The 43226-nt window shown below is 30.0% G+C and carries 35 protein-coding genes and 1 other RNA gene; 10 read left to right on the top strand and 26 right to left on the bottom strand.

All coding sequences use genetic code 11. The annotated features are described in order from the left end of the window. Window positions 1-3456 (bottom strand): hypothetical protein (locus tag KGF42_RS12250; protein WP_227826421.1); only part of this gene is annotated, 3456 nt, incomplete at its 3' end. 347 nt (window positions 3457-3803) lie between these two features. Here KGF42_RS12250 and KGF42_RS12245 point away from each other — a divergent pair. The 5 genes from KGF42_RS12245 (at window position 3804) to KGF42_RS12225 (ending at window position 6506) form a co-directional block, all read left to right on the top strand. Next, window positions 3804-4208, top strand: a complete 405-nt coding sequence (locus KGF42_RS12245) for a class B sortase (protein ID WP_227826420.1) — start codon at window positions 3804-3806, stop codon at window positions 4206-4208. A 202-nt stretch (window positions 4209-4410) separates the two neighbouring features. Next, window positions 4411-4761: a hypothetical protein gene (locus tag KGF42_RS12240; protein ID WP_227822857.1), complete on the top strand. Its 351-nt coding sequence runs from the start codon at window positions 4411-4413 to the stop codon at window positions 4759-4761. Window positions 4762-4787: 26 nt separating this feature from the next. After that, entirely contained in the window at window positions 4788-5141 is a 354-nt protein-coding gene (locus KGF42_RS12235) for a transposase (protein WP_227826419.1), read from the top strand. Window positions 5142-5287: 146 nt separating this feature from the next. Beyond that, complete coding sequence (locus KGF42_RS12230; RefSeq protein ID WP_227826418.1) at window positions 5288-6040, top strand: Fic family protein; 753 nt, start codon at window positions 5288-5290, stop codon at window positions 6038-6040. Beyond that, on the top strand, window positions 6030-6506 hold the full coding sequence (locus KGF42_RS12225) for a tyrosine-type recombinase/integrase (RefSeq protein ID WP_227826417.1): 477 nt from the start codon (window positions 6030-6032) through the stop codon (window positions 6504-6506). Before KGF42_RS12230 ends, KGF42_RS12225 begins: the two co-directional genes overlap by 11 nt. 117 nt (window positions 6507-6623) lie before the next feature. Here KGF42_RS12225 and KGF42_RS12220 read toward each other — a convergent pair whose 3' ends face one another. The 5 genes from KGF42_RS12220 to smpB all read right to left on the bottom strand — a co-directional run bounded on the left by KGF42_RS12220 (window position 6624) and on the right by smpB (window position 8831). Then, window positions 6624-6854 (bottom strand): hypothetical protein, encoded by a 231-nt coding sequence (locus tag KGF42_RS12220; RefSeq protein WP_021362065.1) that lies wholly within the window; start codon window positions 6852-6854, stop codon window positions 6624-6626. 5 nt (window positions 6855-6859) lie between these two features. Then, a complete protein-coding gene (locus tag KGF42_RS12215) occupies window positions 6860-7339 on the bottom strand; it encodes a DUF3990 domain-containing protein (protein WP_095892698.1) in 480 nt (159 codons plus the stop codon). Continuing rightward, entirely contained in the window at window positions 7339-7554 is a 216-nt protein-coding gene (locus tag KGF42_RS12210; RefSeq protein WP_227826416.1) for a DUF3791 domain-containing protein, read from the bottom strand. The genes KGF42_RS12215 and KGF42_RS12210 overlap by 1 nt, the downstream gene beginning before the upstream one ends. Before the next feature lie 315 nt (window positions 7555-7869). Beyond that, window positions 7870-8219: a transfer-messenger RNA gene (gene ssrA, locus KGF42_RS12205) on the bottom strand. Window positions 8220-8375: 156 nt separating this feature from the next. After that, on the bottom strand, window positions 8376-8831 hold the full coding sequence (smpB, locus tag KGF42_RS12200) for an SsrA-binding protein SmpB (RefSeq protein WP_227822850.1): 456 nt from the start codon (window positions 8829-8831) through the stop codon (window positions 8376-8378). A 395-nt stretch (window positions 8832-9226) separates the two neighbouring features. Here smpB and KGF42_RS12195 point away from each other — a divergent pair, with 395 nt between their 5' ends. Continuing rightward, entirely contained in the window at window positions 9227-10054 is an 828-nt protein-coding gene (locus tag KGF42_RS12195) for an AIM24 family protein (protein WP_227822849.1), read from the top strand. A 799-nt stretch (window positions 10055-10853) separates the two neighbouring features. Here the strand turns inward: KGF42_RS12195 and KGF42_RS12190 are convergent. Together KGF42_RS12190 and rnr are read right to left on the bottom strand one after the other, a co-directional pair. Beyond that, on the bottom strand, window positions 10854-11345 hold the full coding sequence (locus KGF42_RS12190; protein ID WP_227822848.1) for a YfbM family protein: 492 nt from the start codon (window positions 11343-11345) through the stop codon (window positions 10854-10856). A 307-nt stretch (window positions 11346-11652) separates the two neighbouring features. Next, window positions 11653-13788: a ribonuclease R gene (gene rnr / locus KGF42_RS12185; RefSeq protein ID WP_227826415.1), complete on the bottom strand. Its 2136-nt coding sequence runs from the start codon at window positions 13786-13788 to the stop codon at window positions 11653-11655. Between the two features lie 582 nt (window positions 13789-14370). On the opposite strand from rnr, the gene KGF42_RS12180 reads away from it, so the two are divergent. The 4 genes from KGF42_RS12180 to KGF42_RS12165 all read left to right on the top strand — a co-directional run bounded on the left by KGF42_RS12180 (window position 14371) and on the right by KGF42_RS12165 (window position 17115). Further along, entirely contained in the window at window positions 14371-14985 is a 615-nt protein-coding gene (locus KGF42_RS12180) for a HEAT repeat domain-containing protein (protein ID WP_227822846.1), read from the top strand. 261 nt (window positions 14986-15246) lie between these two features. Beyond that, complete coding sequence (locus tag KGF42_RS12175) at window positions 15247-15744, top strand: YbhB/YbcL family Raf kinase inhibitor-like protein (protein ID WP_227826414.1); 498 nt, start codon at window positions 15247-15249, stop codon at window positions 15742-15744. A 102-nt stretch (window positions 15745-15846) separates the two neighbouring features. Next, window positions 15847-16152 (top strand): VOC family protein, encoded by a 306-nt coding sequence (locus KGF42_RS12170; protein WP_227826413.1) that lies wholly within the window; start codon window positions 15847-15849, stop codon window positions 16150-16152. Window positions 16153-16176: 24 nt separating this feature from the next. Beyond that, complete coding sequence (locus KGF42_RS12165) at window positions 16177-17115, top strand: AEC family transporter (RefSeq protein WP_227826412.1); 939 nt, start codon at window positions 16177-16179, stop codon at window positions 17113-17115. A 486-nt stretch (window positions 17116-17601) separates the two neighbouring features. On the opposite strand, the gene secG is transcribed toward KGF42_RS12165, so the two are convergent. The 18 genes from secG to KGF42_RS12075 all read right to left on the bottom strand — a co-directional run. After that, window positions 17602-17826, bottom strand: a complete 225-nt coding sequence (gene secG, locus KGF42_RS12160) for a preprotein translocase subunit SecG (RefSeq protein ID WP_003421948.1) — start codon at window positions 17824-17826, stop codon at window positions 17602-17604. Between the two features lie 574 nt (window positions 17827-18400). Further along, entirely contained in the window at window positions 18401-19693 is a 1293-nt protein-coding gene (gene eno, locus KGF42_RS12155) for a phosphopyruvate hydratase (protein WP_227826411.1), read from the bottom strand. A gap of 507 nt (window positions 19694-20200) precedes the next feature. Beyond that, the gene (gpmI, locus tag KGF42_RS12150) at window positions 20201-21730 is read right to left on the bottom strand and encodes a 2,3-bisphosphoglycerate-independent phosphoglycerate mutase (protein WP_413927018.1); all 1530 of its coding nucleotides are present in this window, start codon (window positions 21728-21730) and stop codon (window positions 20201-20203) included. Between the two features lie 11 nt (window positions 21731-21741). Beyond that, window positions 21742-22485 (bottom strand): triose-phosphate isomerase, encoded by a 744-nt coding sequence (gene tpiA, locus KGF42_RS12145; protein ID WP_003421957.1) that lies wholly within the window; start codon window positions 22483-22485, stop codon window positions 21742-21744. Window positions 22486-22510: 25 nt separating this feature from the next. Continuing rightward, on the bottom strand, window positions 22511-23713 hold the full coding sequence (locus KGF42_RS12140; RefSeq protein WP_227822957.1) for a phosphoglycerate kinase: 1203 nt from the start codon (window positions 23711-23713) through the stop codon (window positions 22511-22513). 221 nt (window positions 23714-23934) lie between these two features. Continuing rightward, window positions 23935-24942, bottom strand: coding sequence for a type I glyceraldehyde-3-phosphate dehydrogenase (gene gap / locus KGF42_RS12135; RefSeq protein WP_003421962.1), 1008 nt, complete (start codon window positions 24940-24942; stop codon window positions 23935-23937). 59 nt (window positions 24943-25001) lie between these two features. Further along, on the bottom strand, window positions 25002-26024 hold the full coding sequence (locus KGF42_RS12130) for a sugar-binding domain-containing protein (protein WP_227822956.1): 1023 nt from the start codon (window positions 26022-26024) through the stop codon (window positions 25002-25004). Between the two features lie 731 nt (window positions 26025-26755). Then, window positions 26756-28102 carry an RNA polymerase factor sigma-54 gene (gene rpoN / locus KGF42_RS12125; protein ID WP_227822955.1) on the bottom strand — a complete coding sequence of 449 codons (1347 nt, stop codon included), beginning with the start codon at window positions 28100-28102 and terminating at the stop codon, window positions 26756-26758. 151 nt (window positions 28103-28253) lie between these two features. Next, window positions 28254-30815 carry a selenium-dependent xanthine dehydrogenase gene (gene xdh, locus KGF42_RS12120; RefSeq protein ID WP_227826409.1) on the bottom strand — a complete coding sequence of 854 codons (2562 nt, stop codon included), beginning with the start codon at window positions 30813-30815 and terminating at the stop codon, window positions 28254-28256. Next, on the bottom strand, window positions 30809-32200 hold the full coding sequence (gene hydA, locus KGF42_RS12115) for a dihydropyrimidinase (protein WP_227826408.1): 1392 nt from the start codon (window positions 32198-32200) through the stop codon (window positions 30809-30811). The genes xdh and hydA overlap by 7 nt, the downstream gene beginning before the upstream one ends. A 279-nt stretch (window positions 32201-32479) precedes the next feature. Beyond that, the gene (locus KGF42_RS12110) at window positions 32480-33589 is read right to left on the bottom strand and encodes a 4Fe-4S binding protein (protein WP_227822952.1); all 1110 of its coding nucleotides are present in this window, start codon (window positions 33587-33589) and stop codon (window positions 32480-32482) included. Window positions 33590-33676: 87 nt separating this feature from the next. Next, window positions 33677-35029, bottom strand: coding sequence for a nucleobase:cation symporter-2 family protein (locus tag KGF42_RS12105; RefSeq protein ID WP_227826407.1), 1353 nt, complete (start codon window positions 35027-35029; stop codon window positions 33677-33679). Window positions 35030-35172: 143 nt separating this feature from the next. Then, entirely contained in the window at window positions 35173-36501 is a 1329-nt protein-coding gene (gene ssnA / locus KGF42_RS12100; RefSeq protein ID WP_227826406.1) for a putative aminohydrolase SsnA, read from the bottom strand. A 27-nt stretch (window positions 36502-36528) separates the two neighbouring features. Further along, window positions 36529-38112 carry a D-aminoacylase gene (locus tag KGF42_RS12095; protein ID WP_107595212.1) on the bottom strand — a complete coding sequence of 528 codons (1584 nt, stop codon included), beginning with the start codon at window positions 38110-38112 and terminating at the stop codon, window positions 36529-36531. A 15-nt stretch (window positions 38113-38127) separates the two neighbouring features. Next, window positions 38128-39315, bottom strand: coding sequence for a YgeY family selenium metabolism-linked hydrolase (locus KGF42_RS12090; protein ID WP_227822949.1), 1188 nt, complete (start codon window positions 39313-39315; stop codon window positions 38128-38130). Between the two features lie 237 nt (window positions 39316-39552). Next, window positions 39553-40767, bottom strand: a complete 1215-nt coding sequence (dpaL, locus tag KGF42_RS12085) for a diaminopropionate ammonia-lyase (protein ID WP_227822948.1) — start codon at window positions 40765-40767, stop codon at window positions 39553-39555. 523 nt (window positions 40768-41290) lie between these two features. Next, the gene (locus KGF42_RS12080) at window positions 41291-42997 is read right to left on the bottom strand and encodes a sigma 54-interacting transcriptional regulator (protein WP_413927019.1); all 1707 of its coding nucleotides are present in this window, start codon (window positions 42995-42997) and stop codon (window positions 41291-41293) included. Window positions 42998-43123: 126 nt separating this feature from the next. Continuing rightward, on the bottom strand, window positions 43124-43226 hold a 103-nt coding region (locus KGF42_RS12075; RefSeq protein WP_021364486.1), incomplete at its 5' end, for a zinc ribbon domain-containing protein.

Raw genomic sequence — 43226 nt, 5'->3', positions numbered from 1 at the left:
ATCTGGATCCGGTTTACTATTTCCTCCATTATCTGGATTTGGTTTGCTATTTCCTCCATTATCTGGATCCGGGTTATCTGGATCCGGGTTATCTGGATCTGGGTTATCTGGATCCGGGTTATCTGGATCTGGATTATCTGGATCCGGGTTATCTGGATCTGGATTATCTGGATCCGGGTTATCTGGATCTGGATTATCTGGATCCGGGTTATCTGGATCTGGATTATCTGGATCCGGGTTATCTGGATCTGGGTTATCTGGATCCGGATTATCTGGATTCGGGTTATCTGGATCCGGGTTATCTGGATCTGGGTTATCCGGATCTGGGTTATCTGGATCTGGGTTATCTGGATCCGGGTTATCTGGATCTGGGTTATCTGGATCCGGATTATCTGGATTCGGGTTATCTGGATCCGGGTTATCTGGATCTGGGTTATCTGGATCCGGGTTATCCGGATCTGGGTTATCTGGATCTGGGTTATCTGGATCCGGATTATCTGGATCCGGGTTATCTGGATCTGGATTATCTGGATCCGGGTTATCTGGATTCGGGTTATCTGGATCTGGATTATCTGGATCTGGGTTATCTGGATCTGGGTTATCCGGATCTGGGTTATCTGGATCCGGATTATCTGGATTCGGGTTATCTGGATCTGGATTATCTGGATCCGGGTTATCTGGATCCGGGTTATCTGGATTCGGGTTATCTGGATCTGGACTACCTGTATCATAACCTCCTGAGTCAGTATCTACATTTTTATTAGGCTTCCAATAATCATCTACTCCATCATTATCTGTATCTACTGCTGGACGATTATAATCTGTATCAGGGTTTCCATCTCCATTGGTATCTATATTTTTATCAGGTTTCCAAATACCATCTCCATTTCCACCTTCTGTACTAGGCTTCCATTCACCTGTATTATCAGTATCTATGTTAATATCTGGCTTCCAATCACCACTCGTATCTATATTGATATCTGGCCTTCCATCCCCATCAGTGTCTATATTTATATCCGGTTTTCCATCCCCATCTATATCTACATTTATCATATCTAACTTTAACTTCTTTTCATCCTCACTACCTTCAATGTAATTTATATCATCTCCAATATATTTTACAGTAATAGTTTGTTCAGTAGTAAAAATATGATTATTATTATCTAAAGGTCTCCATTCAATAGATGCAGTACTATAATTATGACTCCCACTACCCTTATTATGAGTTTTTAATTCTACTGGATCTTTATATTCCTTTCCATTAATATAGAATTGTACATAACCTCTTGGAGAGGCACAATCTGGTCCTTCTTTCTTATCAGGTGAAACAGTAGCATTTAATGTAAACGTATCTGTTGGTTTAAAAACATCAGTTTTAACTTTAGACTCTTCTACAACTAATGAAGTTTCTGCATCAGCAGGAATAATTTCTGCCTTATAAAATGCTCTATGCCCCCAATAAGCATCATTAAAAGGGTATTCACTAGAAAACTGTGTCGATGTAACGCTTAATTGATATTTTCCAGCATCAACTTGTTTTGTAAGGTCATCACTTCCTAAATTTACATCTGGTTGCATCGTTTCATCATCTAAACGTTGAGAACTAATAGTCATAAATTTTTTATCTGTAAGTTTTTCACCTTTAGGAGTAGTTATTGGAATACCACCATCTTTTAATAGCCAATCTAAAAATCCTTCTTCTACGTCTTTTTCAAATGGTAATCCATCATATCTTTTACTAATCAAATATGGTGGAGTCTTATCAATAGTAAATTCTTCATATTGCTTTAAAAATGAAGAACCTGAACCTATATCTTTAATATAAAAATCATCTGGTTTTAGAACTTCTCCAGTAATTTTATCTACAACAGTTAAATCAACAGATACTTCAGAACCAGTGAATTGGTCAGAGAACCATAAGTAAAGAATCCCTTGATCATCTGTATAACTAGGCGCTCCATAAGGATAAATTTTCCCATCAATTAGCATTTTAAAATCCTCAACTAGTGTAGTATCAACTTTATCTTCCCCTAAATATGTTAGAGATATTTTACTCATAAAAACGTGTGTTTTCTTTTCTAAATCACCGTATGCAACGGCTCCATTGAAACTTTTGAATGTTGTTGCTTTTAATGAACCACCTGTTACTATAACCTCTCCTGTTGTAGCACTTAGGTCAAAAATCCAACCTCCTGATCCTGTCATATAAGGTAAAATCGTTCCTCCAGTTACAAGTATACGATATCCTCTATTATTTGCTCCTGATTGAACACATCCATCTCCAAATGCACTACCATGTGCCCCTCCATATGAATAGGAAAGTCCACCATTAATTGTAATATTTCCACTATAACCAGAACCTGTGCTAGGATCTACTACTTCTGGACTTAATTGCTTCTTTGCTGAGTTATAGTACCCTCCACCTATTCCAGCTCCATGGTATGCGCCTTTAGCAGTTATAGTACCACCATTAATTGTGATATCTCCACCAGTACCGCTACCACCTCCACCTATTCCAGCTCCATATCCCCTATTACTACTCGATTCCTGACCTACAGCAGTTATAGCACCACCATTGATAATAATATTTCCTCCATTTTCAGTACCTCCACCACCAATACCTGCAGCATAATAATTTCCAACAACTTTTAAACTTCCTCTATTATTACTATCTAGTAGTGTAAGGCGATCTCCTTTTTTTAGCGTATTTCCATTTTCTAGAGTTACATCTCTAGGAATTTTTCCACCCTCAGGAACTATAAAGTCTCCTTCAATATCTCTATTTACAACAGAATCATCAATAATTAGAGTAGTACTTTTTCCTGCTCTCATACCTGGATAATATATATCACCTGACTCTAGTATGTTTTCACTACCATCTTGTAATATAATATGTGCATATGCACCACCATCTTTATCTGGTGTTAAAGTAAATGGGCTATTAGATGCGGTTTTAATATTTACTCCATCAAATATTAATTCAGCTTTTACATCTTTAGGTATAACAATCCTATGTTTTGTTGGAATATTATGATCATTATTTTGAATTGTCATTTGTTTTCCACTAAGAATAGTTAAAACACCACCTGCAAATGTAAAATCAACATTTATTTCTCCACCACTAATTTTAAAGTCTCCTACAGACATAGACTCTTCTGCAGTGGCATCTTCTTCTACAATTACTTCATTAGCATCTTCTTCTGCACTTCCTGCATTAGCATCTCCTTCTGCATTTCCTGCATTGGCATCTCCTTCTGCATTTCCTGCATTAGCATCTCCTTCTGCATTTCCTGCATTAGCATCTCCTTCTGCATTTCCTGCATTAGCATTTCCTTCTGTACTTTCTTCTATAGTATCTGCGAAAGTATTTGATGTATTAAATGATGCTACTGATCCAAGTCCCATTGAGATACTTAAAATCATTGATAGTACTTTCTTTTTACATTTTTGTTGCATAAATTCCCCCTCCCCTAAAGAATTTTTAATATACACTATATATATCCTAATATACACTATATACATCCTAACATACACTCTAATAACTTTAATATATACTTAAAACTCATATTTGTCAATGAATATACTGCTTTTTCAACCTTATATATTATAAGTATTTATTATTTACTAAATAACTATAATAAAAATTTTAACTATATAAAATTTATTTAATCTTTTATATAATAATACAGGAGATGATTAATTGAAAAAACTAGTAAAAATATTAATAAACATTATTTGCATTATTACACTAATTTTCTCTAGCCTTTCGATTTACATAAAATTATCTGAATATAGAAAAGCTGATGAAGTATATACTAAACTCAGAGAAAACACTGGCAACAATAATAGTCTATGGTCATTATATGAAAAATAGAACTATGTTTGGTCAGCTAGAAAACTATACTGATGAAGCATTTTTCAAAGAAAATAACTTAGTAGAAATAAAATATAAAGAACAAACTTATACTTATGAAATTTTTTCAGTATATACTGCTGACTTAATTAACAGAGATTATTTAAATATACACTTTAATAGTAATGATGAGTTTGAAGATTATTTGAATTATATAACTGAAAAATCAGTACACAAATCTGATATAAAGGTAGATATTTCAGATAAAATTATAACTTTATATACTTGTAACTATGAATTTAAAGATGCTCGTACTATAGTTCACGCTAAATTAATTTCAAAAAAAAGAGACTGATAAGTATGTTTGTGTAAATACAAACTTACCTACAGTCTTTTTTGAATGTAAAATTGGTAAGTTTGGAATAATATTCATATTAAACTTTTGGAGGTAAAGAAATGAAAGAACAAAGAGAAATAATTATTCCAGATTTAGATTACCAAGCTGAATTAAGAAAGTGTAAAACTATGGAGGATGTAGTTGGTGAAGATGGTATATAATGTCTCAATTTACAAATTATCTTGGTGATATTAATGAAATTTCAAAAGATACATTATTTATTGATGGAAGTAAAATTAAATCTGTTGCTAATAGATGTACATTTGTTTGGAGAAAAATTATTGAAAAAAATATGCCTAAAATGTTAAAGGAGCTACCTTACTTTATTTTAAAATGCGAACAAGATTTTGGCATTAAGGTAATTTATAAAGATAAAATAAGAATGTGTCACTTAAAAAAGTTACTTAAAAAACTTAAAAAGATAGCTAGAGAAGAGAGAGTTATTTTGTTCATGGCAAAGGTAAAAGAAAAACGTCTATTCAAAAATTATGTAATTATATCAATAGGTTAAAAAAGTATATTAAAGATCTTTATATAATGGGTGAACGAAACAGCTACTCTAAAACGGATAAAGATGCAACATTTATGAGGCTGAAAGAAGACTACATGAAGAATGTTCAACTTAAACCTACATATAATATTCAAATTGGTGTAGATTCTGAATATGTAGTATGGGCAAATTCAGGTTCTCAACCTACAGATACTACTACTTTAATATCATTTTTAAAGTCTATAGAAAAATATACTAATTTTAAATATCATAAAGTAATAGCTGACGCTGGTTATGAAAGTGAGGAAAATTATGTATTTCTTGAAAATAATAATCAACTTTCTTTTATTAAACCTTCCAATTATGAAGTTAGTAAAACAAGAAAATATAAAATGATATAGGTCTTGTAGACAACATAAAGTATAATTCAGAAGATGATTACTACATTTGCAAAAATAATAAAAAGCTATATGCTAGTAATAACTTATTAATTTTGATATAGTCATAATTAGATAAGAATTAAATAAGGAAGGAAGGAGCTACAATCATGAATAAATCATATATGCCAAAATACAAATATAAATTTCCTACTAATCTACCTCATGGAGATAAAAAATATACTTTAACATACATTAGAAGAATGATAAGTGAATTTGTATATGATATGGGTAACCTAGAAAACAATCCCTTCACATTCCCAGAAGTACAAACATTACTTGATGGTATAACAGTAGGTGGACATAAATTAAGTGACCAAAATCAAATACTAAATATAAAATCATCATGGGATTATGTAATAAAATTAAGTAACAAAGAAAACTTATCTTTAAATAAAGATACAATTTGCTCTATACATAAAATAGTTACAAAAGATGAAGCTCTAATCGTTGGAGATTTTAGAAATGGTAATATAGGAATAGCTGGTACTACCAAATATGAGTGCATAGAAGCCACTCTATTAAATGATTTATTTGTAAGTGACATAAGTATCATAGATAAAATAACTAACCCCTTAGAAAAGGCTATAATAATAAATTTATGGTTGTCCTATTGTCAATTCTTCTATGATGGCAACAAAAGAACTGCTAGACTTACCTCAAACCTAATACTTATAAGTAATGATATAGGAGTTCTATCAATACCAGCTAAACATAAACAAGAATACAACACATTAATGCTAAACTTCTATGAAACACTAGAAGCTGATGAAGTTATAAAATTCTTATTAGAGAAATGTATTACATTCTTTGATGAATATAACTATAAATCATATAAGGAGCTGTTTAAAAATGGCAACTAAAAGAGCTAATGGAGAAGGCTCTATCGGAAAATATAAAGATGGTTGGCGTTCCCGTATAATGATTGGCTATAATGAAGATGGTAAACCAATAAGAAAAGAATTTTATGGTAAGACTCAAAAGGAAGTTAAAGATAAACTTCAAAATGAAGATATATTAAAGACTGGAGAATTATATAGAAATAATAATTATGTATTTTGCAATGAATTAGGCATCCCTATAGATGATAAAAGACCTTTAAGGAATTTAAAGTCCATATTAAATAGCTTAAATATAGAGCCTATAAAGTTTCATGGTCTTAGGAAAACTTATGCTACTAGACTTTTTGAGAATGATGTTCCTCCTAAAACTGTACAAGTTTTAATGGGTCATTATGATATATCAATAACTTTAAATATATATACTCAAGTTATGGAAGATAAGAAGGTTGAAGCTGTAGAAAAGTTAGATAAAATATTTTCATTGTAAAAAGCAAATACATAAAAATGCTATGATTCCATATAAGTTAATTATAAAATCAAAATAAGGATACAAATTAATTTTATATTATCTTGTATCCCTAATTCATATCTCGTTTCTAACTATTTATCTTGGATAGCCTTTATGGTACATTAATCCATTTTCTAACATTAATTCTTGAGCCAAGTATATATGACCCTTACAGTGCATATCTGATACACCCTCACTTATAAGTTTATATGTTTCAGAAGTATATAAATAATCCATACTTTCTTCCAAGCTCTTACCTGTTTGCTTAGAAAATTCTAATATGATTTTTTTATATAGTATTTGTAATAATGTTTTATTTGCTTCCATAATCACTATACCTCCTCTTCATACCTAAACTTTAAATATTTATCTATTACATTTTGATTGGTTATACATATTTGTTCATTTGGTTTATAGTATTTTAATCTTTTTAAAGCTTCATCTTTTTCAATAAGATTATCTTGATACAGTTCTATTGTATTGTAAATCTTATCATCAGCAATACCACCTATTATAATGTCATATTTCATATATATATCACTCATATTTCTACATTCTATTATAAAATCAAGCCATTCTAAATTATAACTATTGAAGATTTTTACCTTGCAGTTTTCTTTTAATTTATCAATATCTAAAGAATAACTATTTAAATATGCTTTTTTACCTCTTTTTTTAAAACGCTCTGTCCAGTTAATTGCTTGTGTCTTTATACTGGTTACATAGAATCCTTTTCCAAAATCTAAAGAATCTCTTGAAAAGGTAATATTAGGCGTTTTTACTACACAATATGAACCATGATATACAATCATTATATCACACCCTTTTCTTTAAGTACTTGCATTAAATCTTCCACTATGTAATCTTTACTTTGAGAATGTAGTGCTTCATAGCAAGGTATTATATAGTTATCTAAAATATCAGTATCATGTTTAAGAAGTTTATAAACTCCTTCTGAATCTATATTCAATTTTTCTGCTAAAGCTTCAATGCAAAAAATAGAAAATTCTAGTTTTCTTTCATCCATTACAAACCTCAACTCCTATCAAGCTTATATAATATATATTTTTACTAATTAACAACTTAAACTGTCTTACATTTATAAAAATATTATATCATAAAGTAGATATTAAAATTCTATGTTATCTATTATCATAATAAACAAATAAAATAATAAACAAATAAAAACTTTTTATACAGCCTAAATGCACCCCAATATACCCCCAAAAAAAACTCATTTTCTGTGGTTGGGGTACAGTTGGTGGATTTCATCACCAAAATAAAAAATACTAGTCACTAAAGACTAGTATTTTCAAGTATTTCATCATTCTTTTTTCAAAATTGGTGGAGACGAGGGGAGTCGAACCCCTGTCCGCAAATCTTTTCCTTGCTGCATCTACATGCTTAGCCAACTTCACTAATATCTCGCCTCACATAACGCCAAGTGGCAGGCTCTATGCTTAGCCAGTCCCAATTAATCTACTTCAAGTCGAGACACCCATAAAGTAGTTCCCTGCATAATGACGTCCAGTCTTAGTCGGCAGGAGGACTAAGAGGGACGAGCAGCAACTAGGCTGCTATCGCGAAATTATCGTCTGCGTTTATTTTAAAGTTCCCCAGTTTTTACGTGACCCAGAGTAACACGACATGCAGCCTCAAGTTCCAAACCCACGTCGAAACCTTTACGCCCCCTTGATTAGTTATAGTCCAGTAGACTCTTCGCAAACTTTATCACCATTTTTATTAAATTTTTAATGTATATATAATATAATACTTTTAAGAATAAAAATCAATGTTATGTTCTAGATAATAAAGAATTTTATTCTAAAAAATACAGTTTTATCTAGTTTAATACTTCCCTGTCATTTCTCTTTCTATACGTCTTTGTGCGTCTTTCTTAGCCATATCTTGACGTTTATCATATAGTTTTTTACCTTTTGCTAAGGCAATCTCTACTTTAACTTTACCGTTTTTTAGATACAAACTAAGTGGTATAAGTGAATACCCCTTTATAGTAGTTGCTCCAATAAGTTTTCTTATTTCATGTTTATGAAGCAATAGTTTTCTAACTCTTAAAGGATCAACATTAAATATATTTCCTTGCTCATATGGACTTATATGAACTTGTTTTAAAAATACTTCACTATTATCTACAGATGCAAATCCATCACTTAGATTAACTTTACCTTGTCTTATTGATTTTACTTCTGTTCCTTTTAATTCAATTCCACATTCATAAGTTTCTTCTATAAAATATTCATGTTTTGCTCTTTTGTTTGTTGCTAATATTTTTTTACCAGCCATATAAATCTCACCTTCTTTGCTAGAAATTTCTTCAATAAATATTAGGAATTTGCTAAATATTTAATGTTGCCAAATTATTTGACTAACTTGTATGATAACATATTTAGGTCTTTTAGTCAATATTTCACTGATATATTAAGTTAGTTAGGCAATGTAGAATAAATAATATACCCATAAAATATAATACCCACAAATAATAAATAATACTCAAAATACCTATCGAAATAACTATACATCCTTAAACAATCTAACTCAAATCTAAACATTTCAAAAACTTCTTAAAAATAGGTAAAAATTTGATGATAAAGTAGCCATTTTTTTAAAAAAAATGTAATATATAGTTATATCTTATAATATTTTAGAGATAAATTTTAACATAGTAGGGAGAAATTTGTATGGATTTAAGCAAAAAAGTAAAAATTTTAGAAAATGCATCAGATGGTAAGAGTGAATTTGAAGTATTAGAATTTGAAAAACTTGAGGGAGCTTCTAGCCCATTAATGGCAATGGGATTATATTTTGCTAGAGAGGCTGGCTTGAAAGCTAGACAAATTAAGATAAAGTTAAATAATTCATCAATAAAGACAGAGGCTGGTGCATTGTACTATTATAAAGGAAATATATCTTCTGAAACTAAGATTGGTGGTGTTGGAGGTCTTTTCAAAAAAGGAATATCAGGAGCACTTACTAATGAATCAATGATGAAACCTGTATACAAAGGTATTGGTGAAGTTTACTTAGAACCTTCTTTTAAACATTATTTATTTATGAATCTTGATAATGATTCTATAATTGTTGATAAAGGATTATTCTATTGTTGCTCTGATACAATAGAAGTAAAAGCATTTACACAAAAGAACTTCTCATCTGCTTTACTTGGTGGTGAAGGCTTCTTCCAAATAGAATTAAGTGGTACTGGTGTAATCGTTCTAGAATGTGTTGTACCTCAAAGTGAAATCGTAGAATATGAATTGAAAAATGGCGAAGAATTAAAGGTAGATGGTAACTTTGCAATAGCAAGAACATCTGGAGTTAATTTTTCTGTTACAAAATCAGATAAATCTTTAATTGGTTCTGCTTTAAATGGTGAAGGTTTCTTAAATACATTTACTGGTAACGGTACAGTTTGGCTAGCTCCAACTCAAGTAATGTACGAAAAATTAAGCTTTGGAACAATGCCTACTAATGATAATATGAATAATAAAGTTTCTAAGCAAAAATAGTGGTTTTATAAATATTTATTAAATCATTATTGAGTTTATAAAGTCACTATAAGTTTTATTAGATTATTATTATAAAGTCAGAGTGTGGAAATATTTATGTGTATTTTTTAAATAAAAATTTCCACACTGTTTCAAATTATTATACTTGATATATATACAATTCAATTTAGGAACATAGTCTAATATTCATAAACATATTCAAGTAATGATTTCTCTTGGTAATTATTCTCATCCCTTATTCTTTGATTATATTTATCTTATTCCTAGCTTTTATGTCCTATTATATTTCTCATCTTATTATTTAAATTAGGCATTAGCTTATCTAAAATCTCGTATTTTCTTAATAATAAAGTTTACATCTATACTAAGTTCACAAAATAATCAAGGTAGTCAAGAGATTTAACTTTATTTGATTTTAAAAATTTAAGTGAACTTGCTCTCATACATAGCTTTTTGAAATTATATCTGTAAAAGATATTATTTAGAGCTATAATTAAATCAACTGATTAAACTTTAGAAAATTTATTAAAATTATATTAATTAAATTGGAATCTAAAAGATTATTAAATGCCTATTGTAGGCTCACATATTTTAGAGTCATATTATATAGTTTGCTCTAAGAGATATTTATTACATACTTATATTCTGATGACACTAATTTAGGATAAAGCATTTAGCCTTTTAAGATAAATTTAAACATATGTAGCTATACACCACAAGAACTCAGAAATAATTGATGTGTTTTAAAAGCATACTTATCCATGGGCTAAGATATGTAAGTACATTAATATTCTAATCATCACATTATACAAAATATTACTGCTTGTCCTTCATTAGTCGCTTCTTCTATAAACTTTTTAAGTTCAATTAAATTTGCCCATACATAATCAAAAAACTCTTCTTCATTCTCATCATCCATAACAGGATAAATATTATTTTCTAACATCTCACTAATATTAAATTTTTTTCTAAACGTTTGTTCTTCCAAATTGTTCATTGCTTCTGATAGTTTTTTTACATCATCATCAGTAATCAGCATTGCAGGTGGCTCTCCATCAATTTCCATAAATATATTTCCACTTAACACCAATTTGCTAAATATATTATCATCATCTCCTCCAAATGAACAGCCTGTTAAAGTAAAGTGAATAGCATGCCATGCTTTATCGATATTAATAGTACTATTTTCATGTACATCTTCAAAAACAAAATCTTGTAAATTGCCTTCTGCTTGTTGTAATTTCAAAACATCTTCTTCACTTATTCTAGTATAACATCCTATCATACCCATAATTCCATTCCTCCTAAGTAGCGTTTTTTATAATTTTAACACTAAATTTATACAAAGCAACACGTTATTATAAATTAGATAAAACAAAACTTTATATAAAATAAAAAAATAAGTGTATCTTAAATTTTAAATGATACACTTATTTTGTATTAAAAATCTATATTTTAGATATCTGTTTTTCATTAAATATTTTTCGATTATATATTTCCATTAAATATTTTTTAATTATCTATTTTCATTGAGTATTATATATTTAACCACACCATAAATACTATAACTTTTCATATCTAATTTTAGATGATTTTACTTATTCCTCTATCTTTTCAACTATTTCAAAATCTATTTCTTTAAAATCTACATTCACACTCTCAACCTTTATCTTAACAAGGTCACCTATCTTGTACGACTTCTTAGTTCTTTCTCCTAAAACACTATAAGAACTCTCATCATAAATATAGTAATCATCATTCATATTTGCAAGCCTTATCAATCCTTCTATAGTATTATCTAACTCAACAAATATTCCAAATGAAGTTACACTAGATACAACACCTTCAAATTCTTGACCGACTTTATCCTTCATATAAAGAGCCTTATAGAAATCATGTACATCCCTTTCAGCTAACTCTGCTTTTCTTTCTTTCTCAGATGATTGAACAGATGCATAATCCACTATAGTGGTAAGCTGTTCTTGTCTTTTTCCACTTATCTTATTGTTTAAGGATTCTTTTATTATTCTATGAATTTGAAGGTCAGGATATCTTCTTATTGGTGAAGTAAAGTGACAGTAGAATTTAGCTGCTAACCCAAAGTGTCCACTACATTCTGGTGAATACTTAGCTTGTTTTAAAGAACGAAGCATTATAGTACTGATAGCTCCCTCTTCTTTTTTGCCCTTTATCTTCTCTATTATACCTTGTAATGCTTTTGGGTGTACTTCCTCTTTATCACCTTTTATTGTATATCCAAATGTAGATATAAACTTACTTAATTCTTCCATTTTTTCCAAAGATGGTGTCTCATGTATTCTATACACAAATGGTATCCCCATCCAATAAAAATGTTCAGCAATTGTCTCATTACTTATAAGCATAAATTCTTCTATTATTTTATTAGATATTCTTCTTTCATATGGCTTTATATCTACAACTTCACCTTTTCCATTTAGAATTATCTTTGCTTCTGGGAAATTGAAATCTATAGCACCTCTTTTTCCTCTTCTTGACATAAGAATTTTAGCCAAAATTTCAGCATTTTTAAAATCTTCAGCAACATGTTCAAAAGTCTTTTTAAGTTTTTCGTCATCCTTCTCCAATATATCAGATACTTCTGTATAGGTCATTCTAGCTTTTGAATTTATTACAGATTCACATATTTCATGCTTAACTACATTTCCTTTATGGTCTATCTCCATAAATATAGAAAGAGTTAACTTGTCTTCAAGTGGATTTAAACTACATACTCCATTTGAAAGAGTCTTTGGCAACATTGGAATTACTTTATCTACTAAATAAACTGATGTAGCTCTTTTTAAAGCTTCTTTATCAAGTTTATTTTTTTCTCTTACATAATGGGTAACATCAGCTATGTGAACTCCTAATTTGAAGTTTCCATTAGATAATACTTCTATTGATATAGCATCATCTAAGTCTTTTGCGTCATCTCCATCTATAGTAAATATGTTTAAATCTCTTAAATCTCTTCTCCTTTTTATCTCTTCTTGAGTAATCTCAACAGCTACAGCTTCTGCTTCTTGCAATACTTTCTTTGGAAATTCTTCTGGGAGACCATGTTCTCTTATTATAGAGTCTATTTCTACGCCTCTTTCACCTTTTTGACCTAGTATCTCTATAATTTTACCTTCTGGTTTTCTATCTTCTTGTGGCCATACTGTAATTTCACATACTACCTTATCATTATCGACTGCTCCACTAAAATGTTTTTTAGGTATATATATATCTTTAGTAAATTTCTTATTATCTGGTGTTACAAATCCAAAAGTTTTACTTGATTGGAAAGTTCCTACTATTCTAGTTATTTCTCTCTTTATAACTTTTACTATTCTTCCTTCATCTCTCTTTTCTTCAGTTGCAGGTACTACTATTTCTGCCATAACTCTATCATTATGCATAGCACCATTTATATTGTCACTTGAGATAAATAAATCCTGTGTATATTCAACATCAGATTCCACAAATCCAAATCCCTTTTTATGTGATACAAATTTTCCAACAAAATATCCCATTTGATTTGGAGATATTATTTTTCCTTTCTTAGTAAAACATATATATCCATCTTCTTCTAATTCATTTAAAAAATTATAAAACATTGGCATTTCTGATGAATGTATATCAAATATTTCTGCTAATTCTTCTTTTTTTAGAGGATTATATGCGCTTTCATTTATTAATCCCAACAAACTTTCTTTAAATCCTGGTATCATTTTTCCCTCCTATTTTACTTTTCATTATAGTATCATTTATATTTCTTAAAACACAGCATTTTTTCTTACTTGTCACATGGCTTTCTATATTTTTTATTATTCTTACAAGCTAAAATTACTTATTTATATTTTTGATTTAATGTAAACTTTATTACACTAATTTCAAACAAATTATGATAACTTTTTTATCACAAATTGTCTGTATAAATGTTATTATGATTGTTTAAATTAATATTTATCATCTGCTTTATCACCTAATTATACACTATCAGATGGGATTGGTAAAATATTCATCTCATATAAGTATAACTATATAATAATTTATTCTATTAGTATACTCAAATCATGTAAAATTTATATAACTCAATTAATTTTTTAAACACAATTTTATAATATAAAACTCATAATAAAAGTAAATTTATATGTTAAATGATGTTGATTTTTTATTATTTTTTATTTATGCTAGTACTAAAGACTTGCAAACGCTTTTTGACAAGTCTTTATTTTATCTAAATTAAACAAATTTTTTTTACAAATAACCACACGAAATTTAAACTAATCTACTTATTGGAGGAGATAAAATTGGAAGAAGTAATAGCAAAAATTATTACTATAGAAAATGGCTTTAAAGAAATTGAAAATATTGCTAAAAAGATTGTAAAAAATAATGACTCAAAAAAATGTTATTATCTATCAATCTATTTATATAGATCAGAGTATTATCAAGTAAGAGAATTAGCAGTATTTATACTTGGTTTTATATCAGTAACTATTTCTGAAGCTTTGTTATTTTTAAAAGACAATGTGAGTAAAGATGAAAACTGGAGAGTACAAGAAATATTAGCTAAATCATTTGATTATTATTGCAATGAAATAGGATATGAAAAGGCACTTCCTGTAATAAAAGAATGGCTTAATTCTGATAGTCCAAACATAAAAAGAGCTGTGACAGAAGGTCTTAGAATTTGGACTAGTAGAGACTATTTTAAATCTAATCCTGATGTTGCTATATCACTACTTTCTAGTTTAAAAGAAGATGATAGCGAATATTTGAGAAAATCTATAGGCAATGCTCTTAGAGATATAAGTAAAAAATATCCAAATTTAATAAAAAAAGAATTAGATTCATGGGATATATCAAATAAAAAAGTTGAGTTTGTATATAAGCTTGCTTCAAAACGTATCTTGGCAAAGTAAACTGGAGGTGAACTTACTTGAAATTTCGTGGTGAGTATACTTACCCATTAGAACTAACACATGATATGATAAAAGGTAAAAAGGAAGCAAATGCTGGATACTTTGGATATAATGCAAGCTATAGGAATTAATTTTATGTTGGATAATGGTATAAAAGACATTCTTAAGAAAAAAAGTAAGTAATTTACCATTATTTCCAACTAGTATATAATTAAATTACAGATATATTCTATTAATTTATTATATAGCAGGTAAATTATTATGAAAGTAACTAGTACAGGTATAGTAAATGGTGTTATAGAAGATAAATATGTAAAAAGAGGAAACCAGTTCAATGAAGATGGTATGCCTACATATTCTCTACCTCTAAAATTTGAAGATGCTCCAAAGAATACAGCATCCTTTGCTGTATTTTTAGAAGACAAAGATTCTGTTCCTGTATGTGGATTTGCATGGATACATTGGCTAGCTGCAAATATAACAAGAAACGAGTTAAACGAAAATGAAAGTATAACAGCTACTGATTTTATTCAGGGAACTACTAGCTGGCATGGTAAGTTAGGAGGTCTTGGTAGATTAGAGGCCAGTGTATATGGTGGTATGGCTCCTCCAGACAGACCCCATGTCTATGAAATACATATATTTGCACTTGATACTATCCTTGACCTTGAAAAAGGATTCTATATGAATGAATTTTTCAAAGCTATGGACGGACATGTTTTAGATACATTTACATTAAAAGGAAGTTATTCTAACTAATTGGATTTGACTATAGCTAATCATTAATTAAATGCCTACATTTGATTAATGATTAACTTAATTGTCATTATATCAATCTATATTAAATCTTAAGGAGTTGTCATGATAAAAAAAATAGACTATGTAGTCATTACTACTAATAATATAGAAAATTGTATCAGTTTTTATAAAAAACTTGGTTTTAACTTTAAGGAAATAAATAAAAAATATGAGCTTCTACCACATAGGAAAAACGTACAGACAGGTAGTACTGATTTTTATTTTAGAATAAACAAGAATATTGATGAGACAAAAAAATACTTAGAACAAAATGAGATTCAAACTGATCAAGGAATTTTAGAATGTATAGAAGTCTTTGGCAAAATTAAATCTATTTATTTAAGATGCCCTGATGGGAATTTAATTTAATTATTGAGTTACGGAAAATAAAATTTGGAAAATTTAATTCTATCAGTAAATGTTGTTCTTCCTTTGTTTCTCACAATGTCACTTGGATATATTCTAAAAAAATTAGGTCTATTTGATGTCCATACTTTAAATAAAATGAATAATGTCTGTTTCAAATCTTTCTTGCCACTATTATTATTTTTTAACATATACAATACAGATTTAGATGGCTCTCTTAATTTTAAACTTATGTCTGTAGCTATTATAATCATTTTTTCAATCTTCTTAATCTTAGTTTTTATTATCCCTAAGATTGAAAAAGATATTAAAACAAGAGGTGCTTTAATACAAGGCATATTTCGTAGTAATTTCGTTATATTTGGTATTCCTGTGACAATTTCACTATTTGGTGATAATAGTATTGGAGTCACATCTTTATTAATAGCCGTTATTGTACCTATGTTTAATGTTTTATCTGTTGTAATACTTGAAACTTTTAAGGGTGGTAAAGTAAACATAAAACATATGGTTAAGGGCATTATAGCAAATCCACTTATAATAGCTTCTGTAATTGGTCTTATTATGTTAATTTTAGATATTAATATTCCTACATTTTTACATAAGACAATTGGTGATATATCTAAAATAGCAACGCCTTTATCTCTTATAATTCTAGGTGGCTCTTTTAGTTTTTCTTCTATAAAGGGACATGTAAGACCCATTATATTGGGAGTATGTGGAAAACTCATACTTATACCATCGATATTTTTACCAATTAGCATTTTTCTTGGATTTAGAAATGTAGAATTAGCATCACTTATGATAATGTTATCTGCCCCAACTGCAGTTTCTTCATTTACAATGGCACAACAGATGGATTCTGATAGTGAGCTAGCTGGGCAAATTGTAGTATTTACTTCTGCATTTTCTATAATTACAGTATTTTTAATAATATTTATTTTAAAACAGAATAATCTTATTTAGATATTCATATTTACTTATATGATATTTTATAACTGTACGCTTTTACTTATACATTCTATTTAGAATACTTGTCCAAATTATAATAAGCTAATTGTTTGTTTTAAAAAATATACACATGATTGTAAATAGACAAAATATATCCATAAATAAACTTCCTTTTTATATAATCAAGTAGTACACTAAAAAGCATTAAATATATTAAAAGTATTAATAAATAAAAAATTAAATATATTAAAAGCATCAATAAAATAGAAAATTAAATATATTGAAATAGGATATTTTTAAGATAATATTTATAAATACATAACTTAATAAATATCTAACTTAATCTTAAACATAAAAACTGGACCAACAATATAAAATTATCAGTCCAGTTTTTATGTTTTGTACTCTTTACTTTACGTACTTTTATTAAAAACTAAATTTAATTTTTAAATATATAGCAAATGCACTAATCAAATAATGGCCAGTTATTCAACAATATCATTACTTCTTAACTATAAGTAATGCCAATGCATTTATAAAAAATAATACTGCTGTTATCTTTGTAACTCTAGCAAGAAATGCTTGTTTTCCTTTTGGTTTAAAGTAAGCTTGACTTCCTTCTCCACCAAACTCTGAAGGTAAAGCATTCTTTGAATCTTGAGGCATTATGCTAATTACTAGTAAAATCCCTAGTACTACTTGCACACCCATTAAAATGTTGCTCATTCTTGCCCCTCCTATCTGTTTATTACTTAAATTTCATTACTCTTTAGTGTATCACAATAATATAGTCATTTCAAGACCATTATGTTATAAATCATACACAAAAAGAATATATAATTGCTTACTATATTCTTAATATAAAAACTAACAAAATTTAGAAAATGAAACTATTTAAATTAACACATAAATTGACACTTAAAATAATCTACTCTCATTGTATATATTATAAATAGCCAACAAAGTAAAACGATTATTTTAAGATATAGGTATAACTCTGAATTATCAACATAATTTAAAATAAATAATCTATATAATAACCTATCTCTAGCAATAATACTTTAATACAATTATGATTAAATCAAAGTATATTAGAACTTTTATTTATTTTTTTAATAAAATATCTTATGCCAATTAGATAAAGATGAAATTAAAACTTTTATTCGTATTTTATCTAAATCTGTGAATAAAATTATGGAATGAAATATGAAAAAGGATAAGTGACTTGAAAAATCAACTAACACTTATCCTTATATAAGACAAACTTAAACCTTTTATACTATCTCTTTAATCTTAATAACTATTTTTTTAAGTTGTAGAAAGATTTTAATCCACAGTATCTAGCTTGCTCTCCAACCATTTCTTCTATTCTTAATAATTGGTTGTACTTAGCAACTCTATCAGTTCTTGATGGAGCACCAGTTTTTATTTGACCAGCATTTACTGCAACAGCTAAATCTGCTATAGTAGAATCTTCAGTTTCTCCTGATCTATGAGATATAACAGCAGTATATCCTGCTCTCTTAGCCATTTCTATAGCATCTAAAGTTTCAGTTATTGTACCTATTTGGTTAACTTTAACTAATATAGAGTTAGCAACTCCATTTTCAATTCCTTTTTCTAATCTCTCTGTATTTGTAACAAATAAGTCGTCACCAACTAATTGTAATTTATTTCCTAATTTTTCAGTTAATAACTTCCATCCATCCCAATCTTCTTCGTCTAAACCATCTTCTATAGTTATTATTGGGAAGTTGTTTGACCAATCTTCATATAAAGCAACCATTTCAGCAGCAGTTAACTCTTTTCCTTCTCCTGCTAAAACGTATTTTTTAGTTTCTTTGTTGTACATTTCTGTAGCAGCAACGTCAAGACCTAACATAACGTCTTCACCTGGCTTATATCCAGCTTTTGTTATAGCTTCAACTATTAATTCTAAAGCTTCTCTGTTTGAACCTAAGTTTGGAGCGAATCCACCTTCGTCACCTACACCACAAGCTAATCCTTTTTCTCCTAAAACTTTCTTTAATGAATGGAATACTTCTGCTCCCATTCTTAAACCTTCTTTAAAGCAACAAGCTCCTACTGGTAATATCATGAATTCTTGAACATCAACGTTATTATCAGCATGCTCTCCACCATTTAATATGTTCATCATTGGAACAGGTAGTTGTTTAGCATTTACTCCACCTAAATATTGGAATAATGGAAGACCTATTTCATCAGCAGCTGCTCTAGCTACTGCCATTGAAACACCTAATATAGCATTAGCTCCTAATTTACCTTTGTTTGGAGTTCCATCTAATTCTATCATGATTGCATCTATAGCTGGTTGGTCAAATGCATCCATTCCTTCTATTTCTGGTGCTATTATTTCATTTACATTAGCAACAGCTGTTTTTACACCTTTTCCTAAGTATCTTCCCTTATCTCCATCTCTTAATTCAACAGCTTCAAAAGCTCCTGTAGATGCTCCTGATGGAACTATTGCTCTTCCCATTGCTCCATCTTCTAATACTACTTCAACTTCTACAGTTGGATTTCCTCTTGAGTCTAATACTTCTCTAGCATATACTAATTCAATAACTGACATTTGTATATCTCCCTTCGATTTTCTATTAGTTAAATTTTCATTTACTGTAAACATCCGTCTACTATTTTAATCTACTTTCTATATTATAGTACATAAAGTCGTTTTTGAAAATTAGGTACAAATTTATTTGATGGGTAAATTTGTAAAAGTTCCTATTTTTATTTTATTTTTATAATATTTTAATTTATATAATATAAAAAAACTTGTCTAAAATCCAAAACCAATCTTCAATACACGAATATTATAACTAGATTTAAAACATTAAACATAAAATGTACAACTAATGATTCTAAAATTTTTGCTTATATAATATATATTAATTATTATTATTTGCATCATTATCTATCTTATAATTTTTATATTTTATAAATTCTCTATCTTGTAAACTTTATAAAATATACTTGCATCTATACTTTACGATAGCAGACCTTACAAAATAAATATAAACTGTGCTATTTTCAAATTTATATTGTAGTTTATATCTTATTCTCTACTTATCAGAATCAGTTATCTTGAAATAAGTGAATGACCAGTCATTTCTTCTGGCTTTTCTAAATTCATCATATCCAAAACAGTTGGTGCTATATCAGATAATCTTCCTCCATCCAATAATTTTGCACTTTCATATTCTTGACCAACTACAATAAACGGTACTGGATTAATAGAGTGAGCTGTTACAGTCTTTCCTGTTTCTGGGTCTAACATATATTCAGCATTTCCATGGTCAGCAGTTATTATTGCACTTCCACCCAACTCTACTATTTTATCTATCAATTTTCCTACACAAGTGTCTACAGTTTCAACAGCCTTAACAGCCGCTTCTATACTTCCTGTGTGACCTACCATATCAGGATTTGCAAAGTTTAACACTATAAAGTCAAACTTATCTTCTCCTAATTTCTCTAAAGCTTTATCTGTCAATTCATATGCTGACATTTCTGGTTTTAAATCATAAGTTGCAACCTTTGGAGAAGGTATTAATAATCTCTCTTCACCTTTGTTTGGCTCTTCTACTCCACCATTGAAGAAGAAAGTTACATGTGCATACTTTTCAGTTTCAGCAGCTCTAAGTTGAGTTTTTCCATTTTTAGCTAGATACTCACCTAGAGTGTTGGCTAAAGATTGAGGTCCAAATGCTATATGCACATTCTCTATAGTTATATCGTACTCTGTTAAACATACAAAGAAGTTTTTAATATCTTCTCTTTTAAATCCATCAAACGCTTCACAAACTAAAGCTCTAGTTATCTGTCTAGCTCTATCTGGTCTAAAGTTGAAGAATATAATTGAATCATTTTCCTTTATACTTCCAACTGGTTTATCATCTTTCATAATAACTGTTGGCATTATAAACTCATCATTTTTTCCATCGTCATAAGAGTTTTGAATAGCTTCTTCAATAGAAGTTGCTTTTTCACCAACACCTCTAACCATAGCATTGTATGCAAGCTCTACTCTTTCCCATCTCTTATCTCTATCCATAGCATAGTATCTACCAGAAACTGTAGCAAATTCTCCTACTCCAATTTCATTCATACTATCTTGTACTTCTTTAGCATATTCTAATGCACTTTGAGGGTCAGTATCTCTACCATCAGTAAATGAATGAACATACACCTTTTCTACACCTTTATCTTTTGCCATTTTGATTATAGCTTTAAGATGGTCTATATGTGAATGTACTCCTCCATCAGACAAAAGTCCCATTACATGAAGAGAATGTTCCTTTGCATTATCCATAGCTTCACATAAAACTTTATTAGTAAAAAAGTCACCATCTTTTATAGATTTTGTTATTCTAGTTAAATCTTGATATACTATTCTACCTGCACCTATGTTAGTATGACCAACTTCTGAATTTCCCATTTGACCATCAGGTAGACCAACATCAAGACCACTAGCATTTATCAATGTGTTTGGATACTCTTTTTTTATTCTATCTAAATTAGGAGTTTTGGATTCAGCAATTGCATTTCCCTTAACATCCTTATTGTAACCAAACCCATCCATAATAATTAAAGCAACTGTTTTTTTCATCATTTCACTCCTTAGAAATTAACAAGGTCTAGGTAATCATTACTAGCTAAACTAGCTCCACCTACTAAAGCTCCATCTATATCACTTTGACCCATTATTTCGGCTACATTTGAAGGTTTAACACTTCCACCGTATTGTATTCTAACTTCATTAGCTAATTCTCCATATAATCCTTTTATAACTTCTCTTATATAAGATATAACGTCATTAGCATCTTCAGCAGTTGCAGTTTTACCAGTTCCAATAGCCCAGATTGGCTCATATGCAACAACTACTTTTGCCAAATCATCTTTAAGAACATTTTCTAGAGCTTTTTCAACTTGAACTCTACAAACATCTTTAGTTTTTCCAGCTTCTCTTTGTTCTAAAGTTTCTCCAACACATAATATTGGGTCTATTCCTACTTCTAAAGCTTTTAAAACTTTCTTATTTACAGTTTCATCAGTTTCATTAAAGTACTGTCTTCTTTCTGAATGTCCTATTACAACATAGTCCATATCTATTTCTTTTAACATAAGAGGTGAAACTTCTCCTGTAAATGCTCCTTTTTCTTCAAAGTGCATATTTTGAGCACCTATCTTTATATTTGTACCCTTAGTAGCTTCTTTTAAATCCTTTAATAAAGTAAATGGTGCACATATAACAGCTTCTACTTTATCAGAATTTACTTTATCTTTAACTTCATTTACAAATTCTAAAGCTTCTTTTATTGTTTTATGCATTTTCCAGTTTCCTGCAATTATAGGTTTTCTCATTTTACAATCTCCTCTATATATTAGTTTATTTATTATCTAATGCTGCAATACCTGGTAATTCTTTACCTTCTAAAAATTCTAGTGATGCTCCTCCACCTGTTGATACGTGAGTCATCTTATCACCAAATCCTAATTGATTAACTGCCGCTGCACTATCTCCACCACCAATTACAGTAGTTGCATCAGTTAACTCTGCCATAGCTCTAGCTACTGATAATGTACCATTTGCAAAGTTTTCAAATTCAAATACTCCCATTGGTCCATTCCACACTACAGTTTTTGATTCTTTTATAGTTTTTACAAAGTTTGCTATAGTCTTAGGTCCCATGTCTAGTCCCATATAATCTTCTTTTACATTAGCATCTTCTGTTACTATTGGAGTAGCATCTGGTGCAAAGTGGTCTGCCATAACAACGTCTACTGGTAATAATAAATTAACACCTTTATTTTTAGCTTTTTCCATCATTTCTTTAGCGTATTCAACTTTATCTATTTCAAGTAAAGAAGTTCCTACTTCATAACCTTGAGCTTTTAAGAATGTATAAGCCATTCCTCCACCTATTATTAGGTTATCAACTTTTTCTAATAATTCATTTATAACAGCTAATTTATCAGAAACTTTAGCTCCTCCAAGTATAGCTGTAAATGGTCTTACAGGATTTGCAACAGCTTCTCCTAAAAATTTTAATTCTTTTTGAATTAAGTATCCACAAACTTTTTCTTGTAAAAATTCTCCTGCCCCAACTGTTGAACAATGAGCTCTATGAGCAGTACCAAATGCGTCATTTACAAATATTTCAGCAAGTGAAGCTAACTCTTTAGAGAAGTTTTCTTCATTTTTAGTTTCTTCTTTTCTATATCTAGTATTTTCTAATAATACTACATCTCCGTTTTCCATTTTTTCAGTTGCTTTCTTTGCATTTTCTCCTACAACATTGTCGTCTGCTGCAAATACAACTTCTTTACCTAACATTTCAGATAATCTCTTTGCCACTGGTGCTAAAGATAGTTCTGGTTTAGCTTCTCCTTTTGGCTTTCCTAAGTGAGAGCATAATATAACTTTTGCTCCTTTAGAAATTAAATATTGAATAGTTGGTAAAGCTCCGTTCAATCTATTTTCATCAGTAATTACACCATCTTGTAATGGCACATTAAAGTCACATCTTACTAATACTTTTTTTCCGCACACATCAATATCTTCTATAGTTTTTTTGTTAAGCATTGACATAAATATCTCTCCTTTTAATAAAGTAATTTTTTATTGCCAAGTATAATATAGTACATACTTTTACCCTATTAAATATATCATATTATCATATTTTTATATATAGTATGTAACATTATTTAGGTGTATTTTATATATTTTTTCTTAAAAAAAGTCCAGAGTCCATAGTATTAAACTACAAACTCGGACTTTGTCAATCTACTTTTCTATTTTCTCAAAGCTGACTATTTTGCTAATTGTGCAAAGTATCCTAAAGTTCTTATTAATTGAGAAGTATAAGACATTTCATTATCATACCAAGAAACAACTTTAACTAATTGTTTTCCATCTACTTCCATAACTTTTGTTTGAGTAGCATCAAATAATGAACCGTAGCTTATTCCGATTATGTCAGAAGATACTAACATTTCTTCAGTGTATCCAAAAGATTCGTTTGAAGCTTCTTTCATAGCTGCATTTATTTCTTCAACTGTAACATTTTTTCCTAATGTACAAACTAATTCAGTTATTGAGCCAGTTACAACTGGTACTCTTTGTGCTGCCCCATCTAATTTTCCTTTTAATGAAGGTATTACTAGACCGATTGCTTTTGCAGCTCCTGTAGTGTTTGGAACTATGTTTCCAGCAGCAGCTCTAGCTCTTCTTAAATCACCTTTTGGATGAGGACCATCTAAAGTATTTTGGTCATTAGTGTATGCATGTATAGTAGTCATTAATCCTTTTTCTATACCGTATTTATCGTTTAATACTTTAGCCATTGGAGCTAAACAGTTAGTCGTACAAGAAGCTCCTGATATAACTGTCTCAGAACCATCTAATATGTCACTGTTTGTGTTGAATACTATTGTTTTTAAATCTCCAGTAGCTGGTGCAGATATAACAACTTTCTTAGCTCCTGCTTGTATATGAGCTTCAGCTTTGTCTTTAGATGTAAAGAATCCTGTACATTCTAATACTATATCTACTCCTAATTCAGCCCATGGTAGGTCTGCAGGATTTCTTTCTGCTGTTACTTTTATTTCTTTTCCGTTTACTACAAAAGCGCCTTCTTTAACTTCTATTTCTCCGTTAAATCTTCCTTGAGCTGTATCATATTTAAATAAATGAGCTAACATTTTAGCGTCTGTTAAATCGTTTATTGCAACAACTTCAAACTTATCTTGTTGCTCCATCATTTTTCTTAATGCTAATCTTCCTATTCTTCCAAATCCATTTATAGCTACTTTAACCATTTTCGCTACCTCCTATAAAGTAAATGTATGTTTTCTAGCTCTGTGCTAGGTCTTGACTTTTATAATAATGACAATATCTTATAAGCACTTTCTTCATCTGTTACAAGAACCATGTTTTTATGCATATTTGATATAGCTAATAATGCTTCTACTTTTTCAGTGCCTGCAAAGATTGCAATAGTTTCTTTTACTTGTTTAACTGTTTCTAAATCAATTCCAACAGTGTTTAATTTATAAACTATTTCTCCATCTTTGTTGAAATAATATCCAAATGCTTCTCCAACTGCATTTTTAGATAATATCTCATCAACCTTATCTTCTGGAAGTTTTCTTCTCTTTGCCATGACATCAGCTCTACCTATGCTAAAAACTAAAATGTCTGTTCTTTTAATATACTCCAAAGTTGTCTTAATCTCTGGCACTAGGCTAAGAGTTTTCATTGCACTTTCGTCCAACTCATCTGGTATATGTAAAAGTTTGCAATTAGAATGTAACTTCTTACTTATTGAAGCAACTATACTATTAGATTGCATCTCTACATCAGTTCCCATACTGCCTCTAGCTGGTACTATTGTAGAGTTTGGATATCTCTTATCAGTTTTAATAACGTTTGAAAACTCTAGCATAGTGCTTCCACCTGTTATTGAAACAATGTCTCCATCTTTTAAAATACTTAAGAAATACTCACATCCATATCTAGTTACATCTTTTAGTAAACTTCCATTTTCATCACAGCTTCCAGGAACTAGTATTACCTTTTTTATTCCAAGCTTTTCTCTGACTCTATCTTGTAACTTAGACAATCCCATGATGTCACTCATGATGTCCTTAAGTTTGTCTAACAAATCAGAACCTTCTTTAGTGATAGTCATACCAGATACAGCTACATCTATAAGTTCTTGTTCTTTTAAAAACTCAGTTTCTGACCTGATTATTCTTTCACTAATCTCTAATACATTTGATAAGGTTCTTCTACCTATTGGTTCACTTAAAGATATTTGTCTTAAAATAGAGTATCTTCTTTCCATAAGTTCAATTGCCTGTGGAATCAATTTTTTTTGAATTTCTAATAAGTTCTTCATAACATACTCCTTATTGCTTTCCTTTCGGGACTTTTTCCGTCCCTAGTGTTTATTTAAGTCCCACAAGATATTTTTATTTTATAGGATTTGCGTATAGATTTCAATAGTTTTTCAAAAACTTTTTTATTTTTTTGTTTTGTAGAATATTTCTCCACCATTTTCAAAGTACAGTATTTTTTCTTTTTTATATAAGGCTTTTTACATATATTTTTATATTTTTATTATAATAATTTTATCTCTAACTAATTTTATTTCTAGCTAATCTTATTTATATTTAATATTCTTATTTTATTTATACTCTATGTGTTTTTCATTTTGTAATTATTAAATTTAATAATAATAGTTTATTTATCCCAGTATTCTTCTTGTTCTAATATTTAATTATTCTTTACAAACTATTATTTAATTATGTTTTCTAGTTTTTTAGTATTTTCTACTATATTTAATGTTCCCCTATTTTTTAATTCTTTCTAACATTTTAATATTCTATGGTTTTTTAATATTTTTAGCATTTTAACGCTTTATGAATTTTAATGTTATCTAATTTTTTAATCTTCTTTAGTATTTTAGTATTTTAATATTTTTTAGTATTTAATGTTCTTTAGTATTTGAATACCTTCTAGCGTTTTAACATTTTTCAATATTTTATTTCATAACATTTTTAGCCTAATTCACATTCATCTTTTAACTAGCCTTTTCCCCTTACTATACTGATATTTGTCTTTTACTTATTAGAATTCTTTTCTCTTACTTGAAGATAGGATTCCTAATTCTTCACGATATTTGGCAATTGTTCTTCTTGCAACATTGATTCCTTTTTCTTTTAGTAACTTAGATATATGGTCATCACTTAAAGGTTTCTTTTTATTTTCGTCTTTTATTGTTTCCTTTATAATTTTTTTTATGCTTGTACTAGATGCCATTTCATTATTCTCAGTTTCAATGGCACTACTGAAAAAGTATCTAAATTCATATACGCCAAAAGGTGTTAGCATATATTTACCATTTACACCTCTACTTATAGTAGATTCATGACATTTTAACTTTTCTGCTATGTCCTTCATTTTTAAAGGCTTTATATATTTTGTCCCTTTTCTCAAGAATTCATCTTGAGCTTTTACTATTTCTTCTGCAATCTTAAGTACTGTAGTTTTCCTACTTTCTATATTTTTCATAAGTCCTGTTGCTGAATTTAGTCTTTCTTTTATAAATTCTTTTGCACTTTCATCAGACTGTGAATTTTTTAATATGTCTTTATAATAACTATTGATTCTTATTTGATAAGAATCTTTTTCATTTAAATATACAATAAATTCATCATCAATTTTTTCTACTGTTACATCGGGTTGAATGTATACACTTTTTTCTACTGAACAAGTTCTTCCTGGCTTGGGGTCTAATGTCTTAATTATATTTATTAGTTCAACGCATTTTTGTAGCGACATATTGTACTTTTTACTTATCTCTTTGTATTTATTATTTGCAATTAAATTTAAGTCTTTTGTAACGATTTCCTCTAAAATTTCATTATATATTCCCAAACTAGCCATTTGTATCATTAGACATTCTGAAAGACTTCTTGCCCCTACTCCACTAGGTTCCAACTGCTGAACACTAATCAAACATTTTTCAAAAAGTTCTTCATCTATCTTTAAGGTATCAACAATTACTTTTTCCTCAGTTCTTAAATATCCATCTTCATCTAAACTATCAATTATATACTCACAGACTTCCAATTCTTTATCTGTAAGTTTATACAGGCTTATCTGAAATTTTAAATCCTCATATAAATTTGACGAATATTTAACTAAATTTTCTAGATTAACTTCATTATCAGGATTATAGCTTATCTCTGTTCTGTCTAAACGTCTTGACCTATCCATGTCTTTTATATATTCTTCCCAATTAATCTCCCCACTTTTCTCGACTTCAACTAATGGGTTATTCTCTGCTTCTTTTTTAATCTCTTCTTCTAATTCTAACTTACTCATATTTAATATTGATAATGATTGCTTAAGTTGTGTAGTCATTATTAGCTTCTGAGACTGAGTTAACTCTAGACTATTATTAAAATTCATTCTGCTCACCTCTCAATTTTATTAAACTTATTTTATAAAAGAAAAACCCTCCTGTATATGTATATTCTATCATTTAAAATATACCTTATGCAAAAGGGTTTTTTTTATTTACAATTTCATCTATTTTTTTATTTAATATTTCTTTTTTTTGTTACTTTTTTTTACTATATGGAGTATTTTGTAGTGGTAGTTCAGTTCTAAATTCTTTATCAAATACATAATAGGCATTTTGCACTGCTGGTGCAGTAGGAACTGTACAAATTTCTCCTACACCTTTTGCTCCATAAGCCAATAAATCTTTGTTCTTTTCAACTATTACAGCTTGTATTTCTGGTATATCTGTAGACTTAAATAAACCTAATGTACCAAATTTAGCTATTGGAACAGAGTTAACTACTGGGTAGTCTTCAGTTAAAGCATATCCAAGTCCCATGACTACTCCACCTTCTATCTGTCCTTCTAAACTGATTGGATTTATAGCTTTTCCAACATCATGTGCTGCTACTACTTTTTCCAATTTTCCATTTTCATCTAGCATTACAACTTGTGTTGCGTATCCATAAGCAACATGGCTTACTGGATTTTCTTTATCACAACCCATTTTATCTGTGACACTTGCATATTCTCCGTAAAACTCTTCTCCCTCTAAATCATGTAAAGTTTTGCCAGAGTCTAAAGCTTCTTTTAATTTATTTGATGCAACTTTAGTAGCTTCTCCTGTAAATACTGTTTGTCTTGAAGCTGTAGTATTACCAGAATCTGGTGTTAAATGAGTATCTGGAACTTCATGAACTATATTTTCAGGAAGTAAGTTAGTAGTTTCACAAACTACTTGAGTCACGACAGTACCAAGACCTTGACCTATACAAGAAGCACTTGTTCTTATATGAACTTTTCCATCTTTTATCACTAATCTACATCTTCCAACATCAGGTATACCAACTCCAACACCACTATTTTTCATTGCACAAGCTATGCCTACACGTGGATGATTTTCATATTCTTCTCTTACAGCTTCTAGCGTTTCTGCCATTGCTGTTCCTTCATCTGCAAATTGACCATTTGGTAAAACTTGCCCAGGTCTTATTGCATTTTTATATCTTATCTCCCAAGGTGATATTCCAACCATTTCAGCAAGTAAATTTAGATTACATTCTGTTGCAAAACAACTTTGTGTAACGCCAAAACCTCTAAATGCTCCTCCAGGAGGGTTATTAGTATACACTGCTGTTCCTGTTATATCAATATCTTGATAGTTGTATGGTCCAGCTGCATGAGTACACAATCTTTGTAGTACTGGTCCTCCAAGAGAGGCATATGCACCTGTATCAGATATTATTGTTGCTTTCATACCTGTTAAATATCCATTTTCATCACATGCTGTCGTAAATTCCATTTCTGTGGCATGTCGTTTTGGATGAACAATAATACTTTCTTTTCTTGTTAACTGTACTTTTACAAATCTCTTAGTATGGTATGCAAGTAATGCTGCATGGTGTTGAACACTCATGTCTTCTTTTCCACCAAAGCCTCCGCCTACCATTTTATTTATAACTCTTACTTTCTCATATGGTAACCCTAACATGTCTGCACATTCATGTTGAGTAGCAAATACTCCTTGGTCTGTTGAATAGATTATTACTCCATCTTCTTCATAAGGACCAGCTACTGCACATTCAGGCTCTAAAAATGCGTGTTCTGTAGCAGGTGTAGTATATCTCTTAGTTACAACATATTTTGAATTTCTTATCTTTTCCTCAGCATCTCCTCTTACTAAGTGCTCCTTCACAAGTATATTACCTGTTTCATGTATCTTTGGAGCATCCTCTCTAAGAGCATCTTCTGTAGTACTTAATGGTGTTAATTCCTCATAATCTATCTTAACTAGCTTTTTTGCTTCCTCTAGCGCTTCTCTAGTTTCTGCTGCTACTAAGACTATTCCATCTCCTAAGTATCTAGTTATCTCACCTTCTGGTATTAAAGTGTCCCAATCCTTCTTTAAGTGACCTACTTTTATAGTTCCTGGAATATCTTTAGCTGTTAAAACTGCAACAACTCCTGGATAAGCTTTTGCTTCTTCTACATCTATTTTTTTAACTAAAGCTCTAGGATATTTAGCTCTAACTGCTGAACCATAAATCATACCCTCAATTCTCATATCATCTACATATTCAGAATATCCAAGTGTTTTACCTACTGCATCAACTCTAGGAAGATTTTCACCTACTAGACCTTTACAGTTTACTTTTGGTACATCTATATCTTCTCTAAAAATCTTTGCTGCTAAATCTACAGCCTTAATTATTTTTACATACCCTGTGCATCTACATATATTACCTTTTAAAGCTTTCTTTATATCATCTTCAGTAGGATTATTATTAACGTCTATAAGTGCTTTTGAACTAATTACCATACCTGGAATACAAAATCCGCATTGTACAGCTCCTTGGCTAGCAAAAGAATATGCAAAAACATCTCTTTCTCTCTCTGATAATCCTTCTATAGTTGTTATGTTTTTCCCGGCTAATTTATCAGTTTTAAATACACATGCTTTAGTCGATTTACCATCTATTATAACCATACATGTTCCACAAGCACCTTCTGAACATCCATTTTTAACTGAAGTTATATTCATATCTTCTCTAAGGAAGTCTAAAAGTTTTTTGCCTTCTTTTGCAACAACTTTCTTTCCATTTAATATAAATTCTACCATTCTCTAGCCCCCTTTGTTAGACGCCTATTTATATATCTCCCACTTGGAGTATTACAGATTAATTCTCCCTCTCTAACTACTTCTTTTCCTCTTAAATAAACATGTTCTATTTGACAATCAACTTCATACCCTTCATAAGGTGTATAATCTACATTTTGAAATTGTTTTTTTGATTCTATTTTAGATTTCTTATTTGGATTTAAAACTAATATATCTGCATCACTACCTATTTCTATAGTTCCTTTATTAGGATACATTCCAAATAACTTTGCTGCATTAGTTGATGTTACTTCTACCATCTTGTTAATAGATATTTTATTTTTACATACTCCATATGTGTATAAAAGACTCATCCTATGTTCTACACCTGGAGAACCATTTGGTATCTTACTGAAATCGTTTATTCCAAGTTCCTTCTGTCCCCTATAATTAAAAGAACAATGGTCTGTTCCTATAGTATCTATTTGATTATTTGAAATTGCATTCCATAATATTTCATTATTTTCTTTATTTCTTAGAGGTGGTGACATTACATACTTAGCACTTTCAAATCCATCTAAATCATATAATTCATCATTTAATAGAAGGTATTGAGGACAAGTTTCAACCATTACATCCACACCTCTTTGCTTGGCTTTTATAACCTCATCCAAGGATTCTTTACAGCTTAGATGAACAACATACACCTTAGAGTTTGCAACTTCAGCTATCTTCATAAGTCTTGAAGTAGCCTCTGCCTCCAGTATAGCTGGTCTAGTTAATTGATGATATCTTGGAGATAGATTATTTTCTGCCTTTGCCTTATCCACAAGTTCACATATTATGTCCCCATTTTCACAATGGAATCCAATAATCCCGCCTATCTCTTCTGCTTTTCTCAAAGCTTCAAATATAACACCATCATCAACTTGAAGGCTTCCTTTATATGCCATATACAATTTAAATGAAGATACTCCTTCTTTAACCATATCTTCCATTTCATTACAAACTGAGTCATTCCAGTCTGTTATAGCCATATGAAAGCCATAATCTAAATAGGATTTATCCCTAGCTTTTTCATGCCATTCTTCTAATCCTTCTTTTAAAGAACATCCCTTAGCTTGTGTAGCAAAATCCAATATAGTAGTAGTTCCTCCGACTATAGCAGCTTTTGTTCCTGTCTCAAAGTTATCTGCTGTCTTAGTAACCCCTGTATCTAAGTCAAAATGAGTGTGTGTATCTATACCTCCTGGTATAACATAAGAATCACTAACATCGACTATTTCATCATTTTCTTTTGATATATCAATACCTATATCGACTATTTTTTCATCTTCTATTCTTACATCTGCGCAGTAAGTTTTTTCACTTGTTACTACTTTCCCACCTTTTAAAACAATTCCCATATAGACTCCACCTTACTTATAACGTATCAATTTATTTTATCTGAAGAAATTAACTTAAAGTAATTTGACTATTGCATTTATACACAGTAAATCTATATTTAGATTAAACCAATATCTAATTAAATTAATATTTAGTTAAACTAATGTTTAGTTAAATCAACGTAATAAAATTATTAACTTCATGTTGTATTATTAAAATATAATACTTGCTTATCTAATATATTTTATTATCCTAATATATCTATTACTCTAAGTTAATTATTAAATTTCTATATAATATTATTCACTTACAGCTTCTACTTGATTGTAGCAAATACTTAAAGCTCCTTTTGGACATCTAGTTACACATAATCCACATCCAAAACACTTATCTGCATCTATATTTAATTTATCTGTAACTTCTAAGGCTTCATACACACAGCTTGTTACACATTGCTTACATTTGATACACTTATTATCATCTACAACTGGAGCTACTGAATGAGTTCTAAATCCTCTAGCTGCCATTTTCTTATGAGTTAATCCTTTTATTTCATTAACATCAGCATATCCATTTTCATCTAAGAATTCATTTAACTCTTTAGCCATTTTTCCATAGATAGAAGGTCCTTTAAGAATTGCTTCTGTACATACTTGAACAGCACTTGCTCCAGCCATCATCATTTCAGCTACATCTTTTCCACAAGTAATTCCACCAACACCGATTATTGGTATATTTACAACTTGAGAAGCTTCATATATACATCTTATTGCTAGAGGTCTTATTGGAGCACCTGATAACCATCCGTATCCAGCTTTACTTCCCATTATAGGGTATCCTGTATTTACATCTATTGCCATACATGGTCCAAATGAGTTTATCATTACAAGGCCATCTGCACCTGCCTCTTCAACAGCTTTTGCAATAGTTTGAATATCAGTATGAGGACTCATTTTCATAAATACTGGTACATCTAAAACGGCTTTTGCAGCTTTTAAGGCATTTACTATTGGTGCAACATCTGTACCTACATAATGAGTAGATAATTCAACTGCATCTGCATAAGGTTTTACTAAAGGAGCAACTTCAGCTATTTGCTCTGCTGAATATCCCATACTTACTATTACTGGAAGACCTGTTTCTTTTACTTTTTTGTATTCTTCCTCTATCCATTGCTCTTTTGGAAGCTCTGACCATAATTCTGTATTTAAGAAACCACTATTAGTTTTTGCCATACATGGTCTTGGTACATCTGCTGGTAATACAGATATAGTTTTTGTACATATAGCTCCTGCTCCACCTTTTGCTGCATCTTGACAGAGAGCACCATCTTTTGCTCCAGGACCTGCTGCTGTCATAATTGGATTTAAGAATTCCATTCCATATAAATTAACTTTTAAATTAGCCATATTATTATCTCTCCCTTAAATTAAATATTTTTAATATTTAGACTGTATTCTTTTATTTGTATTTGTTCTTTATTTACTTTCTCATTTTTACTTTGCTTCTTCAACTTTATTATTTTTTTCTTTTTTAGAACCTAGTTCATTGAAGAATATATTTAAAATTACTGCTGATAAACTACCTGTTGTTATTCCACTATGGAATATTGTTTGTACCCAAGTTGGAAAATTATGATAGAAATCAGGATTTGTTAGTGGTATCATAGACAAACCAACACTAACTGCTACTATAACCCCATTTTTAGTTCCGTCAAATTTTACTTTACTTAAAGTTTTTACTCCTCCAACCATTACCATTCCAAACATTGCAAATCCTACGCCTCCAAGAACAGGCTTAGGTATTGCTCCTATTATTGCTGCAAATTTTGGTAAGAAACCAAGTACTAGTAATATGACCCCTGCATAAACTGCTATAAATCTTGATTTTATACCTGTAAGACCTACTATTCCTGTATTTTGACCAAATGGAGTTATTGGAAATGAATTGAATATTCCAGATAAAGCTGTAGATATTCCATCTCCAAATAGACCTCTTTTAATATTTTTACCTGTTACTTCTTTGTCTACCATTTCATGGATAGCTATCATATTACCAACTGACTCTGTCATAAGTACCAACATAATCAAACACAGTGACAGTATTGCAGATAGTTCAAATCTAGGCATTCCAAATTTTAAAGGTACATTTAAACTAAGCCAACCAACTCCATTTACTGCACTAAAATCTGCCATTCCAACTGCCATGGAAAGTAGCGTACCAAGTACTATACCTACCAATATAGCTGTACTATTCCAAATTCCTTTTAAGAATTTAAATGAAAGTAAAGTTATTGCCAATACTGCTAAAGCTAATGCTAATGAATTTGGTTCAACCGCTTCCAATTTATTGTCAGTTATCCACTTTATCCCAACTGGAAATAGTGAAATACCTATTACCATAACAACTGTTCCAGTAACTACACTAGGGAAAAATCTTATTAGTTTTTCAAATACTGGAGCAAGTAGTATACAAAACAATCCAGCTACTATTACGGAGCCAAACACTGTTTGTATTGCAACTTGAGAATCACTATATGATGAGGCTATTGCTGTCATACCTGCCACAGCGGCAAAACTAGTTCCTTCTATTACTGGTATTTTAGCACCTACAATATTTCCTATACCAACACTTTGTATGAGTGTTCCTATACCTGCCATAAACAAGCAAGCATTTATTAAAAAAACAATACTAGCATGATCTAGTCGTGCAGCACTTCCTATCATCATAGGAACTGCTACTGCTCCTGCACACATTGCCAAAACGTGCTGTAGTGAAAATACCCAAGATTTAGATACAGGTAATCTTTCATCTACTGGAGCTATTTTAGGGCTTTTATCTTGAGACATTTTGGGTCTCCCTTCTATATTTAATTTAATATTCTATTCCATATATTTTTTATCTATATACTTCATTTAAATTCTACTTTTGTCTAAGCTCTGTTTTTAACATCTAAATTCTCGTTTCTTACTTGTATGTTAATATCAATTATTTAGATTCTATTCCATAGATTTTGACTCAATTCTCTGCTTTTAGCTAGAATACTTTCTTCATCTATGTTTACTAACTTTCTATCTTTCATAAGTACTTTTCCGTTTATAATAGTTGTGTCTACACTTCTTCCACTTATTCCAAATATAGTGTGTCCCCCTATTGTGTTTTCTGTCAATGGAGTGTGCGGTATATAATCAACTACTATAACATCTGCATAAGCACCTTTTTTAAGTACTCCTAAGTCATTTTTAAAATAAGCCTTTGCTATTTTTCTATTGTTATCAAATAACATTGTTTGTGATTCTTCAAATCCAACTCTTGGGTCACTTAAGTGATGTTTGTGAATTATATTGGCAACTTTTAATGATTCAAACATATCACTAGTATATCCATCAGTCCCTAGACCTACTGTAACACCTCTTTTTAGTAGCTCTATTGCAGGAGAACATCCAACTGCATTTCCCATATTAGATTCTGGATTGTGAACTACAAATGTATTTGTTTTATTTAAAAGACTGATTTCATCTGTACTTATATATATACAATGAACTGCTATTGTTTTTTCTTTTAGTACACCAAAATCATCGAATCTTTCTAAAACCCTTTTTCCATATTTATCTACATTATATTGTAGGTCTGCTAACCCTTCAGCAACATGTACATGGTAGCCTGTATCAAGACCAGCCATTTCTGAAGCACATTTATTTAATGTGTCATCAGACAACGTAAACGCAGCATGAAGACCAAACATTCCTTTTATCATGTCTGTATCATCTTTTTGAGCATATTTTATAAAGTTTACGTTTTCATTGATACCTTGTTGTATTGTATCTCCACCATCTCTATCAGATACCTCATAACAAAGGCATGTTCTAATTCCCAAATCCTTTGCAACATCTGATATTGTAAACAAACTTCCTTCAATTGCATTTGGACTTGCATGATGGTCATAAACTGTTGTTACACCATTTTTTATACATTCTATATAAGTTGCATATGCACTGTATTTTGTATCTTCTAGTGTAAGCTGTTTATCAAGTCTCCACCATAAATTGTTTAATATTTCTAAAAAATTCTCAGAAGGTTTTCCTGGAACTGCCATTCCTCTAGCAAATGAGCTGTATATATGCATATGTGAATTTATTAGACCAGGCATGATTATTTTCTTGCCTGCATCTATAAATTCATGTACTGGATATTTCGCTTTCATTTCCTCTGTAGTACCTATATCTTCAATTAGATTATCATTTATTACTACACATCCATCTTCCATATAGGGATTTAAAGAATCTTGGCTTATTAGCCTCCCATTCCCCACTAAAATCATAAATTTATTCCTCCTTAAAGCTAAGATTTAATTTTTAAGTACTTTTCCTGCTTTAATTTTATTGTATTTTCCTTCTTCAACAACACAATTTCCATTTATAATTACATAATCTATACCTGTAGGATACTGCATAGAGTCGATAAAATCATCACATCCACTAACTGTATCCTTGTCAAATATAACTATATCTGCAAAATATCCTTCTTTTAACTCGCCTCTGTCTTTTATACTAAAGCTTGTAGCTGCCTTTTTAGTCATTTTATAAACAGCTTCTTCAATTGTTAGTACATTTAACTCTCTAACATATCTTCCTAGTATTTTAGGGAAAGAACCATAAGCTCTTGGGTGTGGTTTACCTGCTAAAAGACCATCTGTACATACATTTTGCTCATCTCTTTTCATGAATCCTATTATATGCTCTTCTAATCCATAGAAATCTACCATTCCAACTGCATTTTCTTCTTCTTTTAGTAAATCAAACGTTGCATCTAATGGGTCTTTTCCTCTCATTTTTCCAATTTCTAATAAGCTCTTACCAATTGTATCTTTATTCTTTTCTGTTTTTACGCTTGTTACAAATATTTGGTCTATTCCAGCAAACTCTATAAAATTATCCCAACCTTCTATTCCATTTGCTATGTCTTTTTTCATTTTTGCTCTTTCGTTTTCATCACTTAATCTTTCTATTAATTTATCAGTTCCTCCAGAATGTGCCCAAGGAGGTAAAACTACTCCAAGCATTGTACTTCCTGCTGCATATGGATATTGGTCAAAAGATACTCTTATACCTTCTTTTTCTGCTTTTTCTAAAAGCTCTATAACTTGAGGTATATACTTCCAATTTGATTTACCACAAACCTTAAAGTGTGAAAAATGAACTTTTACTCCTGATTGTTTTCCAATTTCTATGATTTCTTCCATTGATGTTAATATTGTATCTGCTTCACTTCTTTGGTGAACTACAAATACTCCATCATATTTTGCTACAACCTTACACATCTCTATAATTTCTTCTGTCAACGAGTATGCACAAGGTATATATATAAGTCCAGTAGACAATCCTATAGCTCCTGCTTTTAGCTCTCTCTCTGTAATTTCACACATTTTTTGAATTTCTTCTTTAGTAGCAGGTCTATCTTCAAGTCCCATTGCTTCCATTCTAACGTTTCCATGAGGTACTAAATAAGTTTCATTTAAACCTACCCCATTGTCATCCATCATTTTCAAATAATTCTCTGTTGTTTCATATTTCCAATCAATTTCATCACTTTCACCATCTAGGCCTGCTAAATTTTTTCTCCAAGAAGATATATGTTCTTGAGGTAGAGGGGCCATAGATATCCCATCTTGGCCCAACACTTCTGTTGTAATTCCCTGTCTAATCTTTACCTCATTATATGGATTAACTAAAATCACTAGGTCTGAATGGCTATGAGTATCTATGAAACCTGGACATATAACTCTACCTTTTGCATCTATAACTTTGTCAGCTTCTTCATTTAAATCCTGTGATATTTTTAATATTTTCTCGTTTTCTATTAAAATATCGCCTTCATATGCTGGTGCTTTACTTCCATCTACTATAAGCCCATGTTTTATTAAAGTTCTCACAAAACCATCTCCTAATTATTTTTTATAAACTGATTTTAATATACCATAATATCCTTCTGCACCTTTAAACAATTGGTCTAATTCTATATACTCATCTATTGTATGAGCAAGATTTTCTTTAGAAGGACCAAATCCTATAGTTCTTATTCCAGCCTCACCTGCATAGTGGCTTCCGTTTGTACAGAATGAGTATTGAGTTATTTCTGAATCTATTCCAGCTTCTTTTAATCCTTTATATGCTGCTTGAACAAATTCATCCTCTTCATCGTATAACCAACCTGGGAAGAATCTTTCACTTTCTATAGTATTTCCTGTATAACAGTCAGCTTTTTCAACTGCATAAGAAACTTTTGCAGTTAATTCTGGGTCTTCTTTCATCATTTCATCTAATAATGCTTGTATTGGAGCTAATACTCCTTCTCTTGTTTCTCCAACTAATAATCTTCTGTCAAAAGTAGCTTTACAGTAATCTGGTACTACTGAAGCTCCTGGATATGGAGAAGATTTTATATCTGTTAAAACTAGTATTCCATCACCTAAAACTGGGTGAGTTGGAGGTACTAATTGTTGTATCTTTTGGATTACATTAGCCATTTTATAAACTGCATTTACACCTTTTTCTGGATTAGCAGAGTGAGCTGGTTTACCAAAAGTTTCTACTACTATTTCCCCTCTACCTCTTTGACCAATCTTCAAGTTTAATTCTGAAGATTCACCTATTACAACATAATCAGGTTGAACAGCCTTACTTATTTCTCTAGCTGAAACTCCTTCAAATATTTCTTCGTGAACAACACCTGCTACATATAATTCACCTTCAAAGTCTTTGTTAGTATCTTCTGCAAAGTATGAAACAGCTGCCATCATAGCACTTACTTGCCCCTTCATATCAGAAGTTCCTCTACCATATATTTTTCCATCTACTATTCTTGCTTCAAAAGGAGGAACACTCCACTTACTTGCATCTGGAACTGGAACTGTGTCTATATGTCCATCAAATAATATTTTTTTACCTGGTTTGTTTCCTTTTATACATCCTACTATATTTCCATATCTATCTCTTGACCAGCTATCAAAACCTAGTAAAGCAAAATTCTCTTCTATTGCTTTTACTACATTTTCTTCTTGACCTGAATAACTAGCATTTCTTATTAAATCTTGGCATACTTCAGTTAATTGTTTTTTTCTTATTTCATTTAACATTTTGATATTCCCCCATATAATTTTTAATTTGTTGATGTTTTACTTTGATATTTCACTTTTTTAATTTATTCATATTTCACTTAATCTATTGATTTTTTACTTCTTTATATTTTATTTATTAAACTTTTATTTAGACTTTATTTTAATTTTGTTTAGTTTTATTTGGTTTTTATTTTGAGTTTTTCATTTGCTTAAGTTTTTATTTTACTTATTAAGTTTTTATTTTACTTAAGTCTTTTATTTACTTTGGCACTCACCATTCCAAACTATATCTTTATATTTGTCAGGGTCAGTATCTCCTTCTGTACTTATTAATAATACTTTAGAGTTCTCATCTAGTTTTAAAGCTTCTCTTAAATCTTTTAAATCTTCACTTTCAAGTATTGAAACTAATGCTCCAGTTGTAACTGCTCCAGATTCTCCAGAGATTACTTTCTCATCTCCTCTTAGAGGATTTCCTAGTATTCTCATACCTTTAGCAGATACCCAGTCTGGTGCTGAAACGAATGCTGATGAATAATTTTTTAACACTTCAAACCCTATAGTGTTTGGCTCTCCACAAGCAAGACCTGCCATTATAGTTGGCATATCTCCTCCAACAAATCTTGGTTTTCCATCTCCTGCTTCTGCTGATTTATAGTAACAATCAGCTTCATCAGCTTCTACTACTACTGTTATTGGGCATTCATCATATATTGAAGCAACATATCCTTGAACTGCACCAGCAAGTGAACCAACTCCTGCTTGCACAAATACGTGTGTTGGTCTGTCTACTCCATATTCTTTTAATTGTTCTATTGCTTCTTTAGCCATAGTTCCATAGCCTTGCATTATCCATGCTGGTATTTCTTCATATCCGTCCCAAGCTGTATCTTGAACCATTACTCCGTGGTCATCAGCTTCTGCGTAATCATTAGCTAATCTTACTGCATCATCATAGTTTAAGTCTGTTATACTAGCATCTGCACCTTCTCCTTTGATTTTATTTAATCTGAATTCAGAAGAACCTTTTGGCATTAATACGACAGATTTTTGACCTAATTTATTGGCTGTCCAAGCAACTCCTCTACCATGATTTCCATCTGTAGCTGTAAAGAAAGTTATTTCTCCTAATTTTTCTTTTATTTCTTTTGAAGTTAATTTATCATATCCTAACTCAGATATATCTGTATCTAATCTTTGAGCTAGGTATCTACCCATAGAATAAGAACCACCTAAAACTTTAAATGCGTTTAATCCAAATCTATAAGATTCGTCTTTTACATATATTCCGCTTACTCCTAGTGATTTTGCTAAGTTATCTAATTTAACTAAAGGAGTCTTTTCATATTGTGGAAAGCTCTCATGGAAAGCTTTAGCCTTTGCAATTTCTTCATCTCTTAAAAATTCAATCCCTTTTTCTTTTTCCTCTGATTTAGGTAAGTTATTTAATTTCCATTTTATTTCTCTCATTTATTTTATATTCCCCTTTCAAATTTTTCGATGTCATTATTAATTTTTTATCTTTGTGTCTTTATAGTAAAGCAATTACTATGCCAATATTATTTATTCTAAAAACAATTTTTTTATGTTGGAATTACATACTTTTATAAAATTTCTTTAAATTTTATAAATTTTGAATGTGAAAAATAAGATTTATAAAAGAAAAAATTCTCATATTGGGAAATTTTTATCAATACGAGAATTATCAATTCGAGAAACCGTTTCTTTATTTTAATTTTTCCTTTATTATGCTCTTATTCTTTATATGTCTATTGTTTTGTCAGATATATTACTATTTTTACTTTCTATAAATGTATGGCTATAACCTTCTTATGTATAAACTCTATAAATTTATAGAAGTACTTTATATTTTTTATAGATTTATTTCCTTTTTCATCCTGCCCTATTTTGAAATTCATAAGAATATCTACTCTAGTTAGTATATCAGTCCAAAGAAATATATAAATACTTATCATTTTGATGTTCTATTATATTACTGCTGTTCTTCTTCCAACTTTCTATATAATGTAGCCAGACCTATACCTAAGTCTTTTGCTATTTTCTTCTTTGTCTTTGTATCTCTTCCATACTTATTCAACAACTTGTTTATGTAAGTCAACTCTAATTCTTTAATTGAAAGTATCTTTTCTTGGTTCTCTACTATCCCTTCAACTATATCGCTTTCAAATGTTATATCTATATTTTTATCTTTATGGCCATTTCCATTAATATCATAATAGTTCAAAATATCTAATGGAAGCATATCTTTGTATATTATTCCATCATCTCCAACCAAATTCATCATATATTCAACTGCATTTTCTAGTTCTCTTATATTTCCCGGCCAATTATAGTTAATCAACATATTCATTACATTTTCTTCTATTTTATTCAATTGAATACCTAATTCTAAAGAATATTTAGAAGCAAACTTCATCATTATTGATTCAATATCATCCTTTCTTTCCCTAAGAGGTGGCAAATTTATAGGAATTACATTTAATCTATAGTATAAATCATCCCTAAACTTACCTTCATTTACTAATTTCAATAAATTTTTATTTGTAGCAGCAATTACTCTTATATCTAAATCTATAAGTTTATTTGACCCAATTCTCGCAAATTTTCTCTCTTGTAAAACTCTAAGTAACTTTGCTTGTAAAGGCATTGACAAATCTCCCATTTCATCAAGAAATATAACACCTTCATTTGCAAGTTCAAATTTCCCCACTTTACCTCCACTACTAGCTCCACTAAATGCACCTTTTATATAGCCAAATAACTCACTTTCAAGAAGGTTTTCTGGAATAGCAGCACAGTTTATCGCAATAAAGGGCTTGTTCCACCTACTACCTTCAGCATGTATGGCTCTAGCAATTAACTCTTTACCTGTACCACTTTCACCAGTTATTAGGACAGTTGAATTTGATTTTGCTAATTTCTTAGTTCTCTCTTTTACTTTTAACATTGCTTCTGAATTTCCAATTATGGACTCTATATCACTATTTCCCCAGCCACTATTCACTTTTCCATGTCCTTTATGATTGATATATGTCTTGTCAAATATGATTATCTTGTCGTATTGATTTATATATGGATATACAGGAATTATTTTGGCATTTATATTATAAATCTTGTTATCAATATCAATTTCTAGTAATTCATGTCCATTTGAGGAAGATTCAACAGATACTATATTTACTATATTTTCTATTATATCTTTCTCTATATCTAATTTTTTTAGAGCTATATTGTTTATATAAGATATTTTGCTATTTATGTCTAGTATTATAACGCCTTTTTCAACATTTTCAATGATTTCTATCATCATATTCATTTTTCTACTGCTATTTTTTGATGCTTCATGCTCTTCTATCTTCATAGAAATTAAATCGCATATATGATTGACAAATTTTAAATAATTATCTATTTTTGCACTTATTTCTACTTTTTTAGTTTTATCTGTGCTAATAGCACCAATTACTCCTATAGTTCGATTATTATACTTTATTGGAACTGCTATTATTACTTTATTTAGGCATTTCATGTAATGGGAACATTCTATACAAAGCTGATTATCACATATATCCAATACGACTAATTCTTGACCTGTCTGTATAACATTGTCGTAAATAAATCCTTCTGTAACAACGCTTTCATTTATCTTTGATTTATACAGACCTGTACCACTAATTCTTATTAATCTATCCTGAACCTCCCATGACTAAAGTCACAGGGTTCCTGCTTCATAGAATTTTGCATACTAAAATATGTCTTACTAATTCTCCACAGGCTATCCCCATAGTTCCTACGGTTCTTACATAAGTTATTTATTTTGAATTGTTATTAGTCTTAATCCTTCTTTTAATATATTTATACTTGCATTTATATCTCTATCGTGAGTTTCATTACAACTAGGACAAATCCAT

It is taken from the genome of Clostridioides sp. ZZV15-6383 (assembly GCF_020657735.1).
In the GTDB taxonomy this organism is placed as follows: Bacteria; Bacillota; Clostridia; order Peptostreptococcales; family Peptostreptococcaceae; genus Clostridioides; species Clostridioides difficile_D.
Note: the sequence above shows the minus strand (reverse complement) of the source record. Positions and strands in the feature narration are given on the sequence as shown.

Bases quoted from the DNA above. Each gene is read 5' to 3' on its own strand.
- hydA (WP_227826408.1), bottom strand. From the start codon at position 32,200: ATGGGAATTGTTTTAAAAGGTGGGAAAGTAGTAACAAGTGAAAAAACT.
- KGF42_RS12110 (WP_227822952.1), bottom strand. From the start codon at position 33,589: ATGGCTAATTTAAAAGTTAATTTATATGGAATGGAATTCTTAAATCCA.
- dpaL (WP_227822948.1), bottom strand. From the start codon at position 40,767: ATGAGAGAAATAAAATGGAAATTAAATAACTTACCTAAATCAGAGGAA.
- tpiA (WP_003421957.1), bottom strand. From the start codon at position 22,485: ATGAGAAAACCTATAATTGCAGGAAACTGGAAAATGCATAAAACAATA.
- KGF42_RS12215 (WP_095892698.1), bottom strand. From the start codon at position 7,339: ATGATTGTATATCATGGTTCATATTGTGTAGTAAAAACGCCTAATATT.
- xdh (WP_227826409.1), bottom strand. From the start codon at position 30,815: ATGGTAGAATTTATATTAAATGGAAAGAAAGTTGTTGCAAAAGAAGGC.
- KGF42_RS12230 (WP_227826418.1), top strand. From the start codon at position 5,288: ATGAATAAATCATATATGCCAAAATACAAATATAAATTTCCTACTAAT.
- KGF42_RS12225 (WP_227826417.1), top strand. From the start codon at position 6,030: ATGGCAACTAAAAGAGCTAATGGAGAAGGCTCTATCGGAAAATATAAA.
- KGF42_RS12170 (WP_227826413.1), top strand. From the start codon at position 15,847: ATGATAAAAAAAATAGACTATGTAGTCATTACTACTAATAATATAGAA.
- eno (WP_227826411.1), bottom strand. From the start codon at position 19,693: ATGTCAGTTATTGAATTAGTATATGCTAGAGAAGTATTAGACTCAAGA.
- KGF42_RS12240 (WP_227822857.1), top strand. From the start codon at position 4,411: ATGTCTCAATTTACAAATTATCTTGGTGATATTAATGAAATTTCAAAA.
- gap (WP_003421962.1), bottom strand. From the start codon at position 24,942: ATGGTTAAAGTAGCTATAAATGGATTTGGAAGAATAGGAAGATTAGCA.
- KGF42_RS12190 (WP_227822848.1), bottom strand. From the start codon at position 11,345: ATGGGTATGATAGGATGTTATACTAGAATAAGTGAAGAAGATGTTTTG.
- ssnA (WP_227826406.1), bottom strand. From the start codon at position 36,501: ATGATTTTAGTGGGGAATGGGAGGCTAATAAGCCAAGATTCTTTAAAT.
- gpmI (WP_413927018.1), bottom strand. From the start codon at position 21,730: ATGAAAAAAACAGTTGCTTTAATTATTATGGATGGGTTTGGTTACAAT.
- rpoN (WP_227822955.1), bottom strand. From the start codon at position 28,102: ATGAATTTTAATAATAGTCTAGAGTTAACTCAGTCTCAGAAGCTAATA.
- KGF42_RS12210 (WP_227826416.1), bottom strand. From the start codon at position 7,554: ATGGATGAAAGAAAACTAGAATTTTCTATTTTTTGCATTGAAGCTTTA.
- KGF42_RS12130 (WP_227822956.1), bottom strand. From the start codon at position 26,024: ATGAAGAACTTATTAGAAATTCAAAAAAAATTGATTCCACAGGCAATT.
- secG (WP_003421948.1), bottom strand. From the start codon at position 17,826: ATGAGCAACATTTTAATGGGTGTGCAAGTAGTACTAGGGATTTTACTA.
- KGF42_RS12245 (WP_227826420.1), top strand. From the start codon at position 3,804: ATGAAGTATATACTAAACTCAGAGAAAACACTGGCAACAATAATAGTC.
- KGF42_RS12195 (WP_227822849.1), top strand. From the start codon at position 9,227: ATGGATTTAAGCAAAAAAGTAAAAATTTTAGAAAATGCATCAGATGGT.
- KGF42_RS12220 (WP_021362065.1), bottom strand. From the start codon at position 6,854: ATGGAAGCAAATAAAACATTATTACAAATACTATATAAAAAAATCATA.
- KGF42_RS12175 (WP_227826414.1), top strand. From the start codon at position 15,247: ATGAAAGTAACTAGTACAGGTATAGTAAATGGTGTTATAGAAGATAAA.
- rnr (WP_227826415.1), bottom strand. From the start codon at position 13,788: ATGATACCAGGATTTAAAGAAAGTTTGTTGGGATTAATAAATGAAAGC.
- smpB (WP_227822850.1), bottom strand. From the start codon at position 8,831: ATGGCTGGTAAAAAAATATTAGCAACAAACAAAAGAGCAAAACATGAA.
- KGF42_RS12090 (WP_227822949.1), bottom strand. From the start codon at position 39,315: ATGTTAAATGAAATAAGAAAAAAACAATTAACTGAAGTATGCCAAGAT.
- KGF42_RS12235 (WP_227826419.1), top strand. From the start codon at position 4,788: ATGGGTGAACGAAACAGCTACTCTAAAACGGATAAAGATGCAACATTT.
- KGF42_RS12140 (WP_227822957.1), bottom strand. From the start codon at position 23,713: ATGTCAATGCTTAACAAAAAAACTATAGAAGATATTGATGTGTGCGGA.
- KGF42_RS12105 (WP_227826407.1), bottom strand. From the start codon at position 35,029: ATGTCTCAAGATAAAAGCCCTAAAATAGCTCCAGTAGATGAAAGATTA.